This window comes from Neotabrizicola paludis, from assembly GCF_044142105.1.
Lineage (GTDB): Bacteria > Pseudomonadota > Alphaproteobacteria > Rhodobacterales > Rhodobacteraceae > Pseudogemmobacter.
In genome coordinates this window covers 107,291-162,725 of record NZ_JBGTYM010000008.1, presented here as the reverse complement: position 1 = coordinate 162,725, position 55,435 = coordinate 107,291, and the positions used below count along the sequence as shown (strand labels likewise).

Sequence of the window (55,435 nt, the reverse complement as noted above, 5' to 3'; positions counted from 1 at the left end):
CGCGCGCGCGCATGGCCGCTCAGATCATCGAGATCGCCCCAGGCCTTGACATCGAGGCGCTGACCGACACGGTGCTGAAAAGCGCAGAGGTCCGTGCCGGCTTTCTGGTCGTTGAGCGCCAGTTCGGGACACTTCAGTTCCATGCCTATTCCACCGCCGAGGTCCAAGCCGGGTCCGAAGCTGCGCTGAATGCCATGGGCAAGCGCAAAGACGAGGCGGAGAAGCCGAAGATCATGGCTTCGAAGATCGTGACGCGGGTCGACGACCAGCATGCCTTCCTGATGAACCGCAACAAGACCGGCTCGATGGTTCTGGGCGGCGAAAGCATCTACCTGCTCGAGTGCCAGCCGGCGGCCTATGCCATCCTGGCCTGCAACGAGGCGGAGAAAGAGGCCGACATCAAGGTCATCGACATGCGGATGATCGGCGCGAACGGGCGGCTCTACCTGGCCGGGACCGAGGCCGACGTGCGCAATGCCCGCGACGCGGCGGAACGCGCCTTGCGCGAAGCGGGGGCCACCGGATGAACGACGTCCGCGCCCTTGTCCGCGAGCTTCTGGCCGAAGAGATCGCTGCCATCCGCGCTGAGCTTCTTGGTGTCTCGCCGGTGGAGCGGGTCCGCGTCGCCTCGGGCACCGATCTGATGCGCTTCGCGCAATCGGTGCTGGCCCGGGCGCAGGATCCGGGCTTCGCAGCGGCGCTTCGCGATGGTCGCCTGCGTTTCGAACTTGAGGGTCAGCCTCACGCGCCGCTGCCGGTTGCGGCCCCTGCGCCTGCTGCCGTTCCGCCGACCGTCCTGGTGACCACGGTTCCGACCGCCGTCCCGGAGCTGCGCAAGGGCCTGATCACCGAGCGTGACATCGCAGCGGTGGCGGATGGAGAAACCCGGCTGCGGATCACGAAATCCGCCCGTCTTACCCCGCTGGCCAGCGATGAGGCACGCCGGCGCGGCATCAGGATCGAAAGGACATTGGCATGATACGGGCACGCGTCAGCGGCAGGCTTTGGTCAACCCGGCACATCGGCACGATCCCGACCGGGGCCCTTCTCGAGGTCGAGACCGAAACCGGCGCCAGGTTGATCGCCTTCGATCCCCTTGGCTGCGCCGAGGGCGAGGCGGTCCTGATCACGCAAGGGTCTGTCGCGGCGGGATATTTCCCCGAGAAATCCGCCCCGATCGACGCACTCATCATCGGCTCGATCGACGAGCAAACCACGAAACGCAAGTAAGGGAGTTCTCACAATGGCAAATCTTGCAATCGGAATGATCGAAACCAAGGGCTATGTGCCCGCGCTGTCGGCGGCGGATGCCATGGTCAAGGCGGCGAATGTCGAGATCATCGCCCGCAACGAGGTTGGCGGCGGGCTGGTCTCGGTCGTCGTGCGCGGCGATGTGGGGGCGGTCAAGGCCGCGACCGAAGCCGGCGCCGAAGCGGCCGCGCAGGTCGGTGAGGTCACCGCCGTCCACGTCATTCCGCGCCCGCACCCCGACCTGGCCAAGCATTTCGACGCCGTGAAGTAAGCCCGGCGGCATCCCCAAGCAAGGACTGAGGCATGACAGAGCTTCGCGTCTATCTCCCCATCGAGGATCTCCAGCCCCAGTTCGCGGCCTATCTTTCCTCGCCCACACGGGCGAGGGGATACCCGCCCTTCGCGGGGCAGCATTCCCTGATCATCGAGGTCGCTCCTGCGCTGGCGATCCACCGGATCACCGACCTCGCGCTCAAGTCGGCGCCCGAGATGGAGCCCGGGATCCTGTACACCGAACGCCAGTTCGGGCTTCTGGAGCTGCACTCTGACCGGATGGCGGATCTGGATTCGGCCGGAAAGGCGATTCTCGAGGGAATCGGGGCGAAACCGGAAGATCAGCTGAAACCGCAGATCCTGTATCACGACATCATCGAGGATCTGTCGGACCAGCATGCAATCATCCTGAACCGCTCGCGCGATGCCTCGATCCTCGTGCCGGGGGTGGCGCTTCTCATCTACGAGATGGCGCCTGCGCTTTTCGCCTGCGTGGCCGCGAACGAGGCCGAGAAGGCGGCGCCGAATGCCGTCATCAACGACGTCCAGATGATGGGCGCGACGGGGCGGCTGTTCATGTCGGGCAGCCTGGACGACATGCGGATCGCCCGCGACACGATCACGGCAAAGCTGGAGGCGATCCAGGGACGATGAACCACCCGCCCGAGGGGTGGCACGGCAGAGAAGCGGAGCAACCGCTCGCCGGAACAAGACCAACATGGGAGCAAACAGATGATCAACAGACGCCAGTTTACCTTTGGTGCGGCCGGTCTGGCCGGACTTTCGGCCATGTCTCTGCCCCGCGTGGCGCGGGCCGGGCGGACCGACCGGCTGAATATCCTTTGCTGGGAGGGCTACAACTCGGACCAGGTTCTGACCCCGTTCCGCGAGCTATATCCCGGCGCGACGGTCAAGGCAGAAAGCGGCACATCCGACCCCGAGATGATCAACCGGCTGCGGGCGGGCGAGATCGGCACCTGGGATCTGATCAACGTCAACCAGCCCTGGGCGCGGGGCGAGATGTTGCGCGACAACCTGATCCGGCCGCTGAACAAGGATCGGTTCCTGCCGTATTTCGAGAAGATGACCCCCGAATTCTCGAAGCCCTATCCGCTGGCCTTTGCCGATAACGGCGATCTTCTGGGCATGCCGCAGCGCTTCGGGCCGTTCTCCTTCGTCGTCAATACTGACAAGATCAGCCAGGACATGGCCGAGGACCAGGGCTGGAACCTGTTCCTCGATCCGGCCATGCAGGGGCGCTATGGCCTGTTGACCTATGACAACTGGAACGTGATCCACCTTTGCCTCGCGGCCGGGATCCATCCCTTCCAGCCGGTCGAGGGCGATGCGATCCAGAAGTTCACCGATGTCGCCAAGCGGATCGTGGCCGGGGCCAAGCTGATGACCGACGATCTGGTGGCGATGAACACCGCTCTGATCAACGGCGAGATCGACTGCTATTTCACCGGCGGTACCTACACCGCCTCGCCCGCGCGCTATGACGGAGCGCTGTTCGTGCGCGGCATCACCCCGCGGACAGGCCCGATCGACGGCAAGGGTGGCGCCTCCTGGGTAGAACTGACTTCGGCGGTGAACAACCCCGATCCGTCGGATCTGGCTGAGGATTTCCTCGACTTCGTGCAAAAGCCCGAGATTGCAGAGGTCGTTGCCTTTGCCGAAGGCACGTACAATCCGGTGGCCCAGATGGGCAACCCCGAGGTCATGGCGCGCTTTGACGACGAGAAGCTGGAAGCGATCCAGTTCGACTCTCTGGAAGAGGAAATGTCGCGCTGCCTCGAGTTCGATGTCGTGCCATCCTATGATGAGCTTCTGTCGATCTACGTCGCGGCGCGCCGGGGCTGAGACCCGCCCGGCCCGCCGGTGGGGACCGGCGGGCCGACGCTTCCCCAAGGAAATGAGTGCAAGAGATGGCCGCGAAGCCTTTCGTGAAGATCGACAATGTCACCAAGCGGTTCGGGCGGTTCACCGCGCTGGACCGGATCAGTCTTGACATCGCGGAAGGCGAGTTCCTGACCATCGTCGGCCCCTCGGGCAGCGGCAAGTCCACGCTGATCCGGCTTTTGGTCGGGATCGACGACGTGTCCGAAGGCACGATCAACCTCAACGGCGCCCGCATCGACACGATGCCGGCGAACAAGCGCCCGACCTGCATGGTGTTCCAGTCTCTGGCCCTGTTCCCGCACATGACGGTGGGCCAGAACATCGAATTCCCGCTGAAGCTGAAGGGCGTCTCGTCCGCGGATCGCCGCGCCCGCGCGATAGAATTGCTGGCGTTGCTGCGCCTGCCGGAAAGCTATCACGGCAAGCGCATCTCGCAATGTTCGGGCGGCGAACGCCAGCGCGTGGCGCTGGCACGGGCCCTGGCCTTTGATCCGCAGATCATCGTCTTCGACGAGCCGCTCTCGGCGCTGGATTACCGCCTTCGAAAGACGCTGGAGAAAGAGCTGAAGGACCTGCATGCCCGGACCGGCAAGACCTTCGTCTACATCACCCACTCGCTGGAAGAGGCGATGGTGATGTCGGATCGCATCGCGATCATGCGTGCGGGTCGCTTCGAGCAGATCGCCACCGCCGAGGAAATCTATTCGCGCCCCGTCAGCCGTTTCGTCGCCAGCTTCATGGGCGAGGTCAATCTGTTCCCGGTCACCGCACGCGCGGACGGAACGCCGGACTGGCCCGCCCAAGGCATCTCTGCCGTCGCGGGAAAGCTCGCCGTGGCGCCGGGTTGGCGCGGCGTGCTGATGGTCCGGCCGGAACTGGTGCGGTTCCTCGATCCGGGGCAGGGGGCGGATTTCACCCTGAAAGGTCGCCTTGCCGCCGAATATGCATTGGGCTCTCGCGTGCAGTATTCGGTCGAGACGGCGGCGGGCCTTGTGACCGTCGAACGGCCCTTCGAGACCCGCCTGACCGCCCCGGTCGGCACCGAAGTGACACTGGGCTGGGACAGCGGCGCGGTGCACCTGATCGCGGAGGCCGCCGATGGAACGGCTTGAACGCCGCCTGGGCCTGCTTTCTGCCCTTCCGGTCAGCATTCTGCTGCTGCTCAGCTTTGTCATGCCGCTTCTGCTGGTCGCGGCCTTTGCCGTTATGCCGCAGAAGGTGTTCGAGCTGGCGCATCTGCCGGACTTCTCCTCCTTCGCCGTGATCTGGGAGCAGGGCTATTACAAGTCGCTTCTGCGCTCGCTTGGCCTGGCCTTCCTGACGACGGCGATCCTGTTCGTGGTCAGCTGGCCGCTGGCCTATGGCATGGCCAAGGTCTTTGGCCGTTTCACGCTGGTCATCACGATCCTGGTCGTCCTGATCCTTTTCGTTTCGGAGAACATTCGCCTGTTCGGCTGGAGCCTGTCCTTGATGAAGGGCGGCCTTCTGGAAGGCTACCTGCGGTCCTGGTTCGGCTTCAGCTTCGAGACGCCGCTCTATGACTGGCCGGTGATCGTCTTCGGAATGTGCTATGTCTATTTTCCCTTCATGCTGTTCCCGCTGGCGCAGGGCATCTCGCTGGTGCCGGATGACGCACGGCTCGCTGCTTCGGACCTTGGCGCAGGCCCCGCGCGCATTCTCTTCGAGATCGAGATGCCGCTCGCCGCGCCTGGGATCATGGTCGGGTGCCTCTTGACCTTCGTCCTGTCCGCCGGCGCCGTGGCCGAAGCCAAGCTACTGGGTGGCCGGTCGATCATCGTGCTGACCGATGATGTCGAAAGCGCCTTCACCTTTGGGCAGAACTGGCCGCTTGGGTCGGCCCTCTCGCTGATGTTGATCGTGGTCGTGGCGCTTTTGGCGCTGGTGCCGATCAGCCGGATCGACCTGGACGCGATCATGGGGCGCAAGAGATGAGGCAGGTTTCCAATTCGACCCGGATCGCTCTTTACCTCTATGGCGTCGTGATCCTCTGCATCCTCTACCTGCCTCTCCTCTCGGTCGGCTTCGCCTCGGTCTCCAAGGCGCGCTACCTCAGCTTCCCGATCAAGCGCTATACCAGCGAATGGATGGCCGCCGCCGTCACCAGCCCGACGGTGCGAGAACTTGTGCTCACCTCGCTGAAGATCGCGGTCTCTGTGACGATCCTGTCGATGGTGATCGGCTTCTTCGGCGCGCTGGCCTTTGCACGCTTTCAATGGCGCTATCGTGGGCTGTTCCAGAAGATCATCCTCCTGCCGATCTTCTTTCCTCAGACGGTGCTTGGTCTTGCCCTTCTGATCTGGTTCTCGGCCCTGGGGATCACGCCCAGCTGGAAGACGGCGGTCGTCGCCCATCTGGTGTGGATCGCGCCGATCACCACGCTGATCATCGCCATCCGTGCCTATGCCTTCGATCCGGCGCTGGAAGAGGCCGCGCGCGATATGGGGGCCTCGACCTTGACGGTCATGCGCGAGATCACCCTGCCGCTGCTGATGCCGGGCATCGTCTCGGCCGGGTTGTTCGCTTTTCTTCTGTCTTGGGGCAACTTCCCGCTTTCGCTCTTCACGACCGGGGTGGATGCGACGCTGCCCAAGTGGCTCTATTCGCGCATGGTCTCGGGCTACACACCGCAGATCCCCGCGCTGGGCGTGCTCTCGGTGATCGGCTCGACGCTGCTGGTCGCGGTTGGGCTGTTGCTGATGCGCTGGATGCGGCCGCGGGACTGAAACAAAAAAGAAAAACGGGAGGATACAATGCTGACATCACTCAAGGACCGGAGCGTCATCGTCACCGGCGGCTCCAAGGGCATTGGCCGCGGCATCGCCCGCTGCTTTGCCCGTGCGGGGGTCAAGCTTACGATCGCGGCCCGCAACAAGGCCGATATCGACGATGCCGTGGCCGAGATGAACGCGCTTGGCGCGACGGCCCGAGGGGCGGTTTGCGACGTAACCGACTATGACAGCGTCCGCCGCATGGTCGATGAGGCAGCCGCGGCACAAGGCGGGATTGGCGTGCTCTGCGTCAATGCCGGCGCTTTCCCGCAGGTCAAGATGGTCGACATGACGCCCGGAGACTGGGATCACGTGATGGCGACGAACCTGCGTTCGACCTTCTTCACCGTGAAGGCGGCAATTCCACATTTCGAGAAGGCGGGCAAGGGCCGGGTCGTTGTCACCTCGTCGATCACCGGGCCCGTCACCGGCTATCCGGGCTGGTCGCATTACGGTGCCTCGAAGGCCGGGCAGCTGGGCTTCATCAAGACCGCCGCGATGGAGCTTGCGCGCTACAACACCACGATCAACGCGGTCATGCCCGGCAATATCATCACCGAGGGCCTGCAAGGCCTGGGCGAGGATTATCTCAAGACGATGGCCGCTTCGATCCCGCTGAAACGGCTTGGCGCGGTCGAGGATATCGGGAACGCAGCGCTGTTTTTCGCGTCGGACGAGGCAGGCTACATAACCGGCCAGCAGATCATTGTGGACGGCGGCCAGATCCTGCCGGAATCGCTGGAAGCTCTGGCGTCGATCTGAGGGGGTGCCATGCTGGCCGATACCATTCCGTTGCAGGTTCTTCTTCGCCATCTTGATCAACTGGCCAATTCTTCGTTGCAGCTTTGGGCCGTGCCCGAGGGGGCGCAGGCGCGGCTGATCAACGTCTCGGAAAACGCCACCTATCTGGTCGAGGCGGGCGACTTCCGCTCGATCCTTCGGGTCCACCGCCCCGCCTATCACTCCCGCCGCGGGATCGAGCAGGAACTGGCCTGGTCGCAGGCCCTGGCGGCGGATAACATGGTCCTGACCCCGCCGCCGATCATCGGGCGGAACGGCGCTCTGGTGCAGAAAGGGCATCATCCCGACCTGCCAGAGCCGCGCTTCATGGTGATGTTTGCCTTCGCGCCGGGGCGCCAGCCCGACGAGAACGAGGACCTGGCCGCCCCGTTCGAGCGCCTTGGCGCCATCGCCGCGCGAACCCATATCCATTCGCAGGGATGGCAGAAGCCAACCCCTTTGGAGCGGCTGCATTGGGATGCAGAGGCGGTTTTCGGCCCGCAGGCGAATTGGGGCGACTGGAGGGACGCGCCGAACGTCACGCCCGAGATCCGCGCTGTACTGGAGAAGGCCGAGGCGCTGATATGCCGCCGGCTGGCGGCTTTCGGGAAGGGGCCAGACCGCTTCGGCCTGGTCCATGCCGACATGAGGCTGGCGAATCTGCTGATCGAGGGCGAAACCACGCGGCTGATCGACTTTGACGATTGCGGCCTGGGCTGGTTTCTTTACGACTTCGCGACAGGCATCAGTTTCATGGAGGATCACCCCCAGGTGCCCGTCCTGCGCCAAGCCTGGGTCCGGGGCTACCGTTCGGTCCGCCCGCTGTCGGAGGCGGAAGAGGTCGAGATCGACACCTTCGTCATGCTGCGCCGCATGGCCCTTCTCGCCTGGATCGGCAGCCATATCGAGGCCCCCGAACCGCAAGCGATGGCCCCGCATTTTGCCGCCGGGACGGCGAAACTCGCGCAGGCCTATATCGAGGGCTTTGCCTAGGCGTCGTACTCGATAGGGGGATTCCGGTTGGGTTCTTGCTGTGATTCATTCCTGCCATGGGCGGGAGGGTTTCATGGCGCGTTACGATCTGAGCGACGAGGAATGGCGATTGGTGGAGCCGCCGCTGCCGAGGCCGGGCAAGGGAAAGCACCGGGTTGATGACCGTCGTGTGGCGAATGGGATATTCTATGTGCTCCAGACCGGAGCGCCTTGGCGTGACCTGCCGGAACGGTATGGCCCTCACACGACCGTCTATAATCGGTTCAACCGTTGGGCCAAACGGGGTATATGGTTGAAAGTGTTCAAGGAACTTGCAGAGCGCTCCCCGCAGTCCTTGCAGTTGATCGACAGTTCCATCGTCCGCGCCCACCAGCACGCCGCCGGCGGAAAAAAGGGGCGAGGATCATGCCATTGGCCGTTCTCGTGGCGGGTTGAGCACCAAGATCCATGCCGTCGTGGATCAGGACGGGCTGCCCGTCCGGCTTCACCTCACGCCTGGGCAGGCGTCGGACAAGACCACCGCGCCCATCCTGCTGGACACCCTGCCGCCGGGCACCGTGGTCGCGGATCGCGGCTATGACAGCCTCGCTCTGGTCGAACGGGTGGTGACGCGCGGTGGTCAGGCGCATATCCCGACCCAAAGTCGCGTCCGCATCCAACGAAGCGTTCCGCCGGACATCTACCGCCGCCGAAACCTGATCGAACGGTTCTTCTGCAAACTCAAACAATTCCGTCGCATCGCCACGCGCTTCGAGAAACACGCAACAAATTTCCTCACCGCGCTCGCTCTCGCATCAGCAAGAATATGGCTGCGATAAATTGAGTCCGCGCTCTAGTCGTCGGCCATGCGGTAGCCGACGCCCGGCTCGGTGAAGAGGAAGCGCGGATTGCTGGCGTCATCACCCAGCTTCTGGCGCAACTGGCGAATATAGACGCGCAGATACTGGCTGTCGCGCAGATGTGCCGGGCCCCAGATCGCTTTCAGGATCATCTCCTGCGTCATCAGCCGGCCGCGATGGCTGGCCATGATCCACAACAGGTCGAACTCACGCCGCGTCAGATGCAGGGCTTTGCCGTCCAGCGTTGCGGTGTGGGTCGCCGCGTCTATGGCCAATGGGCCGATCGAGAGGCTGGAGGGGGCGGCATCATCCGACGACCGGTCCCGCAGCAGACTGCGGATGCGGGCCAGGAATTCCTTCATTCCGAAGGGCTTGACCACATAATCCTGGGCACCGGCATCCAGTGCCTCGACCTTGCCCAATTCGTCGCTGCGCACCGACAGGATCAGCACCGGCACTTGCGACCAGGTGCGGATTTCCTTCAGGACCGACAGGCCGTCGGCATCGGGCAGGCCCAGATCCAGCACCAGCAGGGCAGGGTTCTCGCGCGCGGTGGCAGCGACCGCCTCGCGGGCCGTCGCGGCCTCGATGACGGCGTGACCCTCGGCCTCCAGCGCCACGCGCAGGAAGCGACGGATCGGGGCTTCGTCATCGACGACAAGCACGCGGGCGGTCATAGCGGTCTCTCGGCATCAGCAACGGGCAGCGACAGGACGATACGGGTGCCGCTGCCATCGGGCCAGCCGCTTTCCGCCCGGATGCTGCCCCCCATCGCCTCGACCAGCCCCTTGCAGATCGCAAGGCCCAGGCCCGTGCCCGCCCGCTGGCGGTCGCCACCCGCCACCCGGTAGAACATGTCGAAGACCCGGGCCTGATCGGCAGGCGGAATGCCTGGCCCTTGATCGGCGATGGACAGCTCGACCCGCCCGGGGGCGGATTTGCCGGAGATGACGATCGCTGATCCAAGCGGCGCATATTTCGCCGCATTGTCCAGGATGTTCACCAACACCTGCTCCAAAAGCAGCGCGTCGGTGAGCACCATCTCCAGGCTGGGGGGCAGGTCGATCCGCAGGACATGCGCGCGCAACACACCGCGCATCCGCTGGCGGGCGCTGCCGACCAGTTCGGCCAGATCCAGCGGTGCCAGCCGGGGCGTCAGCGCGCCATGACCGAGGCGGGTCATGTCCAGCAGGTTCTGGACATAGCGGTCCAATCTTTCGCCCTCTTCGCGGATATTCTCGGCCAGATCCCTGCGGGCGCCCGGCGACAGATCGGTTTCCGCCAGGCTTCCTGCGGCGCCGATGATGGTGACAAGCGGCGTGCGCAGGTCGTGGCTCACCGAATTCAACAGGGCCGTGCGCAGCCGCTCGGTCTCGGTCGCCAGTTCTGTCGCGGCAAGGTCTTCGGTCAGGCGCAGCCGTTCCAGCGCCAGGGCGATCTGGTCGACCAGAGCCTCCAGCAGCCGGCGGTCGGTGCGGGGCAGGATGCGGTCGTCGTCGAAGGCGATGCCAAGGACGCCGAGCCGGCGATCCGAAGCGATAAGCGGCAAGAAGAACCACCGCGCAGTCGGTAGCGTGTCGGACCCCTGTCCCGCCGGTTCGCCCTTCTCCCAGGCGAATTGCGCTGCCGATTGGTCGCGAAGGTCCAGGCGATCCTCGGGCGGAAAGCCACCCACCACCTGAAGCGCGCCGCCTCGCGGTAAAAGCAGCACCGACTCGCAGCGCAGCGTCGTGGCGACATGGCTGACCGAGGCCCAGATCACGTCATCCGCCGTTGCCGCCGAAGCGACGCGGCGGCTGAAGTCGTAGAGCTTGTTCGTGCGGTCGACGATGGCCGATTGCGCCTCGACCCTGGCCCGCAGCCGCGCGGCCAGATTGCCCGTGACCAGCGAGGCGGCAAGGAAGAGCGTCAGGGTCAGCAGCTCGCTTCGATCGGTGATCGTGAAGGTCAGGCGCGGATCGACGAAGAAGAAGTCATAGGAGAAGAAGCCCAGCACCGAAGCCAGCGCCGATGGTCCCATGCCCCGCCTGCTGGCCACGACGATCACGGCGGTCATGAAGAAAAGTGCCAGCGAGGCAACGGGAAACAGCGTATCCGCCGCCCAGGCCCCCAGCGATGCGGCCGCCGTCGCCAGAACCGCCTCGCCCCAGGCCATCGGCCCGCCGCTCAGGCGCGGCAGGCGCAGGGTCCGGCCCGCAACCTTTTCCTCGGGTTCCGAGGCGATCGTCACTTCGAAAGACCCTGCCTGCCGGATCAGGTCACGCGCGTAATCCTCGGTCGTCAGCCGTTCCCAAAGCGTGCGGCGGCGCCTGCGGCCGACAACGATCCGCTGCACGTTGCGGTCGCGGGCCAAGGCAAGGATTGCGTCGGCGACATCGCGCTCGCTTTCCAGCGTGGCCAGTTCCGCGCCCAGCCTTTCGGCCAGGCGCAGGGTGGCGGCCAGCCGGTCCTTGTCGGCCTCGGTCATGTCCTCGCTGCGGGTCGAGACGATGTTGAGCGCGATCCACCCGACCCGCGCGCGGTCGGCCGAGCGTTTGGCGACGCGGATCGCCTCGCGCGCCGCCGGGCTTTCATTGACGCAGACCAGAATGCGCTCTTGCGTCGGCCAGGGGCCCTGGATGGCGTTGACCGCCATGTGTTCGCGCAACTGGGCGTCAACCCGGTCGGCGGCGGTGCGCATCGCCAGTTCGCGCAGCGCTGTCAGATTGCCCATGACGAAAAAGGACCCCAGCGCGCGCGAGGCCTGGTCGGCAGGATAGACCTTGCCCTGTTTCAGCCGCTTCACCAGTTCTTCCGGCGGGATGTCGATCAGTTCGATCTCGTCGGCCATGTCCATGACGCTGTCGGGCACGGTCTCGCGCACCCGGACTCCGGTGATCCGGGCCACGGTCTCGTTCAGCGTCTCGATATGCTGGATGTTCAGCGTGGTGTAGACGTCGATCCCGGCGGCCAGCACCTCCTCGACATCCTGCCAGCGCTTTTCGTGGCGGCTGCCTTCGGCATTGGTATGGGCCAGCTCGTCGATCAGGGCCAGGTCGGGGCGGCGCGCCAGAAGCGCGTCAAGATCCATCTCGGTCAGGGCGCGGTCGCGATACAGCACTGCCTTGCGCGGCAGTTGCGTCAGGCCGGCCAGCTTGGCCTGGGTTTCCGCCCTGCCATGGGTTTCGATCAGCGCCGCGAGCACATCGACGCCTTCGGCCTGCTTGCGATGGGCATCGTCCAGCATGGCCCAGGTCTTGCCGACGCCGGGCGCTGCGCCGAGGAACAACTTCAGCCGCCCCCTGCCTTCGCGCGCAGCCTGGTGCAGCAGCGCGTCGGGCGAGGGACGGCTTTCCGTGTCGGCGGGCATGGTCTCTCCTTCAGGGTGTAGCGGGTGCTATCGGGAAGACCGCGTCAAGCGCAAGATTGGTCTCCAGCACGTTCACACGGGCCAGGCCGTACAGGCCCAGGACCGGCGCCTCGACATGCGCGGTGATCAGCTCGCGCACGGCAAAGGGATCAGCCCCCCGCGCCAGGGCGATGCGTTCGATCTGGCCAAAGGCGCTTTCCGGGCTGATATGCGGGTCCAGGCCCGAGCCCGAGGTGGTGACTGCGTCGATCGGGGCGGGGGCGCCGTTCAGCGCCTCCCAGGCCGCGCGGGCCTCGGCCGTCTGGGCGATCAGAGCGGCCGAGGTGGGGCCAAGGTTGGTCGCCCCGGTGCCGGCGGCATTCCAGCCGCTTGCCGAGGCGCGGGGGTGCAGATAGCCCGGTCCCGCAAAGGGCTGGGCGATCAGCGACGACCCGACGACAGCACCGTTCTTTTCGATCAGGCTGCCATTGGCGGCGGTCGGGAACAGCGCCTGCGCGGCCCCGGTCACGGCCAGCGGATAGGCGACCCCGGTCACGGCGGTGAAGATCAGGATCATCGACACGGCAGGGCGAAGATGCGAAAGCATGGATGCCTCCTTCAGGCAAGGTTCAAAGCGGCAAGGCAAAGATCGATCGCCTTGATGCCGATGAAGGGAACGATCAGGCCGCCAAGGCCATAGATCGCCAGATTGCGGCGCAGAAGGGCTGCGGCGCTTGCGGGCGTATAGCGCACCCCGCGCAGGGCCAGCGGCACAAGCGCCACCAGGATCAGCGCGTTGAAGATGACGGCCGACAGCAAGGCGCTGGTCGGCGAGGCCAGATTCATGATGTTCAGCACCCCAAGCCCCGGATAGGCCGTGACGAAGATCGCGGGCAGGATGGCGAAATACTTCGCCACGTCATTGGCGATGCTGAAGGTGGTCAGCGCCCCCCGGCTGATCAAAAGCTGCTTGCCGACCAGAACCACCTCGATCAGCTTGGTGGGGTCGCTGTCGAGATCGATCAGGTTCGCGGCTTCCTTCGCCGCCGGCGTGCCCGCGTTCATTGCCACGCCCACATCGGCCTGCGCCAGCGCGGGGGCATCGTTCGAGCCGTCGCCGCACATGGCGACCAGTCGTCCGCCCGCCTGTTCGCGGCGGATGAGGTCCAGCTTCATCTCGGGCGTGGCTTCGGCCAGGAAATCGTCTACCCCGGCTTCGGCGGCAATGGCCGCGGCGGTCAGCGGGTTGTCGCCCGTGATCATCACGGTGCGGATGCCCATGGCGCGCAATTCGCCAAAGCGGTCACGTACGCCCGGTTTCACGATGTCCTTCAGATGCACCGCGCCCAGGATCGTGCTGCCTTCGGCCACCAGAAGCGGTGTGCCGCCCGACCGGGCAATCGCATCGACCTGCCCGGCAAGGGCACCGGGCGGGGCTTGGCCGGTCAACCGGATCACCGCATCCATCGCGCCCTTGCGGAAGGATTGCCCCCCGGCATCCAGGCCCGACAGCCGGGTCTGGGCGGCAAAGGGCACAGGCTCGGCCCCGGCTGGCATCGCCGGGACGGCGCCCAGTATCTCGCGCGCCTTCTCGACGATGGATTTGCCCTCGGGCGTCTCGTCGGCCAGCGAGGCCAGCGCCGCCGCTTCGGCCAGGCGGCGCAGATCCACGCCCGGCGCCGGAACGAACCCATCGGCCATCCGGTTGCCGAAGGTGATCGTCCCGGTCTTGTCGAGAAGCAGGGTGTCGACATCCCCCGCGGCTTCGACCGCGCGGCCGGATTTGGCGATGACATTGGCCTTCACCAGCCGGTCCATCCCGGCGATGCCGATGGCTGACAAAAGGCCGCCGATGGTTGTGGGGATCAGCGTGACAAACAGCGCGCCAAGCACCACCAGCGGAATGGCCGTGCCCGAATAGCTGGCAAAGGCGGGCAGGGTGACGGTGACGAACAGGAAGATCAGGGTCAGACCCACCAGCAGGATGTTCAAGGCGATCTCGTTCGGGGTCTTTTGCCGTTCCGCCCCTTCGACCAGGGCGATCATCCGGTCGAGGAAGCTTTTCCCCGGCTCCGCCGTCACCCGCATCACCAGCCAGTCCGACACGACCATGGTCCCTCCCGTGACCGAAGATCTGTCGCCGCCTGCCTCGCGGATCACCGGGGCGCTCTCGCCCGTGATGGCGCTTTCGTTGACCGAAGCAACGCCGCGCACCACCTCGCCATCGGTCGGGACGATTGCGCCAGGGGTAAGCAGAACGAACTGCCCGGGCTGGAGCGTGGTCGCGGCCCGGGTCTCGGCTTCGGACGGGTCGCTGTCGGGGCTGGGCAGCACCCTGACGCCGGTTTCGGTCTTGGTGGCGCGCAGCGCATCGGCCCGCGCCTTGCCCCGGCCTTCGGCAAGGGCCTCGGCGAAATTGGCGAAGATCACGCAGAGCCAAAGCCAGAACGAGATATGCAGCGCCGTTCCCGCCCCGGCGACGCCCGACACAAGGTCGCGCGCCCCAAGGGCCGTGGTCATGGCGGCGACAACGGCGGTGACAAAGATCACCGGGTTGCGCCACAGGGCACGGGGCGAAAGCTTGGTGAAGCTTGCCTTGATCGCCATCGGGTAAAGGCCAGAGAGATTGGCCGGTCTTTCATGTTTCGACATGATATGCCTCAGAAACTTTGTCCGGCCAGCCGCGCGGTCTCTTCCGCGATGGGGCCAAGGGCAAGGACAGGGAAGAAGGTCAGCGCACCAAGGATGACCACGGTGAGGACCAGCAGCATGACGAACAGGGGGCCATGCGTCGGGAAGGTGCCGCTGGTCGCGGCGGCCTTGGGCTTGCGGATCATCGACCCCGCGATGGCCAGCACCGGAATGATGATCGCAAAGCGCCCGATCAGCATGACGATTCCGATCGCCGTCGTGTGCCAAATGCCCGCAGCCCCCCAGCCGGCAAAGGCGCTGCCATTGTTGCCGATGGCGCTGGAATAGGCGTAGAGGATCTCGCTCAGCCCATGCGGCCCGGGGTCTTGCACCGCCGTCAGCGCCTGCGGCACGATCGAAGCGATCCCGCCCCCGACAAGGATGCCCAGCGGCATCGACAGGAAAGCCAGGAGCGCCAGCGTGACCTCGCGCGCCTCGATCTTGCGCCCCAGATATTCCGGCGTGCGGCCGACCATCAGCCCGGCCAGGAAGACCGCGAGCACGACATAGATCAGCATGCCGTAGATGCCCGCGCCCACGCCGCCAAAGATCACCTCGCCGACCTGCATGAAGACCATGGTCACAAGGCCGGACAGCGGCATGAAACTGTCATGCATCGCGTTGACGGCCCCGTTCGACGCGGCGGTGGTCGAGGCCGCCCAGAGCGCCGAAAGCATCGCACCGAAGCGCTGCTCTTTGCCTTCCATGTTGGCGCCGAATCCAAGCGCGGGGTTGCCGGCGATCTCGTAGACATGGATGACGCTCAAGCCCGCCACGAACATCACCGCCATCGCGGCAAAGATCGCCCAGCCCTGCCGCCGGTCGCCCGCCATGCGGCCGAAGAGGAAGCAGAAGGCGACCGGGATCAGCAAGAGCGCCAGACATTCCGCCAGGTTCGAGGCGATCGTCGGGTTCTCGAAAGGATGCGCCGAGTTCACGCCGAAGAAGCCGCCACCATTCGTGCCCAGTTGCTTGATCGCGATCTGGGCTGCGGCAGGGCCACGGGCGATGATCTGCTCGCCCCCCTCGACGCCGGTCGCGGTGACGGCACCCAGAAGCGTCTGCGGAACACCCTGCGCCGCCAGGAACAGGGCCAGCAGGATCGACAGCGGCAGCAGGATCCAGAGCACCGACCGGGTCAGGTCGAGCCAGAAGTTGCCGATGCTCGCGCCTTTTTCCAGCACGAAACCCCGGATCACCGCAACGCCGACAGCCATGCCGGTGCCGGCGCTGACAAAATTCTGCACCGTCAGCCCGGCCATCTGGGAGAGGTAGCTCAACTGCGCCTCGCCAGAATAGGCCTGCCAGTTGGTATTGGTGATGAAGCTGGCGGCCGTGTTGAAGGCCAGGTCCGCCGACATGCCGCCGATCGCGTCAGGGTTCAGCGGCAAGCTGCCCTGACCGCGCAGGATCGCGTAAAGCAAAAGGAAGCCGGCCAGGTTGAAGGCCAGCGCCGCAAGGGCATAGCCGCCCCAGGACATGCCGCGACCGGCGACCGTGCCGCTGACGCGCAGCAGGCCAGCCTCAAGTCTCGACATCGCCGAGGGGATTTCTCCGGCATAGATCTGCGCCATCAGACCGGCCAGAAGCCAGGCAAGACCAACGAGGACGGCGAAGTATAGGGCATAGGCCGCAAGGCTCATGGCTGCCCCCTAGAACCGGTCGGGGCGCAAGAGCGCGCACCCGAGATAGACGAAAAGCCCGGCGGTAACGCCAAGGCCAAGGATGATGTCGAACATACTGCGCCTCACATGCGTTCTGCGGCGCGAACCGCAACGGCGAAGGTGGCGAAAGCGGCCACTGTGATCGCCAGATAGACAAGGTCAGCCAAGGAAACCTCCTGCCAATAGTCAGGAGTTGGATGGGCCGAAGACGCGTAAGGCGGCTATGCGAAAGACGGCGGCCGGGCGTAAAGGACGTGTAAATAAGGCCGCCCGGCGCCGGCGCGGTGGCGGATCTGCCCTTTGCGGGTGATGCGGACCGCCCGGATTTTTGGAAGACGTTTGGAAGACGCTTGGAAGACGTTCGCGAGACGCCGCGCCGCGCCTTTTGCACGGGCGGACAGATGCACAGCCAGGAAACCGGCTTGTGCGTGAGATCTGCAAGAGGGGGAGGTCAGGAGCAGCGCGGGAAGCCACAGCCGAAGACCGCAGCGCGCCAGGACCAAACAGGCTTCATGCTGTTTCGGGCGGTTACTTGCCGTACAGGTTCAATTCTCTGGATGCCAGCGCATCGCGCAAAACCCGTCACAATGCAGGAGAATTAAAATCATCCGATATCAACGGGATGTGTAAGTGGCGGAGGGGGTGCGTCCGAAAGACAACCTTCTCCAAGTTCAAGCTGCTCCATTGGGCGTCAGCGAGGGCCGCCGTCTACGGATCGCGCTTCGTCATCAAAAGCTTGGCGCATTGCGATGCCGTCAGGAGGCATCCACACCGACCCTGCGACCCGAATGCGCTGGGTGCTGTCGTCTCTGAGCCGCGAGGATCAGCCTGCCGTTCTGTCCGAGAAAATTGATCTGCTGCAAGGATAATTGCGTAAAACAAGACACTGGCGCGGGTGGCAGAAGGTTCGCGCCATCTGCGTCGGCCGGACGACAACTGGCAGCCCACCAATCTCGAAGGACTTTGCATGCTTCAAGTCGCGCTTCTCTATGCTGCAACTGCCGCGGTGTTCCTCACGCTGGATGTGATCGGGATCCGGTTTCTGATCCGGCCGGTGTTCGAGCGCAATGTCGGCCATCTTCTTGCCGATCCGCTGCGGCTTGGTCCGGCCGCGCTGTTCTATCTGGGATATATTGCCGGACTTGTGTGGCTGGTGTCCTGGCCCGCGCTGAAGGGCAATGATCCCTTTCACGCGTTGATCGGAGGCATGGTCATCGGGCTGATGTGCTATGGCACCTATGAGATGACCAACTATGCCACACTTGCCGACTGGTCATGGGAACAGGTCATCATCGACGGCTTGTGGGGCACGTTCCTGACAGGATTTGCAGCCTGGATTGGCGTTCTGGCGCTCTCGGGACGGTTCAACTGAACGATCAGCTCAAGCGTCGCAAGAGCCGCAGCGAAAGCGCATACGGCAAGACCCGCACCAGCTTCATCGCCCAGGTGAAGCGGCGCGGGAAGTGGATCTCAAATCTCCGCCGCTGCATCCCGCGCAGCACCGCCTCTGCCGCCTGCTCGGCGGTAATGATTGCGGGCATGGTAAATGTGTTTCTGGCCGTCAGCCTGGTCTGGACGAAACCAGGGCAGACCAGCTTCACCGTCACGCGCGGCGCCAGTTCCGTCGCAAGCGTTTCGGCAAGATTGTTGACCGCCGCCTTGGTTGCCGAATAGGGCTGTCCACCCGGAAGGCCGATATAGCCCGCGACCGAACCGAACAGGACCAGCTGCCCTCCATCACGGAGCAGCGGGGGGCAAAGGCGGGCAACCTCTATCATGCCCAGAAGGTTGACCCGCACCATCGCCTCGGCCTGTGTGGGGTCGATCTCGGCGACGCGACTGGGATTGTAAAGCGCCGCGGTACAGATGATCGCGTCCAGCTGCATCTTCAGCGCAAGTTGTGCGACGGCCGTCGCCAGCGTTTCGGGTCGCCCCAGATCCAGCGGCAGAGCCTGCGCGCCGCCACATTCCGCCGACAGCAGTTCCAGCGCGTCGCCGTCGCGGGCAGACAGGATCAGCCGCGCCCCTTGCCTTGCCAGCGCTCGGGCGAGAGCAGCGCCGATACCCGCGCTGGCGCCAATGATCCAAATGCGCCGACCAGCAAAGGCCATCGTTCAGATCCTGAAGATCGGCTGCAAGAGCCGAGGGATCAGCGCGTGAAAGCGCAAGGGCGCATCGGTTGCCGCCAAGCAGATGCATGGCTCACCCGGGCCGGCAACAGGTTGGTGGTCGATCTCGTCATGCGCTGCTTCGACGTCGCCGCGATGAAATGCTCCCGCGGCGTCAGAAAAGCTGCCTTGCAGAACCAGCGTCAGTTCTTGCCCCCGATGTCCGTGTTCCGGCACGGCCTTTCCCGGGGGGATATACAACAGCCTCAGCGCACCTTCGCTATCGGCGGACAGAAGCTGCTGGCGGATGCCTCCGCCCAGCATGCGCCAGCGCGGCGGCTTTCCGTCCAATTCGTCCATGACGGCCGAAGGAAATGGCCCGGATACGCGCAGGGGAGGTCTCGGCGGCGGTGCGTCCAGGGCCGCCATCATCCGTTCGCGTGCATCGGCGCGCAGGGCGGAACCGGCTGAATCCTGCAAAAGCGCCCCGCCGATCATGTCTCCGGCCTCCTGGAGCGCGCGGCATTGGTCGCAAAGCGACAGATGCGCGGCGACGACCACCCCAAAGGCGTGGGGCAAGGTGCCGGCGCGATAGGCGTCAAGCATGGTGTCGGGGATGTGGTGGCGGATGGTGGTCATGGTGCGATCTTCTTCAGCTCATGCCGGAGGCGTTCAAGGCCAAGGCGGATGCGGGACTTGATGGTCCCAAGCGGCAAGCCCGTCATTTCACTGATGCGGCTGTGGGGAATATCCTCGAAATAGGCGATGCGCAGCGCTTCGGCCTGTTCGGGACCGAGGCGCGCAAGGGCTTCGGCCAAGTGGCGCGCCTCCTGCTGCAGCGCGACGATCTGGGCTGCGTCGGGCTCCTGGCTCTCAAGCTCGGGCATCTCGTCGGGCTGCGCGAGCGGGCGGCGGCGCGCCATGTCGATGCGTCGGTTCCGCGCAATGCCATAGATCCAACCCGCCGCATCTGCACGATGCGGGTCGAACTGACCTGCCTTGTGCCAGACTGCGAGCATCACATCTTGCACCACATCTTCGGCCGTGCCGTCCCGCAGCCCGCCGCGCAGCATCATCGCCTTGAGGCGCGGCGCAAAATGGTCAAAGAGCCGGCCGAAGGCGGCGCGATCGCGGCTGTCGCGGACGGCGATCATATCGCCAGTCAACCTGGATAGTTCGTCCATCGGCTGTTGACCCACCACTCCGGACCTCAAGGCACCGTCATCGACCAGTGGCGGTGCCATCGGACTGGGCATTCTATAAGGGCGGGCCTCGACCGGCGCAAATTCAGTGTTCATGCCATCCGCTACGGATGACGAGGCGCAGCAGATCATTCTTACGGTAATTTTACGGGACGATTGATCCAAGGTCAGCTTGCACGCGTAAGCATGTCAAAGAGTTAATGGGGGCCATATGCCTTTTGACATTGCCAAGGGCGCGCCACAGCGGATCGCCATCGTCGGTGGGGGCATATCGGGCCTGGCTTGCGCGTGGGTTCTGTCGCGCCACCATCAGGTGACGCTGTACGAAGAAGCGAACCGGCTTGGCGGCCATGCGCGCACTGTCCTTGCCGGCAAGCAGGGCGATCAGCCGGTCGATACCGGGTTCATCGTGTTCAACCATGTCAATTACCCGCATTTGACGGCGATGTTTCGCGACCTTGATGTGCCAATCGCCAAAAGCGACATGAGCTTTGGCGTCTCGCTGGATGCCGGACGGATGGAATATGCGCTGCGATCCGGCAATGCGCTGTTCGGACAGCGGCGCAATATCCTGGACCCTCGCTTTCACCTGATGATCCGCGACATCCTGCGCTTCAATGCCGGGGCCGAGGCCGAGGTGGCGGCCGCGCCTGACCTGACCATCTCGATGCTGATCGAGCGGATGGGTCTGGGTGTACGGTTCCGCGACCACTACCTTTTCCCTTTCTGCGGAGCGATCTGGTCCACCCCCGATCAAGACATCGGCGCTTTCCCGGCGCGTGCGCTGGTACGGTTCATGCGCAACCACGGGCTTTTGTCGCGCGGCCAGCATCACCAGTGGTGGACGGTAGAGGGCGGTTCGATCCGATATGTCGAGCGGCTGGCCGCGGCGCTGCTGCGCGCCGGTGTCGATCTGCGCTCCGGAGCCCTTGTGCGGGCGGTCACGCGATCAAGCGGCATGATCGCCCTGCGCGCCGAGGGGGCAGAGGCGGAAATCTTCGATCATGTCATCCTTGCCACGCATGCCGATCAGGCGCTGGCGATGCTGAGCGATGCCGATCAAACGGAACGCGCAGCCCTTTCGGCGATCCGGTTTCAGCCAAACCACACTGTCCTTCACGCCGACCCATCCGTGATGCCGCGCCGCCGCCGGTGTTGGAGTTCGTGGGTCAGCCGTAGCAATGCCGGGCGTGCGGGTGTGGCCGTCACCTATTGGATGAACCGGCTTCAGAACATCCCCGACGACGATCCGCTGTTTGTCACGCTGAATGAAAGTGACGGGATCGACCCGCGTTTGATTTACGATCAGGTGACATTCCGCCATCCGGTCTTTGATCTTGCAGCGCTGGATGCGCAGGCAAAGGTTGCCGCGATGCAAGGCAACCGCAACACGTGGTTTGCAGGCGCCTGGCTGCGCAATGGCTTTCACGAGGATGGCTTTGCCAGCGCGCAGCGCATCGCGCGCAGGTTGCTGCCTGCGGCGGTGCTGTCCTGACACTCGCGGCGCGCCTTGAGGCTGGCGAAGTGCTGGCAATGGCTGCGCTGGTGACCCATGCCCGCCGCGGTGAACTGCGCCACGCATTCCGCACTTATGCCGAACAGGTGCTGCTGGCGCCCGAGCACTTTCGCCCACCCCGGCTCATGGCACATAACAGGTTTGGTCTGATTGCCTTTCACGATTGCGATCACGGCGGGCCCCGTGGTGCAGGCATCTGCGCGCCCTGGGCATGGGCACAGTTTTCGGCGGCCGGGATCGCACGACGTCCGGGGCTGGTGCTGGCGCTCCTGACGCAGCCGCGGTTTCTGGGCTACTGGTTCAACCCGGTCAGCTTCTGGATGCTGATCGAGGGCAATGCGTTGATCGCGGTGATTGCCGAGGTCAACAACACCTTCGGCCAGCGCCACAGCTATCTGTTGGCCCGTCACGACTTTGCGCCGATTGACGGAGAAACGGAACTGACCGCGCCGAAGGTCTTTCACGTCTCGCCCTTTCAGGACGTGGCGGGTGACTATCATTTTCGCTTCGCCCTGCACTCTGACCGTATCGCCATCCGCATCGCCCAACAGGATGGCGCGGGTGGAATCGACACCGCCATGACGGGGCCGCTGGCGCCGCTGACGGCCCGCGCGGTGCTTGCAACAAGCTTTCGACGGCCCGGCGGTGCGTTGCGCGTGATCGTGCAAATCTATTGGCACGCGATGCGCCTGAAACTCAAAGGCGCCGCCTATCGCCGACGTCCCGCCCCACCCGATCAGGAAATCAGCTGATGATCCTCGCGACACGCCCCTTGAAATCCCGCTTTCTTTCCGCCCTCGAGGGCATCACCGATGGCATCCTGACCCTGACCACTCCCGAGGGCACGCGCCATCGCTTTGGAAGCTCCGGTCCCGAGGCGGACTTGCAGATCCGCGACTGGCGGCTGCTGCCGCGTCTGGCGCTGCGCGGCGATGTCGGGCTGGGCGAGGGCTGGATCGCGGGTGACTGGCACAGCGAGACGCTGGAGAGGACCCTCTCGCTGGCCCTGCGCAACCTTGGCCTTCGGACGGGCTGGGGAGAGCCGGGGCGGCTTCAAGCGATGCGCATGCGGCTGGTTGACAGGCTGGTGCGGCCAAACAGCCTGCGCGGATCGCTGCGCAATATCCGCGCACATTACGATGTCGGCAACGAGTTCTATCAGCTCTGGCTTGACCCGGGCATGACCTATTCCTCGGCGCTGTTCGGTGAAGGGGATGACCTGCATCGCGCACAGGCGCGCAAGAACGGGCGCATTCTGTCGCAACTGGCGCCGGGTGAGAGCCTTCTGGAAATTGGCTGTGGATGGGGCGGCTTTGCTGAGGCGGCAGCCGAGCGCGGCCAGACGGTGACTGCGATCACGCTGTCTCACTCGCAAAAGGGGTATGCCGACGCCCGGCTGGATGGCCGTGCCGAGATCCGTCTTCAGGATTACCGGCAGGTGACGGGGCGCTTTGACAACATCGTGTCGATCGAAATGATCGAGGCGGTGGGCGAACGCTACTGGCCAACCTATTTCGCCACGCTCGCGGCGCGGCTGGCGCCGGGTGGGCGGGCGGTCTTGCAGGCGATCACCGTGCCGGATGCCGAATTTTCGGTCTATCGCCGCCGGTCGGATTTCATCCGTCAGCATGTGTTTCCCGGCGGCATGCTGCCCTGTCCTGCCGTCATCTCCCACGAGGCGACGAAGGTCGGACTGCGCGTGCGAGACAGCCACGCTTTCGGACATGACTATGCCCGCACATGCCGGATCTGGTGCGAGACGATGATGCAACAGCGCCCGCGCATCCAGCGGCTTGGGTATGGCGACGCCTTCCTGCGCGGTTGGCAATTCTATCTGGAGGGTTGCGCCGCCGCCTTTGCCACCGGGCGCTGCGATGTGGTGCAAGTGACACTTGCCCACGCGGATGAGGCCTACTGAATGACGGCGCCCGGCGTAATCTGACTGGCCCGCGACGTCCGATTGCAGGACACTATCGCGCTTCTGGGTGCGATTGCCGATCGTGTACTCGTGCCGGTGTTCATCGCAGATCGGCCGATCAAGACCCAAGGTGCAGCCAGCTGCTGGCGGCTGGCGCGCACCACAAGCCCTGGATGCTGCACTTCGCCGACGCACCGGCGGCACCCAGTTGCTCCTGATCGCGCAGATCGTCGGGGGGGTTGCAGTGACCCTAGACCTTGCTGCTCTTGGACCGGGTCTGCCGGATCAAACCGGCCTGACGCAGGGCTTCCTGGCCACGGGGGTTAAACGGTGCCTTAAAGACATGCGCAAGAGCCGCTGAAGCGAACCCGCAGTACATCGCACATGACCCTCATGCCGCACTCGGGAAAACGCTTTCGCGGGGGCAAGTGGCGGAGAGGGTGGGATTCGAACCCACGGTACCCTTGCAGGCACTCCGGTTTTCGAGACCGGCGCGATCGACCACTCCGCCACCTCTCCGCGCTTTGGGGGTCGTCTTGTGAGCCGGGGGTTTAGCCGGGCCTCGGGGCAAGCACAAGAGCGATTTCGCGGCTTTCTGTCCCGGAGCTGACAGGTTGTTGAAACCAGTGGTGGGGCGGCAAGCCGGTGGAACAGAAGGGGTCTTGGGGCTTGCTGCCGACAATGGGCAAACCGATGCAGGCAAGGCTGCCGTCGGCCGTCTGGAGATGTGGTGCGCTTATCTCGCCCGTTCCGCGGGCGGTTCTCTGATTGGGCAGGCGGGAACACGCAGGTTTGACGTCCCTGCGCTTGGCGCGGGCGGGCACCGCGCTTAGGCTTGCTTCCGTCGGAGCGCTCTCCGGCGCTGTGTGGAGAGGTCCAGATGCTGAAACCCGAGCTTCTTGCCGCGGGCTTCGTCTGCTGTGTGGCGCTGGTCGCCCCGGCTGCGCCGTTCATTCTGGGGCCCGCCCATGCCCAGCAGGCCGAGGCCGGGCTGACCCAGGATCTCGAGGCCTCGCCGGTCGCGGCCTTGGCCGATCTGCTGCGTATGGACGCGACTTTCGCCATCATGGCGGAGGAGGGCCGCGCCCATGGCGCCGAGATCGAGAGCGGGTCCTTCCCGGGTCGGGGCGGAGCAGGTTGGGCGGCGACTGTCGACGGGATCTATGACATCGGCCAGATGCGAAGCCGCTTTCTTGCGGCTTTCGAGGCGGCGCTGAAAGACGATCGGGAAGCGATCAAGGCGGCGCAGACCTTCTTCGGCACTGATCTTGGCCAGCGCATCCTTACGCTGGAACTGGATGCCCGTCGCGCCATGGTCGATGAGGATGTTTCGGAAGCGGCAGAGGTGACGGCCGAGAAGATGAAAGCGGCGCGCGATCCGCGACTGCGGCTGGTGCGCAAGATGATTGAGGCGGGTGATCTGGTCGAGATGAACGTGGCCGGCGCGCTGAGCGCGAATCTCGCCTTCGCGCGCGGCATGGCCGAGACGCTGCCGAAAGCCCAGGCCCAGCCGCTGGACGATATGATGACCGAGGTCTGGGGGCAGGAGGGGGCACTGCGCGCCTCGACGACGACCTGGCTCTATTCCTATCTTGTCCTGGCCTATGCGCCCCTGAGCGATGCGGAAATGCAGAGCTATGTCGATTTCTGGGCCTCGCCCGAGGGCAAGCGGGTGAATGCGGCCTTGTTTGCGGCCTTTGACGCGGCTTTCGTGCCGGTCTCGGAAGAACTAGGTCGCGCCGTTGGCGCCATGTCGCAATCGCGCGACATCTAGGCCACCGCGACCCGGCAGGTGGGCGCCGGTTCTGCTTGACAGGGACCGGCGCGCGGATCATAAGCCCACGACCTGCCCGGGGTGCGAATCCCGGGCCGGTTCTTTATTGAAACACCGCCCTTGCGAAAAGGGCGCGCTGTCCGAGGCGGGGCAGGGCCGGAAGGCCCAGCTCCACCAACGCCGGAAACGGGGCCACAGGGCGCGGGTAACGAAGGAAGGACGACCCATGTTTGCGGTCCTCAAGACCGGCGGCAAGCAATACAAGGTCCAGGCGGGCGACGTGCTGCGCGTGGAAAAGCTTGATGCTGTCGCTGGCGACAAGATCCAGTTCAACGAGATCCTGGTGCTCGGCTCGACCGTCGGCGCGCCGCTGGTTGCCGGTGCCGCCGTGCAGGCCGAAGTGATCGAGCAGATCAAGGGTCCGAAGACCATCTCGTATCACAAGCGCCGCCGGAAGCATTCGTCGCAGCGCACCCGTGGCCATCGCCAGCAGCTGACCCTGCTGCGCGTGACCGACGTGCTGGAGAAGGGCGCCGACAAGACCGGCGTGAAGGAAGCGATCGGCACCGCTGCCGCGCGTCTGGCCGCCCATGAAGCCCCCGGCGCAACCAAGGCCAAGGCTGACGCTCCGGCCGCTGACGCCGCCGAGAAACCGAAGCGCGCCCGCAAGGCCGCGGAAGCGAAGGAGTAATCTCCCATGGCACACAAGAAAGCAGGCGGTTCGTCCCGCAACGGCCGCGACTCGGCCGGTCGTCGTCTGGGCATCAAGCTCTATGGCGGCCAGGAGGCCATTCCGGGCAACATCATCTGCCGTCAGCGCGGAACCACCTGGTTCCCGGGCCAAGGTGTCGGCATGGGGTCGGACCATACCATCTTCGCGACCGTCGAAGGCAAGGTATCGTTCAAGAAGGGCCTCAAAGGCCGCACTTTCATTTCGGTCCTCCCGGTGGCGGAGGCCGCCGAGTAAGCCGAAAAACCCTTACAATCCGAGAGTATCGGGGGGATCGGCTGAAAAGCCGGTCCCCTTCCTCATTTCTGCCGCGGTTTTGCCGGGCAGGGTTGGGAAAACCCGGAAGCCAGACCCATATCGGGATGACTTGTATCAGATCGGGACTGGCGCCCGCATGAGCTTCGAAGGAGGGAAGCCATGGTTCTCGACACGATCCAGGCCGCAGAAGGCCAGATCGCCGCTGGCAGGTTCGTCCTGCGCCCGGTCCGCACGTCGGATGCCGGCCTGATCGCCTATCACGCCGGTGACCGCCGCGTGGCCGAGGCGACGCAGAATATTCCCCACCCGTTCCCCCCGGGCGCGGCCGAGGCCTATGTGGCCCGCGCCATGAAGCAGGAACGCCCCGGCTCTGTCTGGGTGCTGGACGGCGCGGCCACCGGCCTGTCGGAAGTGCTGGGCGTGATCAGCCTCAAGCCGATGGATTGCGGCGCGGGCAAGGGCAGCCAATCGGAAGTGGCCTATTGGGTTGCGCCCGCCTTCTGGAACTCTGGCATTGCCTCCGAGGCTGTGCGTGCCCTGATCGCGGCAAACCCGCTGGGCGACCGCACCTATTTCGCCGAGGTTTTCCAGGACAATCCGGGATCGGCGCGGGTGCTGACCAATGCGGGTTTCCAGTATTTGGGCGATGCCGAAGCCTTCTCGGTCGCGCGCAACGCCCGTGTCCCAACCTGGACGTATCTGCGGAAACTGGACTGACGCCATGGACCTTTCCAATCGCGCGGTCCTGCGGACGGCGCGATTGGAATTGCGCCCCCTCAGGCAAGAAGACGCCCCGGCCGTGATCGACGGTGTCGGGCGGCTTTCGGTCAGTCGCTATCTGTCGGTCGTGCCGCATCCCTATGGGCCGCAGGATTTTGCTGCATTCTTGCCCAACGCCATGCCCGGCCGCTTCTGGGCGATCGACGATGGCCCCGGCTTGATCGGGGTGATCTCGCTTGCGCCGGGCCTTGGGTTCTGGGTCGCGCCTGATCGGCAGGGCAGGGGATATGTCACCGAGGCGGCCCGCGCCGTGCTGGCCGCGCATTTTGCCGATCCATCGGCGGGGCCAGTGACCTCTGGCTATTTCGAGGACAACCGGGCTTCGGCCCGGGTGCATCGCAAGCTCGGTTTCCGCACCACGGCTGTGGCGCAGGCCTTTTGCCAGGCCTTCGAACAGGCGCGCCCGGTCAAACGGCAAAGGCTGACGCGGCAGGGCTGGGCCGCCAGCCTGCCGCCTTCGCCATAGGCATCGCTTGAGCCTTTGGCCCTGATCCTGTATCGCCCTTCCATCCCAGCGAAAGCGCAGACCGATGAAATTCCTCGACCTTGCCAAAGTCTATATCCGCTCGGGCGGCGGCGGCGCGGGCTGCGTCTCGTTCCGGCGCGAGAAGTTCATTGAATTCGGCGGCCCTGATGGCGGCGATGGCGGCCATGGCGGCTCGGTCTGGGCCGAGGCCGTGGCGGGGCTGAACACGTTGATCGACTATCGCTACCAGCAGCATTTCTTCGCCAAGTCGGGCCAGCCGGGCATGGGCAACCAGAAGACCGGCAAGTCGGGCGATGACATCCTGCTGAAAGTGCCGCTCGGCACCGAGATCCTGGATGAGGATGAGGAAACCGTCATCGCCGATCTGACCGAACCCGGCCAGCGCGTCTGTCTGGCCGAGGGCGGCAACGGCGGCTGGGGCAACCTGCGCTTCAAATCGAGCACCAACCGCGCGCCAGCCCGGGCCAATCCGGGGCAGGAGGGGGTGGAACGCACGATCTGGCTTCGGCTGAAGCTGATCGCCGATGCCGGGCTGGTGGGCCTTCCCAATGCCGGCAAGTCGACCTTCCTGGCAGCGGTGTCGAATGCCCGCCCGAAGATCGCGGATTACCCATTCACGACGCTGGTGCCCAATCTGGGCGTCGTCGGCATCGACGGGCATGAGATGGTTATGGCCGATATTCCCGGCCTGATCGAAGGCGCCTCCGAGGGGCGTGGTCTGGGGATGCAGTTCCTTGCCCATGTCGAGCGCTGCAAGGTGCTGTTGCATCTGGTGGATGGCACGTCTTCGACCATCACCAAAGATTACCGCACCATCATCACCGAACTTGAGACCTATTCCGATATCCTGGGCGACAAACCCCGCATCCTTGCGCTGAACAAGGTCGATGCGCTGGATGCCAGGCAGATTTCCGACCGTCGCCGAGCCTTAGAAAAGGCCAGCGGCGGGCCGGTGCATGTGATCTCGGGGGTGGCTGGCAAGGGCCTGCCCGAAGTGCTGCGGGCGGTCTATGCCGAAATCGCGGGCGAAGCCAAACCCGTCGAGGCGGAGCGCAGCACATGGCAACCCTGACCGAGACCCGCGCCCCCGATGTGCGGGCGGCGAAGCGGCTGGTCGTCAAGATCGGCTCGGCCCTGCTGGTGGATCGCCAGAAGGGGTTGAAGCAGGCATGGCTGTCGGCGCTGGCGCTGGATGTGGCCGAGGCGCGGCTGCGCGGCACGGATGTGGTTCTGGTCTCTTCCGGCTCCATCGCGCTGGGGCGGCTGATCCTGGGCCTGCCCGAAGGCGCGCTGACGCTGGAGCAAAGCCAGGCGGCGGCCGCCGTGGGCCAGATCCGGCTGGCGCGCGCCTATGAGGAAGTGCTGGCGCCGCATGGCATCACCACGGCGCAGGTTCTGGTGACGCTTGAGGATACGACCGACCGGCGGCGCTATCTGAACAGCCGCGCCACGATGGAGACGCTGATCGGCCTGCATGTCGTGCCGATCGTGAACGAGAATGACACCGTCGCCACCGACGAGATCCGCTTTGGCGACAATGACCGGCTCGCGGCGCAGATCGCGGTGACGGTGGGGGCGGATCAGCTGATCCTGCTGTCGGATGTCGACGGGTTCTACACCGCCAACCCGAAGGAAGACGCCACCGCTCGCAGGTTTGATCTGGTCGAGACGATCACCCCCGAGATCGAGGCCATGGCGGGCGACCCGATTTCCGGCCTGTCCAAGGGCGGGATGAAGACCAAGCTTCTGGCCGCGCGCACGGCCGTCGCGGGCGGTTGCGCCATGGCGATCATGGAAGGTTCGGTCCTGCGGCCCCTGACCGCATTGGCGCAAGGCGCGGCGCGGACCTGGTTCGTGCCCGCGGCCGATCCGCAACTGGCGCGCAAGCGCTGGATCAATGCGATGAAGCCCAAGGGCGAGCTGGTCCTGGATGCGGGTGCGGTGACGGCGCTGCGGGCGGGCAAAAGCCTGCTGCCCGCCGGGGTGACGCGGGTCACCGGCACGTTCGGGCGGGGCGAGCCGGTGGCGATCCTGTCGCCCGAGGGCGTGGTTCTGGCCAAGGGGCTGGTGCGCTATACCAGCGCCGAGGCGAAGAAGATCGCGGGGCACAGGTCTGCCGAGATCGAGGCGATCCTGGGCTATCAGGGCCGGGCGGCGCTGGTGCATCGCGACGATATGGTGCTCTGATCCCAGGCCCCGGGGGCTCTGCCCTCGGACCCCCGGGATATTTGGGCCAAGATGAAGGGGCTAGGGCATGGACGGGCAATTCAGTGATTTGATGAACGACATCGGCCGCAAGGCCAGGGCTGCCGCGGCGGAACTGGCCCTTGCCTCCTCCGAGCGCAAGGCCGTGGCCTTGCAGGCGGCCGCGACCGCGATCTGGGAGCGGCGGCAGGCGATCCTGGACGAGAATGTCATGGATCTGGCCGAGGCCGAGAAGAAAGGCATGACCGCCGCCATGCTGGACCGGCTGACCCTGAACGAGGCGCGGGTGCGCGGGATTTCCGACGGCTTGCGCGCGATTGCCGAGCAGAAGGATCCGGTCGGCCGCGTGCTGGCGGAATGGGACCGGCCGAACGGCCTGCATATCCAGCGCGTTGCGACACCGCTGGGCGTGGTCGGCATCATTTTTGAAAGCCGGCCCAATGTGACGGCGGATGCCGGGGCGCTGTGCCTGCAATCCGGCAATGCGGCGATCCTGCGCGGCGGGTCGGACAGCCGCAATTCTTCGGAAGCGATCCATGCCTGCATGCTGGAGGGCCTGCGCGCGGCGAACCTGCCCGAAGCGGCCATCCAGCTGGTGCCGGTGGCCGACCGCGAGATGGTGACGGCCATGCTGCGCGCGGTTGGGCATATCGACGTGATCGTGCCGCGCGGCGGCAAGGGGCTGGTCGGGCTGGTGCAGCGCGAGGCGCGGGTGCCGGTCTTTGCCCATCTGGAGGGCATCTGCCACATCTATGCCGACCGTGACGCCGATCTGGAAAAGGCGCGTGCCGTGGTGCTGAACGCCAAGACCCGGCGGACAGGGGTTTGCGGGGCGGCCGAATGCCTGCTGATCGACTGGCAGTTCTACACCAAGCATGGCGGCGTTCTGGTCGAGGATCTGATGAAGGCCGGGGTCGAGGTGCGCGCCGAGGGTGAGCTTGCGAAGATCAAGGGCACGGCAAAGGCTGCGCCCGAAGATTTCGGCCATGAATTCCTGGACAAGATCATCGCGGTGAAACTGGTCGATGGGGTGGATCAGGCCATCGCCCATATCCGCAAATATGGCAGCCAGCACACCGAGGCGATCCTGACCGAGAATGACGCCACGGCCGAGCAGTTTTTCAAGCAACTCGACTCCGCCATCCTGATGCGCAATGCCAGCACCCAATTCGCCGATGGCGGCGAGTTCGGCATGGGCGGCGAGATCGGCATCGCGACGGGCAAGCTTCATGCGCGCGGTCCGGTGGGCGCCGAACAATTGTGCAGCTTCAAATATCTGGTCACCGGCAACGGCACGATCCGGCCCTGAGGGCGGCAGGGGGATTGCAATCGCGCAACAGCGCCGTTGCATACCCTTGCGCACTGGGATTTTTCTGGCCCCTCCGGGCCTGCCCGCCCTATGGCGCGGGAAGAGACCCTAGGTGCCGCGCATGACCCCCGATCAGGACCACCCGCTTCGCTATGCCACCGTGAACGAGCTTCACGCCCGGCCCTTTCCTCTGGTCGAAGTGCCCTCGACCGCGTTGTTCGTGGCTTTCAAGGAGCCTGTAGCGGCCGCGAACCGCGACCGCGCGCGCGACCGGGCGCATCTTCTGGCGCTTCTTGACCTGCATGGCTCGTCCCACCCACAACCGGAGGCCACGCATTTCTCGGGGCCTCTGGGCCGGGCGGTGCTGAAATGGGAAAGCCATACCGAGTTCGTCACCTACACGGCCTTCACGCCCGGCGTTTCGGCGCGGCCTTTTGATCCGGCGGATGCCGCGCTCTTGCCCGAGGGTTGGCTTGTCTCGGCGCCGGGGCGGCGGCTGACCTCGGCCCTGATCCGCATCGTGCCGATGCCCCAGGATGAAAGCGAGATGCTGCGGCAGGTCGAAGACTGGTTCGTGCCGGAAAGCCTGGCGATGAGCCGGGTGGTCGACGGGGCCGCTGTCATAGCCGGTGATTTCCACATCGACCCCGCTGGCCAGATGCGCTTTGCCGTTTTTGTCCGCCCCGGCACGGGCGCGCGTCGGGTGGGGCGGATCGTCCAGCGGCTCTGCGAGATCGAGATCTACCGCGCCATGTCGATGCTGGGCCTTCTGCGCGCCCGCAGCCTGAGCGCAAGGCTCAATGCGCTAGATCCTGCGCTGTCGGCCCTGGTCTCGGGGCTGGATATGGCAGGGCGCTCGCCGGAAACGACATTGCATGAATTGCTGGCGATCTCGGCCGAACTGGAAAGCCTTGCAGTGCAGTTCTCGTTCCGCTTCGGTGCGACCGCTGCCTATGAGGCGATCCTGAACCAGCGGATCGAGGTGCTGCGGGAAGAGCGGATCAATGGCCGTCAGACCTTTGCCGAGTTCATGATGCGGCGCTACGATCCGGCGATGCGCACAGTGAAATCGGCCGAGGGGCGGCTCAAGGCCATGGTGGACCGGGCGGCGCGGGCGTCGGAGCTGTTGCGGACGCGGGTGGATGTGGAGCGTTCGGCCCAGAACCAGAAGGTGCTGGAAAGCATGGACCGCCGCGCCGATCTGCAACTGCGCCTGCAGCATACGGTCGAAGGCCTGTCGGTTGTGGCGATCAGCTATTACGCCGTCAGCCTTGCCGCCTATGCAGCCTACCCGCTGGCGCATGAATTTGGCCTGACCAAGGAGATGCTGACCGGCGCTTTGGTGCTTCCGGTCATCTTCCTGGTCTGGCTGATGATCCGCCGCATCCGCAAGGGGATGCACTGAACCGCAAGAGGTTCTCTGTCGTCGAAAAATCTAGGCGGACTGGCGTGCTTTCCGTCCGCGGGCGTTATCGCCCGCGGATCCTCGGATCCAGCGCGTCGCGCAACCCGTCGCCGATCAGATTGACCGACAGCACCGTCAGCGAGATCGCCAGCCCCGGGAAGATCACCCGGGCGGGGTATTGCTGCATGTAGTCGAGCCCTTCGTACAACAGCCGGCCCCAGGTCGGGAAATCGGGCGGGAAACCCAGGCCCAGGAAGGACAGGACGGATTCGGTGATGATCGCCTCTGCCACGCCCAGCGTCGCCGCCACCATGACGGGCGACAGAACATTGGGCAGGATGTGGCGCAGGATCACCCGGCGCGGTCTTGTGCCGATCGAGCGCGAGGCCAGCACATATTCGCGCTCCTTGAGCGCCAGTACCTCGCCGCGCACGATGCGCGCCGCCTGCATCCAGCTCGTCATGCCGATGGCGAAGACGATCAGAGTGAAGGCGCCGATCTCGGGCCCAAGGATTCCGGCGATGCGGTCGCGGAACAGCATGACCAGCACCAGAAGCAGCGGGATCAGCGGCAGGGCGAGGAACATATCGGTCAGCCGCATCAAGGGACCGTCCAGCCGCCTGAAATAGCCCGCCAGCACGCCGATCGTGGTGCCGAACACTATGGCGATGGTCATGGCAACGAAACCCACGGCAAGGCTGACCTTGCCCGCCGCCATCATGCGCTGCAACGTGTCGCGGCCTAGATGGTCGGTGCCCAGCGGAAACTTCAGCGAAGGCCCAAGGTTCTTCGACTTCAGTGCCTCGACCACTTTCAGCTTCTCGGGGTGCCAGAACAGCGGCCCCAAGAGGACCAGCACCACCAGCGTGACCAGGACGATCAGCCCGAACATCGCGCCCCTGTGCTTGATGAATTGCAGCCAGACCGCCTTGAGCTGGCTCTCGGGCGGGGCGACGCCCATGGATGCATCAGTCATAGCGGATCCTCGGGTCAAGCATGCCATAGAGAAGGTCGGCGATCAGGTTGAAGAGCACGATCAGGATCGCGAAGATGAAGGCCAGCGTCTGCACCATGGGCAGGTCATTGCCATGGATCGCCTGGATCAGCGCTGAGCCGATGCCGTTCACGCCGAACAGGTTCTCGGTGATGATGGCGCCGCCGAAGATCGAGGGGATGCCAAGTGCGATGACGGTGACCACCGGGATCAGCGAATTGCGCAGGACGTGCTTCAGGACCACGACCTTTTCGTTCATGCCCTTGGCACGGGCGGTGCGCACATAGTCCTGCCCCATATTGTCCAGCATGGATGAGCGCATGTAGCGGCTGATCGCAGCGGCATTGGCCAGACCCAGGACCATTACCGGCATGGCCATCTGGCGGAGCTGCTTCAGGAAACTGTCCCAGTCGGTCACGTTCAACGTCGTGTCATATTTGGTGGGGAACCACCCCAGCCAGACCGCGAAGATGATGATGAACAGCGTGCCGGTGAAGAAGGTCGGCACCGAGAAGCCGATCATGGCGAAGACCGTGCCCAACTGATCGAACAGCGAATATTGCCGATAGGCCGAATAGATGCCGATAGGGAGCGCGATCATCACGCCGACAAGATAGGCGGTGCCGATGACGGTCAGCGTCTGCGGGATGCGGTCGGCGATGATCGAGAAGACGGGCGAGCGGCTTTGATAGCTGATGATCCGCTGCATCCCCTCGGCGTAATTGGTGCCGAACATCGCGTCGATGCCGTTCAGCGGCTCGACATAGAAGAACTGCTTCAGCCACAGCAGGTAGCGCACCCAGACCGGCTGGTTGACGCCCAGGCTTTCCAGGATCTTAGCGCGCACTTCGGGTGGCACGGTCAGGGGAATCTCGCTCGCCGGAGAGCCGGGCGCAAGGTCGACCAGGAAGAAGATCACAAGACTGATCAGCAGAAGCGTCGGGATGGCCAGCAACAACCGTCGCAGGGTGAAGGTCAACATGGCGGGCGCCTCGGCAGATCGGTCGAATGGGAAAGGGGAGAAGTGACGGAAGGGGGGCGCGCCGGGCAGGCCGGCGCGCCCTGTCAGATCACTTCATGCGGAACCAGTCCTGGGCATTCCACAGCTCGGTGTCCCAGGTGTTCAGCACAACGCCGCCCAGCGTGTTCGACGCGGCCGACAGACGACCGCGGTCGACCAGCGGCACGACGACATAGCTGTCCTTGGTCAGCATCTCGTTCAGCTTGATGGCGATTTCGGAACGCTTGGCCATATCGGCGGTCTTCGACAGCTCATCGACCAGGGCATCATAGGCCGGGTCGCAGAAGCGGTTGATGTTCTCGCCCTGCCACTGGTTCTCCGGGCCCGGGATCTTGTTGCAGAGGTACTGCGCCAGGTAGGGCTCGGGATCGGTGCCGTCGAAGTTGTTGGCGTACATTTCGACATCGGCGTAGAACTTCTGGAACGTGTCGGGCGAACCCGCATCGCCGCCGAAGAAGACCGAGGCATCGATATTCTTCAGTTCGACATCCACGCCCAGCTCGGTCCACCAGTCCTTGATGACCGCCTGGAAGTCCTGACGGACCGGGTTGGTCGAGGTCTGGTAGAGGATGTGCATCTTCTTGCCATCCTTGTCGAGGAAGCCGTCCCCGTCGGTGTCGGTCCAGCCCGCTTCGGCCATCAGAGCCTTGGCGCCTTCCATGTCCTGCGCGATGCAGTCGGTGTTCTTCGAGGCGAACATCTCGGGCGCGGGCACCAGGTTGCAGGTGGCGCGGCCGGCCGAACCATAGCCGATATCGACCAGGGTCTGACGGTCGATCGCCATCGACAGCGCCTTGCGGACGCGGATGTCCGACAGGAAGGGGTGCGGATGCTTGGTGGTGGACCGCTCGCCCTCGGCCAGGTCCGGCGAGGGATCGGTCATGTTCATCTCGATCCGCTCGACCAGCGTGCCGAAGCCGTTCAGAAGCACGCCCTTGCCGGCGGCCTTCATCTGTTCCTGCTGTTCGGGGTTGATCTGGGTGTTCCAAGCATAGTCGAATTCGCCGGTTTCCATCACGGCGCGGGCCGCTGCGGTGGCATCGCCGCCGCCCTTGATCGTCATCGTCGCGAAAGCGGGCTTGGCCGGGTCGCGGTAGTTCGGGTTGGCAACCATTTCCACCGTGTCATTGACCTTGAAGTCCTTGACCATGAAGGGGCCGGTGCCGATCGGTTTGAAGTTCTGGTCAGTACAGGTCGAGGCCGCCGCGCCCAGGCAATTGGCGAATTGCGCCGCCTGGAGAAGCGGCGAGGTGCCGCCGACAAAGGCCGTATAGGGGTTGGGCTTTGGTGCGGTATACTTGATCACGATGGTTTCGGCATCGGGCGTCTCGATCGACGCGATGCCTTCGTAGCGTGCCGCCTGGGCGCAGCCGCCCTCGGGATGGGTACAATATTCATAGGTGAACTTGGCGTCGGCCGAGGTGACCGGCGTGCCGTCTGACCACAGCAGACCCGGCTTCAGCTTCCAGGTGATCTGCATCAGATCGGGCGTGATGCCGCCATTCTCGACGGTGGGCACATCGACGGCCAGACGCGGGAAGACCACACCCTTCTCGTCAAAGCCCGCCAGCCCTTCCAGCACAAGCGAGGAGGTTTCCACATCCTTGGTGCCCGAGGACAGATAGGGGTTCAGGATCGACGGTGCCTGCCAGTAGAGCACGTTGACATGCCCATCGGCGCCGCGATCGGCGAGCGCGACCGTGGCGGAACCCGCCACGCAGATCGCGCCCAGCAGGGCGGTTCTCAGTTTCATCACGACACTCCTTGTTGGTTGGTCTGTTGGTTGTGCTCTTGGGCCCCAATGCGACCGGTTGATCCGGCCGTCGCGGTTTTGTCGGTGTAAAGATGGCAGGCCACCAGTCGGCCCGGCTCCACCTCGACCAGTTCGGGCTTCACGCTGCGGCACAGGTCGAAGACCTTGGGGCAGCGGGTGCAGAAATTGCAGCCCTTGGGCGGGTTTGCCGGCGAGGGCACATCGCCTTTCAGGATGATGCGGTTGCGCCGCGCCGCAATCTCGGGATCGGGCTCGTTCACTGCCGAGAGCAGCGCCTCGGCATAGGGGTGAAGCGGCCGGGCATACAGATCGGCAGAAGGGGACAGTTCGGCGATCCGCCCCAGATACATCACTGCCACACGGTCGGCGAGGTGGCGCACCATCGACAGGTCATGGCTGATGAACAGATAGGTCAGGCCCAGCCTGTCCTGAAGGTCTTCCAGAAGGTTGACGACCTGGGCCTGGATCGAGACGTCCAGCGCCGCAATCGGTTCGTCGCAGACGATGAATTTCGGGTTCAGGGCCAAGGCGCGGGCAATGCCGATGCGCTGGCGCTGGCCACCGGAAAACTCATGCGGGAAGCGGTTGGCGAAGCGGCGATTCAGACCCACCGCATCCAGCAGCTCATAGACCCGCTCGGTCTTCTTCGCGCGCGGCCAGTCGGTGTGTTCGTCCAGCGGCTCGGCGATGATGTCGGCAACCGACATGCGCGGGTTCAGGCTTGCCTGCGGGTCCTGGAACACCATCTGCATGGTCGGGCGCTTGCGCCGCAACTTTTCGGTGGAAAGACTGGCGACATCCTCGCCGTCAATCACCACCTTGCCCGCCGTCGGCTCGTAAAGCCGCAGAAGGGCGCGCCCCACGGTCGATTTGCCGCATCCCGACTCGCCCACCAGGCCCAGCGTCTCGCCAGCGCGGATCGAGAAGGACACGCCGTCCACCGCCTTTACATCGCCGGTATGAATGCGCAGCAGGCCCGAGCGGATCGGGAAATACATCTTCAGGTCTTGGACCTGAACCAGCGGTTGCGGGTTTGCGTCAAGCATGAACCACCCCCTCTGCAGGGGCCCCGGCCGGGGCGGTCCAGTGGCAGGCCACGGCATGGCCGGGGCTGACGCCGCGCAAGGCGGGATTTTCCACATCGCACCGGTCGAAGCGATATTCGCAGCGGTGCCGGAAGGGGCATGCTACCGGGGTGGCGGACATGATGGGCGGCTGCCCCTCGATCACCTTCAGCCGGGCCTCGCGCGCGCCGGAAATCTTCGGGATCGTTTTCAGAAGCGCCCGGGTATAGGGGTGCTGCGGTCGGGCGAACAGCTCCTTGACCGGGGCTTCTTCGGCCACCTGGCCACCATACATCACCATCACCCGGTCGGCGATGCCCGCGATCACGCCCAGATCATGTGTGATCCAGATGATCGCCATGCCAAGCTTCTGGCGAAGGTCCTTCACCAATTCCAGAATCTGCGCCTGGATGGTCACGTCCAACGCGGTTGTCGGCTCATCGGCGATCAGCACTTCGGGGTCACAGGCCAGGGCGATGGCGATCATCACCCGCTGCCGCATCCCGCCCGAGAACTGGTGCGGATAATCGCCCAGCCGCCGCCGCGCATCGGGAATGCCGACCAGTTCAAGCAATTCCGTCGCCCGGTCTGCCGCCTGCTTCTTGTCCATCCCCAGGTGCTTGCGCAGGGGCTCCATGATCTGGTTGCCGACGGTAAAGACCGGGTTGAGGCTGGTCATCGGGTCCTGGAAGACAAAGCCGATCTTGCCGCCACGAATGGCGCGCAGCTCCTCCGGCCCGACCTTGAGAATGTCGGTGCCGCCTAAGAGCGCCTGGCCGGCCCGAATCTCGGCCGGAGGCATCGGCAGGAGCCGCAAGAGCGACATCATCGTCACCGATTTACCCGAGCCACTCTCACCCACGACGCCCAGCAATTCGCCCCTCTGCAAGGCGAAGCTAACGTCATTCACGGCATGGATCTCTCCCGCACGAGTGCGGAAAACGGTCTTCAGGCCCCTGACATCAAGGACAGGCTGCGCCCCATCGGGCATGAAGTTCTCCCCGTGTAGTCTTCTTCTTGTTTTTCTTCGGATTTCAGGCCGGGTTATGCCCAGGTCCCGCCGCGTTTCACGACTTTTCCCGATTTTTCTCCCTCTATCAATCCTGTTTGTGCCGGGCAAATCCATCTGAAATCCCCGGCATATTGCAGTGTCTGTCGGTCAAATTGCGAGGACTTGACAGCTTTAGGGCCAAGGTGAAGGTTGGCCACTACATCTGGGGGCATTGCCATGGACGAACTGACGCCACGTCAGATTCTTGACCGGCTGGTCAACTTTCCGACAGTGAGTCGGCGCTCGAATCTTGACCTGATCGATTGGCTTGAGGGGTATCTTGCGGGCCATGGCATCGAAAGCCATCGCCACTGGAACGAAGACCGGCAGAAAGCCGCGCTCTTTGCCCATGTCGGCCCGTGGGTCGAAGGCGCCGTGGTCCTGTCGGGGCATACCGATGTTGTACCAGTGGACGGTCAGGACTGGACCTCGGACCCCTGGGTCGTCACCGAACGCGACGGGCGGCTTTTCGGGCGCGGCACCTGCGACATGAAAGGCTATGATGCCTTGGCGATCTGGGCGCTGGTGCGGGCCAAGGCGCAGGGCGTCAACCGCCCGCTGCAGATCGCGCTGTCCTATGACGAGGAAATCGGCTGCACCGGCGCGCCGCCGATGATCGCCGCCATGCAGGGCGTCTTGCCCAAGGGCAGCGCGGTGATCGTGGGTGAGCCGTCGCGGATGAAGCTGATCACCGGCCATAAGGGCGGCACCGGATATCATGTCCATGTGAAGGGCTATGAGGTCCATTCCTCGCTTCTGCCGCAGGGCGTCTCCGCGATCATGGAGGGGGCGCGGCTGATCCAATGGATCAATGACCGCAATGCGGCCATCCAGTCTGCGCCGCGCAAACCTCTTGGCGCCCTGTTCGATCCGCCCTTCACCACCCTGCATGTCGGCATGATCCAGGGCGGCACGGCGCATAACATCACCGCCGCCGATTGCCGCTTTGCGGTCGAGATGCGGGTGACGCCGGATGATGATCTTGACTCGATCGCTGCCGATTTCGTGGCCGAAGCCGCGCGGCTGGACGCGGCGCTGAAAGCACGCCGCCCCGAGGCGGGGGTTATCCTTGATCGTTTCTTCGGCGTCCCCGCCCTCAAGCCCGAAGATCACGGCCCAGCCGAAGCGCTGGTTGTGTGCCTTACCGGTGACAACGCGACCGGCGTGGTCAGTTACGGCACCGAAGCCGGGCAGTTCCAGGAGGCGGGCTATTCCGCCGTTGTCTGCGGCCCTGGCGACATCGCCCAGGCGCATCAGGCCGATGAGTATATCGACGTGGCGCAATTCGAGGCCGGGCATCGCTTCATGCAGAAACTGCTGGAGACGCTGGCGTGACCTTCCCGATCCACGACGGCAGTCCCATCCGCTTTCCTGGCCCGCTTCCGGCGGCAACCGATGTCGTGGTGATCGGGGCGGGCGTCATTGGCGTGATGACTGCGTGGCACCTGGCCGAAAGGGGCCTGCGGGTCACTCTTTGCGAAAAGGGCCGTGTCGCGGGCGAGCAATCCAGCCGCAATTGGGGCTGGATCCGCCAGCAGGGCCGCGACGCAGGCGAATTGCCGATCATGGTGGAAAGCCTGCGGATATGGAAATCGCTGGCGCAGGAATTGGGCGAGGGGTTGGGCTTCCGCCAGACCGGCGTGATGTATCTGGCCCAGACCGAGCGCGAGATCGCCGGGTTCGAGGCCTGGCTGCCCCATGCCCGCGACAATGGGCTCGACACGCGGATGCTGACGGCGGGTGAAGCTCTGGGCATGTTCCGTGGCGCCGCCGCGCCCTGGAAGGGCGCGATCTGGACGGCCTCCGACGCCAAGGCCGAGCCCTGGGTCGCCGTGCCGATGCTGGCCGCCGCCGCGCAGGCGCGCGGCGTGACGATCGTCGAGAATTGCGCCGTGCGGGCGCTTGATCTTGCCGCTGGCAGGATCGCGGGTGTGGTGACAGAGAAGGGGCGCATTGCCGCCGAGCGGGTGGTGGTGGCCGCAGGCGCCTGGTCGCGGCTGTTCCTCGGCGCGCATGGGGTGAAGATCCCGCAGCTTGCCGTTCTGGCCAGCGTCGCCGAGACCGGGCCCTTGCCCGAGGTGTTTGATGGCGCCGCTTGCGACGATTCCTTCGCACTCCGCCGGCGGGCGGATGGCGGCTACACCCTTGCCCCGGGGGCGGAACATGATTTCTTCATCGGGCGCGATGCTTTCGCGAGCTTCGGTTTCTATTTGCCTGTTCTGAAAAAGGATTTCCGGTCCACGCATTTCCGGCCCGCGGCACCGTCGGGCTACCCGGACGCCTGGGGAACGCCCCGGAGCTGGGCGGCGGACCAGCTCTCGCCCTTCGAGAAGATCCGCATCCTGAACCCCGCGCCGAACCTGGCCACGTTGGGCCGCGTGCAGGACAGCTTCGCCAGTGCCTTCCCTGGAATCGGTCGCCCCAGCCTGCGCACCGCTTGGGCGGGGATGATCGACACCATGCCCGATGTTGTGCCGGTGGTGGACCACGCGCCGATCCCGGGCCTGACCATCGCCACGGGGATGAGCGGCCATGGTTTCGGCATCGGTCCCGGCATGGGCCGGGTTGTGGCCAGCCTGGTCGCGGGCGAAGACGCCGGCCACGACCTGTCGCGCTTCCGTCTGTCGCGCTTCACCGATGGCACCAAAATCGCGCCGGGTCCCAGCCTTTAGTCTCCCTCGTCGCCTCCGGCTTGTCTTCGCCTCTTTCCCGCAGCGAAACACGAAATCTCCAAGGAGCCCTTGCCCCCGCCGCCGCCCGGGTTCACCATCCCGCGGCAAAGGAGACCTCCCGTGCCCGTCAAGAACCGTTTCGCCGAGCTTCTGCCCGAGATCACCGGCTGGCGCCGGGATTTTCATGAATATCCCGAGCTGATGTATGATCTGCCCCGCACCTCGTCGCGCGTGGCCGAGCTGTGCCGCAGCTTCGGCTGCGACGAGGTGGTCGAAGGGATCGGCGGCAGCGGCCTGGTTGCGGTGATCCACGGTCGCAGCACCAGTTCGGGCCGCACGCTGGGTTTTCGCGCCGATATGGACGCGCTGCCGATCGAGGAAATCACCGGGCTGCCTTATGCGTCGAAGACGCCGGGCAAGATGCATGCCTGCGGCCATGACGGCCATACCTCGATCCTTTTGGGCGCGGCCAAATACTTGGCGGAGACGCGTAATTTCGACGGTACCGTGGTCTGCATCTTCCAGCCCGCCGAAGAAGGCGGGGCAGGGGCCAAGGCGATGATCGAAGACGGGCTGATGGACCGTTTCGCCATCGACGAGGTCTATGGTCTGCACAACGCGCCCGGCCTGCCGACCGGCCATTTCGCGATCCGGGCGGGCGCCTTGCAGGCCTCGGCCGACGAGTTTCGCATCACCGTGACCGGCAAGGGCGGCCATGCGGCCGAGCCGCATCTGGCCGTCGACACCACGCTGGCTGCCTGCGCAACGGTCGTGGCCCTGCAATCGGTGGTCGCGCGCAATGCCGATCCGCTGGCCGCCATGGTGCTGACCGTCGGCACGTTCCAGACCGACAGCCGGGCCTCGAACGTCATCGCCAATCGCGCGGTCATGGAAGGCACGGTGCGCGCGCTTGATCCGAAGTTGCGCGACCTGGCCGAAGCGCGGATCGCGGCGGTCGCGACCGCCACCGCTGCCGCCTATGGCGCCACGGCCGAGGTCGTCTATGAGCGCGGCTATCCGGTGACGGTCAATGCCGCCCGGGAAACCGACTATGCCATCCGCGCTGCCGAAAGCGTTGCGGGCGCGGGCGCCGTGCTGCGGGACATTCCGCCGATCATGCCGGCCGAGGATTTCTCCTATATGCTCGAGGCCCGGCCCGGCGCCTATATCTTCCTGGGCAATGGCGATAGCGCCCAGTGCCACAACCCCGCATATGATTTCAACGATCAGGCCATTCCGGCAGGGTGCAGCTACTTTGTCGCCCTGGTCGAGAACCGCCTACCCAAAGCCTGAGGATCACAATGCCCGTCAAGAACCGTTTCGCCGAACTCTTGCCCGAAATCACCGCCTGGCGCCGTGATTTTCATGAAAACCCGGAACTGCAGTTCGAGGTCCACCGCACCGCTGCCCGCGTGGCCGAACTGTGCCGCAGCTTCGGTTGCGACGAGGTGGTGGAAGGGATCGGCCGCACCGGCGTCGTCGCGGTGATCAAGGGCAGGTCCGACAGCAAGGGCCGTGTGATCGGGCTGCGCGCCGATATGGACGCGCTGCCGATCATTGAACAGACCGGGCTGCCCTATGCCTCGAAGACCAAGGGCGCGATGCATGCCTGCGGCCATGACGGCCATACCTCGATGTTGCTGGGCGCGGCGAAATATCTGGCCGAGACGCGCAATTTCGACGGCTCGGTCGTCTGCATCTTCCAGCCTGCCGAAGAGGGCGGCGGCGGCGGCAAGGAGATGGTGGATGACGGCATGATGGACCGCTGGGGCGTGCAGGAAGTCTATGGCATGCACAATATGCCCGGCATCCCTGTCGGCCATTTCGCCATTCGCGAAGGCTCTATCATGGCCGCTGCCGACACGCTCGAGATCACTTTGACCGGCAAGGGCGGTCATGCCGCCAAGCCGCATGACTGCGTCGACACGACCGTCGTCGCTGCCCATGTCATCATCGCGCTGCAAACGATTGCCAGCCGGAACGTCGATCCGCTGAAACAGGTCGTCGTCTCGATCTGCGCTGTGGAAACCGACAGCCCGGCCCATAACGTCATCCCGCAGCAGGTCATCCTGCGCGGCACCGTGCGTACGCTGGATCCCGACGTGCAGGACCTGGTTGAACGCCGCATCCACGAGATCGCCGAGGGCACGGCGCTGGCTCTGGGCGCCCGCGCGCAGGTCGATTACCAGCGCGGCTATCCCGTCACCGTCAATGCACCGGAAAACACCGCCCATGCGGTCAAGGTGGCGCAAGACGTTTCGGGCCAGGTCAATGCCGAAACCCCGCCGCTGATGGGGGCCGAGGATTTCAGCTATATGCTGAACGCGCGGCCCGGCGCCTATATCTTCCTTGGCAATGGCGACACGGCAATGGTCCATCACCCGGCCTATAATTTCGACGACAATGCCATTCCCTTCGGCGCCAGCTGGTATGCCGGCATGGCCGAGGCGCGGATGCCGGCCGAATAGCTGCAACGAAGGATCGCTGTAACGAAGGGCAGGGGCGGGCCGTATAGGGCATGGACATGCGGGCCACCCCTTCCCACATAGGGCCTGCACCCTTCCCAAGGAGACGCAAATGACCGCTTACGCCAAGTCGGCCGAGGCCATCGCCCGGCTGACCCCCGAACAGTACCGCGTCACCCAGCAAAGCGGCACCGAACGGGCCTGGACCGGCGAATACAATTTCAACAAGGCCGTCGGGCTGTATGTCGATATCGTCTCGGGCGAACCCCTTTTCGCCTCGTCCGACAAGTTCGACTCCGGCTGTGGCTGGCCCTCTTTTACCAAGCCCGTCGAAGCTGCCCATGTGGTCGAGCTGCGCGACACCACCCATGGCATGATCCGCACCGAGGTCCGTTCGGCCCATGGCGACAGCCATCTGGGCCATGTCTTCCCCGACGGGCCGCGCGATCGCGGTGGGCTGCGCTATTGCATCAATTCGGCCTCGCTGCGTTTCATCCCGCGCGAGAAGATGGAGGAAGAAGGCTACGGCGCCTATCTGGACCAAGTGGAGGACGTGAAATGACCGAGACCGCAATCCTGGCCGGCGGCTGCTTCTGGGGCATGCAGGATCTGATCCGCCGCATGCCCGGCGTCGTGTCTACCCGCGTCGGCTATACCGGCGGCGATGTGGCCAATGCCATCTACCGCAACCACGGCACCCATGCCGAGGGGATCGAGGTGGTCTTCGATCCGGCGGTGTTGTCCTATCGCAAGCTCTTGGAGTTCTTCTTCCAGATCCATGACCCGACCACACCGAACCGGCAGGGCAATGACCGCGGCCTCAGCTACCGCTCGGGCATCTACTATTTGTCCGAAGACCAGCACCGCATCGCGCTGGACACCATCGCCGATGTGAACGCCTCTGGCCTTTGGCCGGGCAAGGTCGTGACCGAGGTGGAACCGGCGGGCGATTTCTGGCAGGCCGAACCCGAGCATCAGGATTATCTTGAGCGCATCCCGAATGGCTATACATGCCATTTCGCGCGGCCGAACTGGGTTCTGCCCAAGCGCGCCACCGCCGCGGAATGACGTTACAGAAGGCCAGGCCCGGCGAAATCGCGCTGGGCTTTGACCCTGGCCAGCGCGCAGAGGCCGCGCTGGTCTTTATCGGCCACATCACTTCGCCCTGGTCGCGCGGCAGTTGCCCCAAGAACCTGCGCGAGGCGCGCGAGCGGGGCGGCGCTTTCGGGCTGACGCTTTTGCCCGACTATCGCGCTGGCCTTCAGGGCCTTGCCGCTGGCGATCGCATCGTCGTCTTGTATTGGACCGGGCAGGCGCGCCGCGACCTGATCGTGCAATCCCCCGGCCATCGCCCTGGCCCGACCGGCGTCTTCGCTTTGCGCTCGCCCGCACGACCCAATCCGATTGCACTGGCGGTGGTGACGATCCTTGCGCTGGACGCGGCTTCGGGAACGCTCGCGCTGGATGCCATCGACGCCTTCGACGGCACGCCCGTCCTTGACATCAAGCCCTGGCTGCCTTCGGTCGATATCCTGCCTGCTGCGACCTGAGCGCAGGTCGCAGCCGCCCGGGTCAGCCCTGGAGTGGCATATAGGGATGGGAAATAAAATTTCCTGAAAGGGGGTCTTTTCAAGTGATTTCGCCCCCGTTAGTCAGAAAGCAGCACTCTTGCAGACGGGCCGGGGACCCCAGAGAATGACCTATTGCGTCGGACTTCTTCTGAATGAGGGCATGGTTTGCCTGTCGGATACCCGCACCAATGCGGGCCTCGACAATATCTCGATCTATCGCAAGATGTTCACCTTCGAGGAACCTGGCGAGCGCGTCATCGTCATCATGACTGCGGGCAGCCTGTCGGTCAGCCAGACCACCATCGCGCAGTTGCGCGAGGCGATCGAAGACCGCGAAGCCACGGGCGAAACCTCGATCATGCTGGCCCCCACCATGCTCAAGGTGGCCGAGATCGTCGGCAACCGCCTGGCCGCCGTCCGGCTTGAGATCGACGAGAAGCTATCGGCCGCGCAGCAGGGCGCCACGGCCAGCATGATCGTCGCGGGCCAGCGGAAGGGCGGCGCCATGCGGCTGTTCCTGATCTATCCCGAAGGCAATTTCATCGAGGCGACCGAGGACACGCCCTTCCTCCAGATCGGCGAGCACAAATATGGCAAGCCGATCCTCGACCGTGTGGTCAAGCCCACGACTTCGATCCTTGACGCCCAGAAGGCGGTCCTTCTGTCGATGGATTCGACCCTGCGCTCGAACCTCTCGGTGGGGATGCCGCTTGACCTCTGCGTGATCGAACGTGACGCCTGCCAGGTCACCATGCGCCGCCGGATCGAAGCAGGCGACGCGCAGTTCCGCGCCATGTCCGAGGCCTGGTCCAATGCGCTGCGCGAAGGGTTCAGCCAGATCGTGATCTGATGTCGCAGGCGCGGGGGGCAAACGGGGGTTCACATCCCGGTTGCACAGGCATAGCCTGACCTACATGCAAGGAGAGTCGCCCATGCCCAAGCTGATCCGCCTCTACATCCAATCCGTCGCCATCGGCTTCGGCCTTTCGACCGTCTTCGCAGCGCTGATGGTCGGCTTCGATGTGATAGGGCTTGGTCATCTGATCCTTGGCTCTTCAAGCGGGCTGATCGCGTTGGCCATGCTGATTGTCTTCAACGGCGTGGTCTTCTCGGGCGTCCAGTTCGGCCTGCGCATCATGATGATGGCCGAGGATGACGCGCCTCCGCGCGGCGGGTTGCGCCAGCATCTGATCGCCCTGCCGGTCCGCGCCGAAGCCCCCGCGCGCCGCGCTGCCCCGCGCCGCCGCTAGGCCGCTCACGCCAGACTTCAAACCTGTCGCTGCCCTGGTGCGGTTTCGTGATCGGATCGCCGCCTCATCGGCGGCACTCCCCCGTTGGGTGACGCCTTGTCTTCCGCGCCGCCAGGCCCGGCGCTAGACCGCAAGTCCCTGATCTGGCGAAAGGATGCGCCATGGACCTGCAATTGATCCGCAGCTTCGTCGAAGTGGCCGCCTCGGGCTCTTTCGCTGCCGCCTCTGAGCGTCTTTTCGTGACCCAATCTGCCGTTTCTTTGCGCATTCAGCGGCTTGAGGACCAGTTGGGCCGCCCGCTGTTCCTGCGCGCCAAGGATGGCGTGACGCTGACCCCGGCGGGGCGCGAGTTCCGCAGCCATGCCCTGACCATCCTGGCGAATTGGGAACAGGCCCGCCGTAGCGTCACCCAGGCCGAAAGCGTGACCCGCAGCCTGACCATCGGCGCGCAGGCCTCGCTCTGGCCGCGGCTGGGCTTTCGCTGGATGGATGCACTGCATGCCGCGCGGCCTGATCTGACGCTGCGGGCCGAAATGGCGGCGGCCGAGGGGCTGGCCCAGATGGTGCTGTCCGGCGCAGCCCAGGTCGTTCTCAGCTATGCGCCGATCAACCGGCCCGGATTGCGCGCCGAGCGGCTGATCGAGGATCAGCTGGTCATGGTCTCCCCCTGGCAGGGGGCGCGGCTGGAGGATCTGGAAGGGCGCTATGTTCTGGCCGACTGGGGGCCTGATTTCCTGCGCTTCCATGACGAGGCGCTGCCGGGCCTGCGCGCCAAGCCCGTGACCATGGGTCTGGGCGCGCTGGCGGGGCTTTACATCCGCAGCCGCGCCGTTGCGACCTATCTGCCCGCCCGCTATGTCCGCGCCGCGGTCGAAACGGGCAGCCTGCATCCGGTGGTCGATGCGCCTACCTATGCCCATCCCGCCTGGTCGATCTGGCGCGAAGACCTGGAAAATGACCTCGCCCTTGTGGCGCGCGAGACACTGGTTTCCGTGGTCGCCCGGGCCGAGGATGAGGCGGCGGATCTGCTCGACCAGTTCTAGCGGGCCGTGGCCCAGTTGCGAGATAGGCCGCAAGCCATTGTTTTTCGGCATTTTTCCATGGACGCAGACCGTCTTGGAAGCCCTTGGTCATCTTCAAGGCCTGGTTCCATGAATAATGCTCGTCTCAGCCTCGAGTTTCCTGAATGTTCCGGTTCTGACCGGTGGGCTTACTTTGTCGTCATCGACCGGACGGATGGGCCGTCCGGGCAAAGACAAAGGACATGCGGATGAAATACGTCACCCTCCTCGCATCGGCCTCGACCCTCGTTGTGGCGCTGGCCGTGCCCGCGCTGGCACAAGACAGCCTTGTCGGCATTGACACGCTGGATGACCGCATCGACGACATCGAGCAGGACGTGAACGAAGACATGGCCCGCGCCGAAGACGCGAACCGCTTTGGCAATCCCGAACTGCGCCAGGGTTTCTCGGGCAGCGCGGCGCTGGGCTATTCGGGCAAGACCGGCAACAACGATTCGCAGGATTTCAGCCTGGGCCTGCGCCTGCACAATGTCTCGGGCGCCTTCGTCCAGACCCTTGGCGCGGCGATCGACTTTTCGGAAGCCGAGGGCAATAGCACCAAGGAAGACATCTTCGCAGTCTATGACGGTAACTACTACTTCAATGACCGTTTCTATGGCTTTGTTCTGGGCCGGGTGCAGATGGACGGCCTGGCCGACCAGCTGACTGCGGATGAAATGGCCGATGGCCTCACGCTGGGCGACAAGGTCAAGCGCGATGCCTTCCTGGGCGTCGGCCCCGGCTACCGGGTGGTGAACACGCCGGACGTGACATGGCGTGTCCAGGCTGGTCTGGGCATCAGCTACCTGGAATATGGCGACAATTCCTCGACGACCGAGGCTGCCGCCATCGCCTCGTCGCGGTTGTATTACAAGTTCAGCGACACGGTCTTCCTGACCAATGACACAGACCTGCTGAACTCGGACTCGGCCTTCCGCGCCAACAACGACCTGGGCGTGAACTTCAAGATCACCGACGCGATCTCCACCCGCGTCAGCTATCTGACCGAGTATAATGACAGCCGCGCGATCAAGACCGACAACAAACTGGGTGTGTCGATGGTCTTCGGTTTCTGACCGAAGGCGGTACCAGTGGCAGCGGGGCAGGGGGAAATCCTGCCCCGTTTGCTTTTGTGGGAAAGGGTGGCGGGCCCGCAGCGACCGTGGGGGACATGGTTTCCCGAGAGCCAGAGGTCTCAGGTGGGCGCCAGATACCCGGACCAGGATCCGGGCAGAGCCAGCCCCCGTTCGCTTGCTTATCGGCCACTGGAAAAGAGACCCCAACACGCGAAGAGCAGCACCCGCCGGGTTTCTATGTAGGGCGCGCCCGCCTACGCCGCAAGCGCGGCGCTCTCGGACCGAGCATCTGGACAGATGTTCACTTTTAGTTCATATTTTTGGCATGGACCAGCCGCTCGACATCCTGCCTGCCTTGCCCGGTCAGCGCCTGGCGCGCGGCGTCGCGCGGGCCCTTGCCGGGCATGGCTTCGTCACGGTGCCGGAAATGGTGCTGGCCACGGGGCTGCGCGTCGATCTCATGGCTTTGGGGCCGAAGGGCGAGCTCTGGGTGATCGAATGCAAGTCGGGTCGGGCAGATTACCTGTCGGACCGCAAATGGCAGGGCTATCTCGATTATTGCGACCGTTTCTTCTGGGCGGTGGATGCAGATTTCCCGGTAGACCTTTTGCCGGGCGAGACCGGGCTGATTCTGGCCGATGCCTATGACGCCGAAATCCTGCGCATGGCCCCGGAAACACCCCTTGCGGGGGCAAGGCGCAAGGCGGTGACGCAAAGCTTCGCCCGCTGTGCCGCCCGCAGCTTGCAGGTGCTGCGCGATCCGATGGCGGGGTTGCTCTAGGCGTCCGGGTCTAGCGCCGCTTGCCGCGCGTCTCGGCCATGGCGCGGGCCGCTTCGGCCGCCGCACGCAATTCGTCGGCGATTTCCTCGGCTTCCTCGGGATCGAAATCCAGCGGCAGGTCGACCCCGCCCTCGGCCTCGACATAGATGCGCACCATGCCCTGATCGGTGGGTCCGATCTGGATATTGGCGGCAATGTCGCTTTGCTTGTTGATGCTCATGCCGATTGGCTAGCGCAGGCTGCGGCGCCTGTCCAGCACGCCGATGCTTGACTTAATCAAGTAATTTGCCAGACTGCCGCCATGACCGCATCCAGCCCCAAGCCCGAAGCCCCCGATGCCATCGACCGCATCCGCGCCTTCAACCGCAACTACACCCGCGCCCTCGGCCTGACCGGGCGCACTTATCTCCAGTCTGGCCGTACCCTGGCCGAAGTGCGCCTGATCCATGAGATCGGCGGTCTGGGGCCGGTCACGGCCCGGAGCCTCGCGACCAGCCTTGGCCTTGATCAGGCCCAGCTTTCGCGCATGCTGGCTCGACTCGAGCGGGACGGGATCGTCATCCGCGCCGCAGACATGGCCGATGCCCGGCAGGCCTTTCTCCGCCTCACGCCTGAGGGGCAGGCCCTGCTGGACGGGTTCTCCACCCAATCGCGCGCTGCCCTGTCCGCCCTTGTGCCGCCGGACCGCCGGCCGCTTCTGGCCGATGCGCTGGACCGCGCCTGGTCGCTGCTCTCGCCGCCGCCAGAGCCGCTGACTCGCCCGCTTCAGCCCGGTGATGCCGGCTGGATCGTCGGCACCCATGGCGCGCTTTACGCCCGCGATGAAGGCTATGACGCCAGTTTCGAAGCGCTGGTCGCCCGCATCATGGCCGATTTCCTCGACCGCAAGGACTGCAGCCGCGAGGCCGCCTGGATCGCCGAGCAGGGCGGCCGACGCTTGGGCACCATCTCCTGCATGGCCGAGGATCGTGAAACCGCCCGTCTGCGCCTGTTCATCCTTGTGCCCGAAGCGCGCGGCCTGGGTCTTGGCCAGCGCCTGCATGACACCTGCCTGACCTTCGCCCGCGCAGCAGGCTACCGCCGCATGGTCCTTTGGACCCATGAAAGTCACCGCGCCGCCTGCGCGCTTTACGCGCGAAATGGCTGGCGGCTGATCTCGTCGCGCCCGGCGCGCGCCTATGGTCAGGATGTGGTGGATCAGGATTGGGAAATTGTGCTCTGAGGCTTGCATCGCCCCCGCCTTGGCGCTATGTCCCCCGCCAGTGCAGCCTTAGCTCAGTTGGTTAGAGCACCAGATTGTGGATCTGGGGGTCCCCCGTTCGAGCCGGGGAGGCTGTACCATCCTCCCGCCATGCAGATCGCGTCGACGAGCGGATTTCCCGCGTTCGGACTGCGGCGCTCTCTTGCCTTCGCCGCCCCGGCGGCTATGGTCGCGGCCCCGATCCGAAGGAGCCCGCCGATGCCTGTCCCCGCCGCCCTTTCCGCCCGCATCGCCGCGCTGATCGCCACCGAGATCGGCGCCGCCACCGGGCAGGTCGCCTCTGCCGTGGCGCTGCTGGATGAAGGCGCGACCGTGCCCTTCATCGCCCGCTATCGCAAGGAAGTGACCGGGGGGCTGGACGACACCCAATTGCGCAAGCTGGAAGAACGGCTGGGCTATCTGCGCGAACTGGAAGCACGCCGCAAGACCATCACCGAATCGATTGAATCACAAGGAAAAATGACCGATGTGCTGGCGAAATCCATTGCCACGGCCAGCACGAAATCCGAGCTTGAGGACATTTATCTTCCCTATAAGCCCAAGCGCCGCACCAAGGCGATGATCGCCCGTGAGGCCGGGCTTCAGGCGCTGGTCGATGCGATTCTCGCCGACCGCGCAGCGGATCCCGCCGCTCTTGCGGCAGGCCATCTTTCCGAAGCCTTCCCCGATCCCAAGGCTGCGCTGGAAGGCGCGCGCGATATCGTGGCCGAGGGCCTGTCGGAAGACGCCGGCCTTCTGGGCCGCTTGCGCGACCATATGCGCAAAGTGGGCCGCCTGACCGCCAAGGTTGCGGCGGGCAAGGAACAGGCCGGGGCCAAGTTCTCGGATTATTTCGACCATTCCGAACCCTTCGCCCAGGCCCCCAGCCACCGCGTCCTTGCGATGCTGCGCGGCCGCAACGAGGAGATCCTGACCATCGATCTTGAGGTCGACCCCGAGGCGCCGCGCGGCGAAAGCCCGGCTGAACGCACCTGCGGCGCGGCGCTGGGCGCGGCGGGGCAGGGCGCGGGTGACCGCTGGCTGCGCGACGCCGCTGCCTGGGCCTGGCGGGTGAAGCTGAAAACCTCGCTCACGCTCGATCTCATGGCCGATCTGCGCGAAGGCGCCGAGGCGGAGGCGATCCGCGTCTTCGCCCGCAATCTCAAGGACTTGCTTCTGGCAGCTCCTGCCGGCGGCAAGGCGACGATGGGCCTTGATCCCGGCATCCGCACAGGGGTGAAGGTGGCGGTGGTCGATGCCACGGGCAAGGTTCTCGGCACCGACACGGTCTATCCCTTCCAGCCCAAGAACGATCTGCGCGGGGCACAGGCCACCATTGCCCGGCTGATCGGCCAGCATGGCGTGCGGCTGATCGCCATCGGCAATGGCACCGCCAGCCGCGAAACCGAAAAGCTGGTGGCCGATCTTTTGGCGCTTCTGCCCGCCACCGCCGCGAAACCCACCAAGGTCGTGGTCTCCGAAGCCGGGGCCTCGGTCTATTCCGCCTCGGAGCTTGCCGCCCGGGAATTCCCCGATCTTGACGTTTCCCTGCGCGGCGCGGTTTCGATCGCGCGCCGCCTGCAAGACCCGCTCGCGGAACTGGTGAAGATCGAGCCGAAATCCATTGGCGTCGGCCAGTATCAGCATGATGTCGACCAGCACCGGCTGGCCAAATCGCTGGACGCAGTGGTGGAAGACGCGGTGAACGCGGTGGGCGTCGACCTGAACACCGCCTCCGGCCCGCTGCTGGCGCGCGTATCCGGCGTCGGCCCCGGCCTGGCCGAGGCCATCGTCGCCCATCGCGACGCCAACGGCCCCTTCGCCAGCCGCCGCGATCTGCTCAAAGTCGCCCGCCTTGGACCCAAGGCCTTCGAACAGGCGGCGGGCTTCCTGCGCATCACCGGCGGCAAAGAGCCGCTCGATGCCTCTTCGGTCCATCCCGAAGCCTATGAACTGGCCCGCAAGATCATCTCGGCCTGTGGCCGCGACATCCGCGCCCTGATGGGCGACGGCGCCGCGCTGAAGAAGCTGAACCCGGCACAATTTGTCAGTGACAAGTTCGGACTTCCCACTGTCAAGGATATCCTGTCCGAGCTGGAAAAGCCCGGCCGCGATCCGCGCCCCGAGTTTCGCACCGCCAGCTTCACCGAGGGCGTGAACGAGATCTCCGATCTCAGGCCCGGCATGATGCTGGAAGGCACCGTCACCAATGTTGCGGCCTTCGGTGCCTTCGTCGATATCGGCGTGCATCAGGACGGGCTGGTCCATGTCAGCCAATTGGCCGACCGGTTCGTGAAGGACCCGCATGAGGTGGTGAAGGCGGGCGATGTGGTGAAGGTTCGCGTCACCGAGGTGGACGTGCCGCGCAAGCGCATCGGGCTGACCATGCGGAAAGACGGTGCCGCCGCCCCCGCCCCGCGCGAGGAGCGCGGCAAGGGGCCTGCCCCGAAGGCCCGGATGGAGGCAGGCCCGTCCAGCACCGGCGGCGGGGCTTTCGCCGAGGCGCTGAAGGGCAAGTTCGGGCGGTAAGCCTGCCCCTCACCGAGGCTCAAAATTCCTGCGGGCTGGTCTGGAGGGGCGCAAAACCCCTCCAGGGGGTCCGCCAAAACAAACCTAGAAGACGTCCGGCGCCTTCAGCGCCAGCAGAACCCGGAGCAGCGCGGTCAGAAAGACGCCGATCAGAACCGGCGTCGGCTCGCCGGTATGGAGGCTCAGACTCAGCCCGGCAAAGGCGCCCAGCAGGAAGGCCGAGGCCCAGCCGAAAGCACCACGCCGCAAAAGGAACAGCGTGCCGACGAAGATAAGCGCAAAGCCGCCCCAGCTTGCGAGAGGGGAATAGGCCGCCAGCAGCGCCAGCGCTTCTGCCAGCCGATAGCTCTCGCCCAGCTGCGCGGCGCCAAGGGCGCCGATGACCAGATAGGCCAGCCATCCCAACAGGGCGGGGGCCAGCCACAGCCCCGTCACCACCAGCGCCAGAAACCGCCAGCCCACCGCCGCCAGCCCGTCGGGGGCGGTGCGCCAGGCGCTCACGCTGCCTGACCGCCGACGGTCAGCCCGCCGATCAGCAGCGTCGGCTGGCCCACCCCCACCGGCACCCATTGCCCGGCCTTGCCGCAATTGCCGATGCCGGGGTCGAGCTTGAGGTCATTGCCGATGGCGCGGATCTGGCGCAGCGCCGTCGCCCCGTCGCCGATCAGCGTCGCGCCCTTCAGCGCCTCGCCCACCACGCCATTGCGCACCCGATAGGCCTCGGTGCAGGAGAAGACGAACTTGCCGTTGGTAATATCGACCTGCCCGCCGCCAAAGCCCACCGCCCAGATGCCGTCCTTCAGGTCGGCGACGATGGATTGCGGGTCATCGCGCCCGGCCAGCATATAGGTATTGGTCATGCGCGGCATCGGGATATGGGCGAAACTCTCGCGCCGTCCGTTGCCGGTCGGCTTCACCCCCATCAGCCGGGCATTCTGGCGGTCCTGCATATAGCCCACCAGTATCCCGTCCTCGATCAGCACATTCTTGCCCGAGGGCGTACCCTCATCGTCGATGCTGATCGAACCGCGCCGGTCGGGGATGGTGCCGTCATCCAGCACCGTCACGCCCGGCGCGGCGATGCGCTGCCCCATCAGCCCGGCAAAGGCCGAGGTGCCCTTGCGATTGAAATCGCCCTCCAGCCCATGGCCGATCGCCTCGTGCAGCAGGATGCCCGGCCAGCCCGGCCCCAGCACCACGTCCAGCATCCCGGCGGGGGCGGGGACCGCGCCCAGGTTCACCCGCGCGATGCGCAACGCTTCGTCCACCATCGGCCGCCAGGTCGCGGGGTCCAAAAGCGCCTTCAGCCCATGCCGCCCGCCGCCGCCGGTGCCGCCGGTCTCACGCCGCCCGTTCTCTTCCAGAATGACCGAGACATTCAGCCGCGCCATCGGTCTGGTGTCGGTCAGGACCTGCCCGTCGGGCCGCAGGATCACGACTTCCTGCAGGCTGGCGCCAAGGGCCGCCGTCACCTGCACCACGCGCTTGTCGGCGGCGCGGGCATAGGCGTCGATCTCCTTCAGTATGTCCAGCTTGCCCGCGAAGGGCGCATCCGCCACCGGATCGGCCTCGCCATAAAGCCGCCGGTTGGTGCCGGGGGGCGGCGGGGCGAGCATGCCGCCGCCATCGCCCACCGCCAGACGCGCGGTCTCTGCCGCGCGGCGCAGGGCGCTTTCGCTGATCTCGGTCGCGTGCGCATAGCCTGCGACCTCACCCTTTACCGCGCGCAGCCCGAAGCCCTCGCTTGCGTCATATGCGGCGTTGCGGATGCGGGCGTCGTCCAGCACCAGGCTCTCGCCCCGGCGGCGTTCAAGGAACAGCTCGCCATCCTCGGCCCCGGCCGTGGCCGCGCGCAGCACGGCAAGGGCCGCAGCCTCGTCCAGATGGGTCTCGAAAGGGCGGAAGGGGGCGTCGGACATGGCGGAGCTTTCTGCGAAACGGCCTCCAGAAGTTATGCACCCTGCGCGGACCCCGCAAGCGACGGGCCGCAGTCGCGCGATTTTCGCCCGAAAATCGCCCCCGCGCCGCGCCGCTCATGCCGCGATGCAGCGCGTCCTTGACACAGATCAAGGGGCGCGCATCTGTCGCAACGGTTTCTCTTGTCGCCGCGCGCCCGATATGGTTTGAACGCCAGAGCAAACAAGAGGATTCCGTCGCGCGCGCAAGCGGGCAGCAGACGGGGCCGAGGGACGGTTGCGGCGCAAGGCCGCGCCCAAGAGGACGGGAAGCGAGATGCGGATCATTTCATCACTGAAGGGATGGACGGCGGCCGGGATCCTGGCGCTGAGCACGGGAACGGCGCTGGCGCAGGGCCTTGAAATCGTGGGTCAGCCGCATGAAAAGGGCATCGGCTTCCAGCCCGCTTCGTCGTCCATCGCGGTTGAGCAGCAATGGCTCGACCACATGATCCTCTACATCATCGCCGCGATCACGATCTTCGTCACGCTGCTCTTGCTGATCGTCATCCTGCGCTACAACAGCAAGATGAACCCCAAGCCCAAAGGCTTCACCCATAACACGCCGCTGGAAATCGCCTGGACGCTGATCCCCGTCCTGGTTCTTGTCTTCATCGGCTCCTTCTCGGTGCCGGCGCTGAACCACCAGCAGAAATTCCCCGAAGGCGAAGTGGTGATCAAGGTCACCGGCAACCAGTGGTACTGGTCCTATGCCTATCCCGAAGAAGG

The 55,435-nt window shown here is 65.1% G+C and carries 57 protein-coding genes and 2 tRNA genes (2 of these 59 cut by a window edge); 41 read left to right on the top strand and 18 right to left on the bottom strand.

The annotated features are described in order from the left end of the window. The 12 genes from ACED67_RS16760 to ACED67_RS16705 all read left to right on the top strand — a co-directional run. Window positions 1–527, top strand: partial view of a BMC domain-containing protein gene (locus ACED67_RS16760; RefSeq protein ID WP_395542862.1) — the 3' portion only. It extends 88 nt beyond the left edge of the window; the window shows 527 of its 615 coding nt (coding positions 89–615); its start codon lies beyond the left edge, outside the window; the stop codon is at window positions 525–527. After that, complete coding sequence (locus tag ACED67_RS16755) at window positions 524–979, top strand: hypothetical protein (protein ID WP_395542861.1); 456 nt, start codon at window positions 524–526, stop codon at window positions 977–979. The genes ACED67_RS16760 and ACED67_RS16755 overlap by 4 nt, the downstream gene beginning before the upstream one ends. Next, window positions 976–1,230, top strand: coding sequence for a EutN/CcmL family microcompartment protein (locus ACED67_RS16750; protein WP_395542860.1), 255 nt, complete (start codon window positions 976–978; stop codon window positions 1,228–1,230). Before ACED67_RS16755 ends, ACED67_RS16750 begins: the two co-directional genes overlap by 4 nt. Window positions 1,231–1,243: 13 nt before the next feature. Then, window positions 1,244–1,522 (top strand): BMC domain-containing protein, encoded by a 279-nt coding sequence (locus ACED67_RS16745; protein ID WP_395542859.1) that lies wholly within the window; start codon window positions 1,244–1,246, stop codon window positions 1,520–1,522. 32 nt (window positions 1,523–1,554) lie between these two features. After that, window positions 1,555–2,178, top strand: coding sequence for a microcompartment protein (locus ACED67_RS16740; protein ID WP_395542858.1), 624 nt, complete (start codon window positions 1,555–1,557; stop codon window positions 2,176–2,178). 78 nt (window positions 2,179–2,256) lie between these two features. Continuing rightward, window positions 2,257–3,387: an ABC transporter substrate-binding protein gene (locus ACED67_RS16735; protein WP_395542857.1), complete on the top strand. Its 1,131-nt coding sequence runs from the start codon at window positions 2,257–2,259 to the stop codon at window positions 3,385–3,387. Between the two features lie 65 nt (window positions 3,388–3,452). Next, window positions 3,453–4,538 (top strand): ABC transporter ATP-binding protein, encoded by a 1,086-nt coding sequence (locus tag ACED67_RS16730; protein ID WP_395542856.1) that lies wholly within the window; start codon window positions 3,453–3,455, stop codon window positions 4,536–4,538. Beyond that, a complete protein-coding gene (locus ACED67_RS16725) occupies window positions 4,525–5,379 on the top strand; it encodes an ABC transporter permease (RefSeq protein WP_395542855.1) in 855 nt (284 codons plus the stop codon). The genes ACED67_RS16730 and ACED67_RS16725 overlap by 14 nt, the downstream gene beginning before the upstream one ends. Beyond that, window positions 5,376–6,170, top strand: coding sequence for an ABC transporter permease (locus tag ACED67_RS16720; protein ID WP_395542854.1), 795 nt, complete (start codon window positions 5,376–5,378; stop codon window positions 6,168–6,170). The genes ACED67_RS16725 and ACED67_RS16720 overlap by 4 nt, the downstream gene beginning before the upstream one ends. 27 nt (window positions 6,171–6,197) lie before the next feature. Next, window positions 6,198–6,977, top strand: coding sequence for a 3-oxoacyl-ACP reductase FabG (gene fabG, locus ACED67_RS16715; RefSeq protein WP_395542853.1), 780 nt, complete (start codon window positions 6,198–6,200; stop codon window positions 6,975–6,977). 9 nt (window positions 6,978–6,986) lie between these two features. After that, window positions 6,987–7,988 (top strand): phosphotransferase enzyme family protein, encoded by a 1,002-nt coding sequence (locus ACED67_RS16710; protein ID WP_395542852.1) that lies wholly within the window; start codon window positions 6,987–6,989, stop codon window positions 7,986–7,988. Window positions 7,989–8,061: 73 nt separating this feature from the next. Next, window positions 8,062–8,806 (top strand): IS5 family transposase gene (locus ACED67_RS16705; RefSeq protein WP_395542851.1). Its coding sequence is split into 2 segments (ribosomal slippage): window positions 8,062–8,387 and window positions 8,386–8,806, totalling 747 coding nucleotides; the frame shifts between segments, so codons are not numbered across the junction. Between the two features lie 14 nt (window positions 8,807–8,820). On the opposite strand, the gene ACED67_RS16700 is transcribed toward ACED67_RS16705, so the two are convergent. From ACED67_RS16700 to kdpF, 6 genes are read right to left on the bottom strand one after another with little or no spacing between them, the layout of a single operon-like run. Beyond that, a complete protein-coding gene (locus ACED67_RS16700) occupies window positions 8,821–9,504 on the bottom strand; it encodes a response regulator (protein WP_395542850.1) in 684 nt (227 codons plus the stop codon). Then, window positions 9,501–12,176, bottom strand: a complete 2,676-nt coding sequence (locus ACED67_RS16695; protein WP_395542849.1) for an ATP-binding protein — start codon at window positions 12,174–12,176, stop codon at window positions 9,501–9,503. Before ACED67_RS16695 ends, ACED67_RS16700 begins: the two co-directional genes overlap by 4 nt. 10 nt (window positions 12,177–12,186) lie before the next feature. Continuing rightward, entirely contained in the window at window positions 12,187–12,762 is a 576-nt protein-coding gene (gene kdpC, locus ACED67_RS16690) for a potassium-transporting ATPase subunit KdpC (protein WP_395542848.1), read from the bottom strand. 11 nt (window positions 12,763–12,773) lie between these two features. Next, entirely contained in the window at window positions 12,774–14,807 is a 2,034-nt protein-coding gene (gene kdpB, locus ACED67_RS16685) for a potassium-transporting ATPase subunit KdpB (protein WP_395542847.1), read from the bottom strand. Window positions 14,808–14,815: 8 nt separating this feature from the next. After that, window positions 14,816–16,489, bottom strand: coding sequence for a potassium-transporting ATPase subunit KdpA (kdpA, locus tag ACED67_RS16680; protein WP_395542846.1), 1,674 nt, complete (start codon window positions 16,487–16,489; stop codon window positions 14,816–14,818). 9 nt (window positions 16,490–16,498) lie between these two features. Further along, entirely contained in the window at window positions 16,499–16,585 is an 87-nt protein-coding gene (kdpF, locus tag ACED67_RS16675) for a K(+)-transporting ATPase subunit F (protein ID WP_395542930.1), read from the bottom strand. Between the two features lie 892 nt (window positions 16,586–17,477). On the opposite strand from kdpF, the gene ACED67_RS16670 reads away from it, so the two are divergent. Further along, window positions 17,478–17,882, top strand: a complete 405-nt coding sequence (locus tag ACED67_RS16670; protein ID WP_395542845.1) for a DUF2177 family protein — start codon at window positions 17,478–17,480, stop codon at window positions 17,880–17,882. A gap of 4 nt (window positions 17,883–17,886) precedes the next feature. On the opposite strand, the gene ACED67_RS16665 is transcribed toward ACED67_RS16670, so the two are convergent. The 3 genes from ACED67_RS16665 to ACED67_RS16655 are packed head-to-tail and all read right to left on the bottom strand — an operon-like array spanning window position 17,887 to window position 19,862. Next, window positions 17,887–18,621: an SDR family NAD(P)-dependent oxidoreductase gene (locus tag ACED67_RS16665; protein ID WP_395542844.1), complete on the bottom strand. Its 735-nt coding sequence runs from the start codon at window positions 18,619–18,621 to the stop codon at window positions 17,887–17,889. A gap of 3 nt (window positions 18,622–18,624) precedes the next feature. Next, the gene (locus ACED67_RS16660; protein ID WP_395542843.1) at window positions 18,625–19,257 is read right to left on the bottom strand and encodes a ChrR family anti-sigma-E factor; all 633 of its coding nucleotides are present in this window, start codon (window positions 19,255–19,257) and stop codon (window positions 18,625–18,627) included. Then, window positions 19,254–19,862 (bottom strand): sigma-70 family RNA polymerase sigma factor, encoded by a 609-nt coding sequence (locus ACED67_RS16655; RefSeq protein ID WP_395542842.1) that lies wholly within the window; start codon window positions 19,860–19,862, stop codon window positions 19,254–19,256. Before ACED67_RS16655 ends, ACED67_RS16660 begins: the two co-directional genes overlap by 4 nt. Before the next feature lie 169 nt (window positions 19,863–20,031). Here ACED67_RS16655 and ACED67_RS16650 point away from each other — a divergent pair, with 169 nt between their 5' ends. The 3 genes from ACED67_RS16650 to ACED67_RS16640 are packed head-to-tail and all read left to right on the top strand — an operon-like array spanning window position 20,032 to window position 23,254. Further along, complete coding sequence (locus tag ACED67_RS16650) at window positions 20,032–21,315, top strand: NAD(P)/FAD-dependent oxidoreductase (RefSeq protein WP_395542841.1); 1,284 nt, start codon at window positions 20,032–20,034, stop codon at window positions 21,313–21,315. 38 nt (window positions 21,316–21,353) lie between these two features. Further along, on the top strand, window positions 21,354–22,088 hold the full coding sequence (locus ACED67_RS16645; protein WP_395542840.1) for a DUF1365 domain-containing protein: 735 nt from the start codon (window positions 21,354–21,356) through the stop codon (window positions 22,086–22,088). Further along, a complete protein-coding gene (locus ACED67_RS16640; protein WP_395542839.1) occupies window positions 22,088–23,254 on the top strand; it encodes a class I SAM-dependent methyltransferase in 1,167 nt (388 codons plus the stop codon). Before ACED67_RS16645 ends, ACED67_RS16640 begins: the two co-directional genes overlap by 1 nt. A gap of 429 nt (window positions 23,255–23,683) precedes the next feature. On the opposite strand, the gene ACED67_RS16635 is transcribed toward ACED67_RS16640, so the two are convergent. Next, a tRNA-Ser gene (locus ACED67_RS16635) sits at window positions 23,684–23,773 on the bottom strand. Between the two features lie 361 nt (window positions 23,774–24,134). Between ACED67_RS16635 and ACED67_RS16630 the strand changes: the two genes are divergently transcribed. From ACED67_RS16630 to ACED67_RS16590, 9 genes are all read left to right on the top strand, one after another. Then, window positions 24,135–25,028 carry a hypothetical protein gene (locus ACED67_RS16630; RefSeq protein ID WP_395542838.1) on the top strand — a complete coding sequence of 298 codons (894 nt, stop codon included), beginning with the start codon at window positions 24,135–24,137 and terminating at the stop codon, window positions 25,026–25,028. Window positions 25,029–25,254: 226 nt separating this feature from the next. Then, entirely contained in the window at window positions 25,255–25,719 is a 465-nt protein-coding gene (gene rplU, locus ACED67_RS16625) for a 50S ribosomal protein L21 (protein WP_395542837.1), read from the top strand. Window positions 25,720–25,725: 6 nt separating this feature from the next. After that, complete coding sequence (rpmA, locus tag ACED67_RS16620; protein WP_395542836.1) at window positions 25,726–25,995, top strand: 50S ribosomal protein L27; 270 nt, start codon at window positions 25,726–25,728, stop codon at window positions 25,993–25,995. Window positions 25,996–26,175: 180 nt separating this feature from the next. After that, window positions 26,176–26,733 carry a GNAT family N-acetyltransferase gene (locus ACED67_RS16615; protein ID WP_395542835.1) on the top strand — a complete coding sequence of 186 codons (558 nt, stop codon included), beginning with the start codon at window positions 26,176–26,178 and terminating at the stop codon, window positions 26,731–26,733. Window positions 26,734–26,737: 4 nt separating this feature from the next. Continuing rightward, entirely contained in the window at window positions 26,738–27,262 is a 525-nt protein-coding gene (locus ACED67_RS16610) for a GNAT family N-acetyltransferase (RefSeq protein WP_395542834.1), read from the top strand. A gap of 64 nt (window positions 27,263–27,326) precedes the next feature. Further along, window positions 27,327–28,355, top strand: coding sequence for a GTPase ObgE (gene obgE / locus ACED67_RS16605; protein ID WP_395542833.1), 1,029 nt, complete (start codon window positions 27,327–27,329; stop codon window positions 28,353–28,355). Then, a complete protein-coding gene (gene proB, locus ACED67_RS16600; protein ID WP_395542832.1) occupies window positions 28,343–29,470 on the top strand; it encodes a glutamate 5-kinase in 1,128 nt (375 codons plus the stop codon). The genes obgE and proB overlap by 13 nt, the downstream gene beginning before the upstream one ends. Window positions 29,471–29,537: 67 nt before the next feature. Next, window positions 29,538–30,797 (top strand): glutamate-5-semialdehyde dehydrogenase, encoded by a 1,260-nt coding sequence (locus ACED67_RS16595; RefSeq protein ID WP_395542831.1) that lies wholly within the window; start codon window positions 29,538–29,540, stop codon window positions 30,795–30,797. 121 nt (window positions 30,798–30,918) lie between these two features. Beyond that, window positions 30,919–32,202: a DUF3422 family protein gene (locus tag ACED67_RS16590; RefSeq protein WP_395542830.1), complete on the top strand. Its 1,284-nt coding sequence runs from the start codon at window positions 30,919–30,921 to the stop codon at window positions 32,200–32,202. A gap of 64 nt (window positions 32,203–32,266) precedes the next feature. On the opposite strand, the gene ACED67_RS16585 is transcribed toward ACED67_RS16590, so the two are convergent. The 5 genes from ACED67_RS16585 to ACED67_RS16565 all read right to left on the bottom strand — a co-directional run bounded on the left by ACED67_RS16585 (window position 32,267) and on the right by ACED67_RS16565 (window position 38,046). Then, entirely contained in the window at window positions 32,267–33,178 is a 912-nt protein-coding gene (locus ACED67_RS16585; protein ID WP_395542829.1) for an ABC transporter permease, read from the bottom strand. After that, the gene (locus tag ACED67_RS16580; RefSeq protein ID WP_395542828.1) at window positions 33,171–34,178 is read right to left on the bottom strand and encodes an ABC transporter permease; all 1,008 of its coding nucleotides are present in this window, start codon (window positions 34,176–34,178) and stop codon (window positions 33,171–33,173) included. Before ACED67_RS16580 ends, ACED67_RS16585 begins: the two co-directional genes overlap by 8 nt. Window positions 34,179–34,266: 88 nt before the next feature. After that, window positions 34,267–35,970 carry a peptide ABC transporter substrate-binding protein gene (locus ACED67_RS16575; protein WP_395542827.1) on the bottom strand — a complete coding sequence of 568 codons (1,704 nt, stop codon included), beginning with the start codon at window positions 35,968–35,970 and terminating at the stop codon, window positions 34,267–34,269. Continuing rightward, window positions 35,970–37,037: an ABC transporter ATP-binding protein gene (locus ACED67_RS16570; protein ID WP_395542826.1), complete on the bottom strand. Its 1,068-nt coding sequence runs from the start codon at window positions 37,035–37,037 to the stop codon at window positions 35,970–35,972. The genes ACED67_RS16575 and ACED67_RS16570 overlap by 1 nt, the downstream gene beginning before the upstream one ends. Next, window positions 37,030–38,046 (bottom strand): ABC transporter ATP-binding protein, encoded by a 1,017-nt coding sequence (locus ACED67_RS16565; protein ID WP_395542825.1) that lies wholly within the window; start codon window positions 38,044–38,046, stop codon window positions 37,030–37,032. The genes ACED67_RS16570 and ACED67_RS16565 overlap by 8 nt, the downstream gene beginning before the upstream one ends. A 237-nt stretch (window positions 38,047–38,283) precedes the next feature. Between ACED67_RS16565 and argE the strand changes: the two genes are divergently transcribed. The 12 genes from argE to ACED67_RS16505 all read left to right on the top strand — a co-directional run bounded on the left by argE (window position 38,284) and on the right by ACED67_RS16505 (window position 48,982). Then, window positions 38,284–39,441 (top strand): acetylornithine deacetylase, encoded by a 1,158-nt coding sequence (gene argE / locus ACED67_RS16560; RefSeq protein WP_395542824.1) that lies wholly within the window; start codon window positions 38,284–38,286, stop codon window positions 39,439–39,441. Then, a complete protein-coding gene (locus tag ACED67_RS16555; protein ID WP_395542823.1) occupies window positions 39,438–40,778 on the top strand; it encodes an NAD(P)/FAD-dependent oxidoreductase in 1,341 nt (446 codons plus the stop codon). The genes argE and ACED67_RS16555 overlap by 4 nt, the downstream gene beginning before the upstream one ends. A gap of 120 nt (window positions 40,779–40,898) precedes the next feature. Next, on the top strand, window positions 40,899–42,071 hold the full coding sequence (locus ACED67_RS16550; protein ID WP_395542822.1) for a M20 aminoacylase family protein: 1,173 nt from the start codon (window positions 40,899–40,901) through the stop codon (window positions 42,069–42,071). Between the two features lie 8 nt (window positions 42,072–42,079). Continuing rightward, window positions 42,080–43,246, top strand: coding sequence for a M20 aminoacylase family protein (locus ACED67_RS16545; RefSeq protein WP_395542821.1), 1,167 nt, complete (start codon window positions 42,080–42,082; stop codon window positions 43,244–43,246). 109 nt (window positions 43,247–43,355) lie between these two features. After that, the gene (gene msrB / locus ACED67_RS16540; RefSeq protein WP_395542820.1) at window positions 43,356–43,805 is read left to right on the top strand and encodes a peptide-methionine (R)-S-oxide reductase MsrB; all 450 of its coding nucleotides are present in this window, start codon (window positions 43,356–43,358) and stop codon (window positions 43,803–43,805) included. After that, window positions 43,802–44,311, top strand: coding sequence for a peptide-methionine (S)-S-oxide reductase MsrA (msrA, locus tag ACED67_RS16535; protein WP_395542819.1), 510 nt, complete (start codon window positions 43,802–43,804; stop codon window positions 44,309–44,311). Before msrB ends, msrA begins: the two co-directional genes overlap by 4 nt. Continuing rightward, a complete protein-coding gene (locus tag ACED67_RS16530) occupies window positions 44,308–44,793 on the top strand; it encodes an SAM-dependent methyltransferase (protein WP_395542818.1) in 486 nt (161 codons plus the stop codon). The genes msrA and ACED67_RS16530 overlap by 4 nt, the downstream gene beginning before the upstream one ends. A gap of 145 nt (window positions 44,794–44,938) precedes the next feature. Then, entirely contained in the window at window positions 44,939–45,664 is a 726-nt protein-coding gene (locus ACED67_RS16525) for a proteasome-type protease (protein WP_395542817.1), read from the top strand. An 82-nt stretch (window positions 45,665–45,746) separates the two neighbouring features. After that, window positions 45,747–46,064 (top strand): hypothetical protein, encoded by a 318-nt coding sequence (locus tag ACED67_RS16520; RefSeq protein ID WP_395542816.1) that lies wholly within the window; start codon window positions 45,747–45,749, stop codon window positions 46,062–46,064. A gap of 161 nt (window positions 46,065–46,225) precedes the next feature. Continuing rightward, on the top strand, window positions 46,226–47,107 hold the full coding sequence (locus ACED67_RS16515; RefSeq protein ID WP_395542815.1) for a LysR family transcriptional regulator: 882 nt from the start codon (window positions 46,226–46,228) through the stop codon (window positions 47,105–47,107). A 227-nt stretch (window positions 47,108–47,334) separates the two neighbouring features. Continuing rightward, window positions 47,335–48,201: a DUF481 domain-containing protein gene (locus ACED67_RS16510; protein ID WP_395542814.1), complete on the top strand. Its 867-nt coding sequence runs from the start codon at window positions 47,335–47,337 to the stop codon at window positions 48,199–48,201. 325 nt (window positions 48,202–48,526) lie between these two features. Then, complete coding sequence (locus ACED67_RS16505) at window positions 48,527–48,982, top strand: MmcB family DNA repair protein (protein ID WP_395542813.1); 456 nt, start codon at window positions 48,527–48,529, stop codon at window positions 48,980–48,982. A gap of 10 nt (window positions 48,983–48,992) precedes the next feature. On the opposite strand, the gene ACED67_RS16500 is transcribed toward ACED67_RS16505, so the two are convergent. Further along, window positions 48,993–49,202 carry a DUF6324 family protein gene (locus tag ACED67_RS16500; protein ID WP_395542812.1) on the bottom strand — a complete coding sequence of 70 codons (210 nt, stop codon included), beginning with the start codon at window positions 49,200–49,202 and terminating at the stop codon, window positions 48,993–48,995. Window positions 49,203–49,283: 81 nt separating this feature from the next. Here ACED67_RS16500 and ACED67_RS16495 point away from each other — a divergent pair, with 81 nt between their 5' ends. The 3 genes from ACED67_RS16495 to ACED67_RS16485 all read left to right on the top strand — a co-directional run bounded on the left by ACED67_RS16495 (window position 49,284) and on the right by ACED67_RS16485 (window position 52,751). Next, a complete protein-coding gene (locus ACED67_RS16495; RefSeq protein ID WP_395542811.1) occupies window positions 49,284–50,204 on the top strand; it encodes a GNAT family N-acetyltransferase in 921 nt (306 codons plus the stop codon). A gap of 42 nt (window positions 50,205–50,246) precedes the next feature. Then, window positions 50,247–50,323: transfer RNA gene (locus ACED67_RS16490), tRNA-His, on the top strand. Between the two features lie 118 nt (window positions 50,324–50,441). Continuing rightward, entirely contained in the window at window positions 50,442–52,751 is a 2,310-nt protein-coding gene (locus ACED67_RS16485) for a Tex family protein (protein ID WP_395542810.1), read from the top strand. A gap of 84 nt (window positions 52,752–52,835) precedes the next feature. On the opposite strand, the gene ACED67_RS16480 is transcribed toward ACED67_RS16485, so the two are convergent. Both ACED67_RS16480 and tldD read right to left on the bottom strand, forming a co-directional pair. Then, entirely contained in the window at window positions 52,836–53,252 is a 417-nt protein-coding gene (locus ACED67_RS16480) for a hypothetical protein (RefSeq protein WP_395542809.1), read from the bottom strand. Continuing rightward, window positions 53,249–54,670 carry a metalloprotease TldD gene (tldD, locus tag ACED67_RS16475; RefSeq protein WP_395542808.1) on the bottom strand — a complete coding sequence of 474 codons (1,422 nt, stop codon included), beginning with the start codon at window positions 54,668–54,670 and terminating at the stop codon, window positions 53,249–53,251. Before tldD ends, ACED67_RS16480 begins: the two co-directional genes overlap by 4 nt. Before the next feature lie 313 nt (window positions 54,671–54,983). On the opposite strand from tldD, the gene coxB reads away from it, so the two are divergent. Beyond that, window positions 54,984–55,435: the 5' portion of a cytochrome c oxidase subunit II gene (gene coxB / locus ACED67_RS16470; protein WP_395542807.1), read on the top strand. It continues 466 nt past the right edge of the window; the window shows 452 of its 918 coding nt (coding positions 1–452); the start codon lies at window positions 54,984–54,986; its stop codon lies off the right edge, out of view.

Bases quoted from the DNA above. Each gene is read 5' to 3' on its own strand.
- ACED67_RS16510 (WP_395542814.1), top strand. From the start codon at position 47,335: ATGAAATACGTCACCCTCCTCGCATCGGCCTCGACCCTCGTTGTGGCG.
- ACED67_RS16655 (WP_395542842.1), bottom strand. From the start codon at position 19,862: ATGGCACCGCCACTGGTCGATGACGGTGCCTTGAGGTCCGGAGTGGTG.
- ACED67_RS16575 (WP_395542827.1), bottom strand. From the start codon at position 35,970: ATGAAACTGAGAACCGCCCTGCTGGGCGCGATCTGCGTGGCGGGTTCC.
- argE (WP_395542824.1), top strand. From the start codon at position 38,284: ATGGACGAACTGACGCCACGTCAGATTCTTGACCGGCTGGTCAACTTT.
- ACED67_RS16720 (WP_395542854.1), top strand. From the start codon at position 5,376: ATGAGGCAGGTTTCCAATTCGACCCGGATCGCTCTTTACCTCTATGGC.
- ACED67_RS16630 (WP_395542838.1), top strand. From the start codon at position 24,135: ATGCTGAAACCCGAGCTTCTTGCCGCGGGCTTCGTCTGCTGTGTGGCG.
- rpmA (WP_395542836.1), top strand. From the start codon at position 25,726: ATGGCACACAAGAAAGCAGGCGGTTCGTCCCGCAACGGCCGCGACTCG.
- ACED67_RS16565 (WP_395542825.1), bottom strand. From the start codon at position 38,046: ATGCCCGATGGGGCGCAGCCTGTCCTTGATGTCAGGGGCCTGAAGACC.
- tldD (WP_395542808.1), bottom strand. From the start codon at position 54,670: ATGTCCGACGCCCCCTTCCGCCCTTTCGAGACCCATCTGGACGAGGCT.
- kdpF (WP_395542930.1), bottom strand. From the start codon at position 16,585: ATGTTCGACATCATCCTTGGCCTTGGCGTTACCGCCGGGCTTTTCGTC.
- ACED67_RS16700 (WP_395542850.1), bottom strand. From the start codon at position 9,504: ATGACCGCCCGCGTGCTTGTCGTCGATGACGAAGCCCCGATCCGTCGC.
- kdpB (WP_395542847.1), bottom strand. From the start codon at position 14,807: ATGTCGAAACATGAAAGACCGGCCAATCTCTCTGGCCTTTACCCGATG.
- ACED67_RS16530 (WP_395542818.1), top strand. From the start codon at position 44,308: ATGACGTTACAGAAGGCCAGGCCCGGCGAAATCGCGCTGGGCTTTGAC.
- ACED67_RS16485 (WP_395542810.1), top strand. From the start codon at position 50,442: ATGCCTGTCCCCGCCGCCCTTTCCGCCCGCATCGCCGCGCTGATCGCC.
- ACED67_RS16665 (WP_395542844.1), bottom strand. From the start codon at position 18,621: ATGGCCTTTGCTGGTCGGCGCATTTGGATCATTGGCGCCAGCGCGGGT.
- ACED67_RS16610 (WP_395542834.1), top strand. From the start codon at position 26,738: ATGGACCTTTCCAATCGCGCGGTCCTGCGGACGGCGCGATTGGAATTG.
- kdpA (WP_395542846.1), bottom strand. From the start codon at position 16,489: ATGAGCCTTGCGGCCTATGCCCTATACTTCGCCGTCCTCGTTGGTCTT.
- ACED67_RS16740 (WP_395542858.1), top strand. From the start codon at position 1,555: ATGACAGAGCTTCGCGTCTATCTCCCCATCGAGGATCTCCAGCCCCAG.
- ACED67_RS16710 (WP_395542852.1), top strand. From the start codon at position 6,987: ATGCTGGCCGATACCATTCCGTTGCAGGTTCTTCTTCGCCATCTTGAT.
- ACED67_RS16515 (WP_395542815.1), top strand. From the start codon at position 46,226: ATGGACCTGCAATTGATCCGCAGCTTCGTCGAAGTGGCCGCCTCGGGC.
- ACED67_RS16730 (WP_395542856.1), top strand. From the start codon at position 3,453: ATGGCCGCGAAGCCTTTCGTGAAGATCGACAATGTCACCAAGCGGTTC.
- ACED67_RS16755 (WP_395542861.1), top strand. From the start codon at position 524: ATGAACGACGTCCGCGCCCTTGTCCGCGAGCTTCTGGCCGAAGAGATC.
- ACED67_RS16585 (WP_395542829.1), bottom strand. From the start codon at position 33,178: ATGACTGATGCATCCATGGGCGTCGCCCCGCCCGAGAGCCAGCTCAAG.
- ACED67_RS16580 (WP_395542828.1), bottom strand. From the start codon at position 34,178: ATGTTGACCTTCACCCTGCGACGGTTGTTGCTGGCCATCCCGACGCTT.
- ACED67_RS16500 (WP_395542812.1), bottom strand. From the start codon at position 49,202: ATGAGCATCAACAAGCAAAGCGACATTGCCGCCAATATCCAGATCGGA.
- ACED67_RS16640 (WP_395542839.1), top strand. From the start codon at position 22,088: ATGATCCTCGCGACACGCCCCTTGAAATCCCGCTTTCTTTCCGCCCTC.
- ACED67_RS16725 (WP_395542855.1), top strand. From the start codon at position 4,525: ATGGAACGGCTTGAACGCCGCCTGGGCCTGCTTTCTGCCCTTCCGGTC.
- obgE (WP_395542833.1), top strand. From the start codon at position 27,327: ATGAAATTCCTCGACCTTGCCAAAGTCTATATCCGCTCGGGCGGCGGC.
- msrB (WP_395542820.1), top strand. From the start codon at position 43,356: ATGACCGCTTACGCCAAGTCGGCCGAGGCCATCGCCCGGCTGACCCCC.
- rplU (WP_395542837.1), top strand. From the start codon at position 25,255: ATGTTTGCGGTCCTCAAGACCGGCGGCAAGCAATACAAGGTCCAGGCG.
- ACED67_RS16670 (WP_395542845.1), top strand. From the start codon at position 17,478: ATGCTTCAAGTCGCGCTTCTCTATGCTGCAACTGCCGCGGTGTTCCTC.
- ACED67_RS16525 (WP_395542817.1), top strand. From the start codon at position 44,939: ATGACCTATTGCGTCGGACTTCTTCTGAATGAGGGCATGGTTTGCCTG.
- ACED67_RS16735 (WP_395542857.1), top strand. From the start codon at position 2,257: ATGATCAACAGACGCCAGTTTACCTTTGGTGCGGCCGGTCTGGCCGGA.
- ACED67_RS16505 (WP_395542813.1), top strand. From the start codon at position 48,527: ATGGACCAGCCGCTCGACATCCTGCCTGCCTTGCCCGGTCAGCGCCTG.
- ACED67_RS16520 (WP_395542816.1), top strand. From the start codon at position 45,747: ATGCCCAAGCTGATCCGCCTCTACATCCAATCCGTCGCCATCGGCTTC.
- ACED67_RS16545 (WP_395542821.1), top strand. From the start codon at position 42,080: ATGCCCGTCAAGAACCGTTTCGCCGAACTCTTGCCCGAAATCACCGCC.
- ACED67_RS16590 (WP_395542830.1), top strand. From the start codon at position 30,919: ATGACCCCCGATCAGGACCACCCGCTTCGCTATGCCACCGTGAACGAG.
- proB (WP_395542832.1), top strand. From the start codon at position 28,343: ATGGCAACCCTGACCGAGACCCGCGCCCCCGATGTGCGGGCGGCGAAG.
- ACED67_RS16595 (WP_395542831.1), top strand. From the start codon at position 29,538: ATGGACGGGCAATTCAGTGATTTGATGAACGACATCGGCCGCAAGGCC.
- ACED67_RS16750 (WP_395542860.1), top strand. From the start codon at position 976: ATGATACGGGCACGCGTCAGCGGCAGGCTTTGGTCAACCCGGCACATC.
- ACED67_RS16615 (WP_395542835.1), top strand. From the start codon at position 26,176: ATGGTTCTCGACACGATCCAGGCCGCAGAAGGCCAGATCGCCGCTGGC.
- ACED67_RS16745 (WP_395542859.1), top strand. From the start codon at position 1,244: ATGGCAAATCTTGCAATCGGAATGATCGAAACCAAGGGCTATGTGCCC.
- ACED67_RS16645 (WP_395542840.1), top strand. From the start codon at position 21,354: ATGGCTGCGCTGGTGACCCATGCCCGCCGCGGTGAACTGCGCCACGCA.
- ACED67_RS16495 (WP_395542811.1), top strand. From the start codon at position 49,284: ATGACCGCATCCAGCCCCAAGCCCGAAGCCCCCGATGCCATCGACCGC.
- msrA (WP_395542819.1), top strand. From the start codon at position 43,802: ATGACCGAGACCGCAATCCTGGCCGGCGGCTGCTTCTGGGGCATGCAG.
- fabG (WP_395542853.1), top strand. From the start codon at position 6,198: ATGCTGACATCACTCAAGGACCGGAGCGTCATCGTCACCGGCGGCTCC.
- ACED67_RS16650 (WP_395542841.1), top strand. From the start codon at position 20,032: ATGCCTTTTGACATTGCCAAGGGCGCGCCACAGCGGATCGCCATCGTC.
- ACED67_RS16570 (WP_395542826.1), bottom strand. From the start codon at position 37,037: ATGCTTGACGCAAACCCGCAACCGCTGGTTCAGGTCCAAGACCTGAAG.
- kdpC (WP_395542848.1), bottom strand. From the start codon at position 12,762: ATGCTTTCGCATCTTCGCCCTGCCGTGTCGATGATCCTGATCTTCACC.
- ACED67_RS16695 (WP_395542849.1), bottom strand. From the start codon at position 12,176: ATGCCCGCCGACACGGAAAGCCGTCCCTCGCCCGACGCGCTGCTGCAC.
- ACED67_RS16660 (WP_395542843.1), bottom strand. From the start codon at position 19,257: ATGACCACCATCCGCCACCACATCCCCGACACCATGCTTGACGCCTAT.